This is a genomic window from Amycolatopsis sp. NPDC051102 (assembly GCF_040682815.1).
Classification (GTDB): domain Bacteria; phylum Actinomycetota; class Actinomycetes; order Mycobacteriales; family Pseudonocardiaceae; genus Amycolatopsis.
In genome coordinates this window covers 225,310-281,257 of record NZ_JBFBBT010000005.1, presented here as the reverse complement: position 1 = coordinate 281,257, position 55,948 = coordinate 225,310, and the positions used below count along the sequence as shown (strand labels likewise).

Sequence of the window (55,948 nt, the reverse complement as noted above, 5' to 3'; positions counted from 1 at the left end):
CCGGCCCGGTCCTGCGCCTGCTGCACGACGAGCCCGCGGCGCCGTGGACGGTCGCCACACTGGCCAAGAGGGCCGGGGTCTCCCGCTCGACGCTGGCCAAGCGGTTCGCCGAGCTGGTCGGCGAGCCGCCGCTGACCTACCTCACCCGCCACCGCATGGCGCTCGCCGCGGACCTGCTGACCGAGCGGCCGGACGCGACCGTGGCGGAGGTGGCCCGTGCCGTGGGGTACGCCGACCCGTTCGGCTTCAGCGCGGCGTTCAAACGGGTCCGCGGCGCCACCCCGAGCGAGTTCCGGCGCAGACCACCCGAAAAGAGGGCCGCCCAGGTGTTGTCAGACCGTCAACAAGAGGGCATCGTGAAGGGGTAGCCGATCTCGACGGGGAGATGGTCACTTTGCCGGGCACCGTGAGCCGAGCCGCCGAAGCACTGCGTGAACGCGTGCCGCCCTTGACCGCGCTCCCCCTGCCGCACAAGGTCGACGAGCGCTGGCTGCGGTCGCGCTGGCCCGTCAAGGAACTCGCGACGCCGCCCGCCGGCAGCGGCCTCAAGCCGGTGCTCGGCGACGAAGGCCCGCCGGTCGTCGGGCACATGCTCGAGATGATGCGGTTCGGGCCGGCGTTCGGCCTGCGCCGCTACGAGCTCTACGGCCCGGTGTCGTGGACCGGCGGGTTCGGCCGCCGGATCGTCGCGCTGTCCGGGCCCGAAGCCACGCAGGTCGCGCTCGTCAACAAGGACAAGGCGTTCTCGCAGGAGGGCTGGAAGTTCTTCATCGAGAAGTTCTTCGAGCGCGGGCTGATGCTGATGGACTTCGGCGAGCACCACCTGCACCGCCGGATCATGCAGGAGGCCTTCACGCGCCCGCGGCTGGCCGGCTACGTCGGCGAGATGGGCCCCGCGCTGCGCGAAGGCGTCGCGAGCTGGGGCTCGAGCGAGCGGCCGCGGCTGTACTGGGCGCTCAAGCAGCTGACCCTCGACGTCGCGACGCGCGTGTTCATGGGCATGCCCAGCGGTGACGACGCGGCGCGGATCAACCGCGCGTTCGTCAGCTCCGTGCGGGCCGGCACCGCCTTCGTGCGCTTCCCGGTGCCCGGCGGCCGCTGGTCGGCCGGGCTGCACGGGCGGCGGGTCCTCGAGCGCTACTTCGGCGAAACCCTGCCCGCCAAACGGCGTTCCGGCGGTGACGACCTGTTCGCCGCCCTCTGCCAGGCCACGACCGAAGACGGCGACCGGTTCTCCGACACCGACATCGTCAACCACATGATCTTCCTGATGATGGCCGCGCACGACACGACGACCATCACCAGCAGCGCCATGGCGTACTACCTCGCGAAGCACCCGGAGTGGCAGGAACGCGCCCGCGAAGAGTCCCTGGCCCTCGGCGACGACCTGCCCGACATCGCGGCGCTGGACAAGCTGGAGACCCTCGACCTGGTGATGAAGGAGGCGCTGCGGCTGGTGGCCCCGGTGCCGTCGCTGACCCGCCAGACCGTCAAGGACACCGAGGTGCTCGGCCACTACATCCCGGCGGGCACCCTGGTCGGCGTCTCGCCCACCGTCAACCACTTCACGCCGGAGTGCTGGACGAACCCCTTCGCGTTCGACCCGGAACGCTTCGCCGAACCCCGCCGCGAGGACAAGTCGCACCGGATGGCGTGGATGCCGTTCGGCGGCGGCGCGCACAAGTGCATCGGGCTGCACTTCGGCAGCCTCGAGGTGAAGTTGCTGATGCACGAACTGCTGCGGGCGTACCGCTGGTCGGTTCCGGAGAGTTACACCGCGCGCTGGGACTACGTCTCCCTGCCGGTGCCCGCGGACGGCCTTCCGGTCCACCTCACCCGGCGCTGACCCGCCCACTGTCCACCCCTGCATACAACCGGTAACGAAATGTTACCGCTTGTGGAGATTCGTTCACTCGTTCAGCCGGTAGACACCCCGTGACGTACATGATGGCGTGGCATCGATCGTGGGCGAGTGCTGCCTCGTGCGGCTGCCTGCTCCCCGACACCGTGTCCGACCTGGCCATACCTGTGCGTGAAGAGGTGGAGTGTGCCTGAGCCCGGTGCCGCGTCAGGACTGCTGGACGTGGCGCGCCGGTGGGCGGCGACGTTGGCCGACACCAAAGGAGTAACACTTCCCCCGGAGGAGCTCGAATCGCTGTTGCTGGAGGTCGCGAACGACGCGGTCGACCACGCCGGCTCACGGCACGACGGCGCGCTCCTGCGGTTCACCGCCCTCTACGCCGCGTCACCGATGGGGATCGCGCTCGCCGACCCCGACGGCGCCATCGTCGAGGCCAACCTCGCCCTCGGCCAGCTGCTCGGCTGCTCACCGGAACGGTTGCGCGGCAGGCACATCACGGCCCTCGGCTCCACCGACCACGACGTCTCGCGGCTCGAGGCCGGGCTGGAGCAGGTGCGCGCCGGGCGCGAGCGCTACCAGGAGCGGATGCTGCTCGACCACACCGATGACGGCCGGCTCTGGACCGACGTCACCCTCGCCCGCCTGCCCGGCGACCGGCCCGGCTCGGTCTACCCGGTGCTGATGGTGTCGGACGCGAACGAGCTGCACCTGCTGCAGGAGCGGCTGCTGCACCAGAACGTGCACGACCCGCTGACCGGGCTGCCCAACGCCTCGTCGTTCACCACCAAGCTGGAGGCCGCGCTCGGCGCCGGCGCGCGCGACGACATCGCGCTGGTCTACCTCGACGTCGACGGCTTCAAGGTGATCAACGACGGCCTCGGCGCCGGCGTCGGCGACCAGGTGCTGCGCGGCGTGGCGAACAAGCTGTCGGCGGTGTTCACCGGCCACCACGACGGGTTCGTGGCGCGGCTGTCCGGCGACGGCTTCGCGGTGCTGCTGCGCGGCGAGCTCGCCGCGACCGAGGTCGTCGACCTGGTCGAGCGCGCCCTGGAGGACCTCAACGAGCCGATCTACCTGGGCGGGCACGGCATCGGCGTGAGCGCGAGCGCGGGCATCGTGGTGCGCGCGGCCGTCGAGGGCGGCGCGGCGGAACTGCTGCGGGCGGCGGAGATCGCGCTGCACCGGGCCAAGGAGGCCGGCAAGGCGCAGTGGATGCTGTTCGACCCGGAGCTCGACGCCCGCGACCGCGGCCGCTACCAGCTGGGCGCGGTGATCGCCGGTGCGCTGGAGAACGGCGAGTTCTCGCTGGTCTACCAGCCGACGGTGAAGCTCGCCCGCCCGGACGAGCTGGCGGCGGTCAACGCGGGCCTGCGCTGGAACCACCCGGAGAAGGGCGAGCTCGACTCCGACGAGTTCTACCCGCTGGCCCAGACGACGGGCATGACGGTACCGCTGGGCCGCTGGCTCCTGGCCGAGTCCCTGGCGGCCACGGCCCGCTGGCGGAAGCACCTCGGCGACGCGGCCCCCGACGTCTGCGTCCGGCTGCCGGCCCGCCTGGCGATCGACCCGGACCTGGTCCTGCTGGTGAAGGAGCAGCTGGACAAGCACGAGCTCCCGGCACGGGCCCTGCGCCTGTGCACGGACCGCGACTCGATGCTCGACCCGCGCGGCGAAGTCCTGGACTCCCTGGCGGTGCTGGCGGACCTGGGCGCCCAGCTGGTGCTGACGATTTCGGGCTCGGCGGACCTGGAGCTGATCCCCCAGCACCGCCTCCCGGTCCGCCACGTGATCCTGTCCGGCCCGGTGGTCGACGCCCTGGACACCGACGACCCGGCGGAATCCGACCTGCGCCACCTGACCCAGCTGATCACCCGGGCCCGCGAGCTGAACCTGAGGGTCGGCGCGGAGGGAGTGCGGACGCACGAACAGGCAACCAGGCTGCGGCAGCTCGGGGTGATCGCGGCCCGGGGACCGTTCGTGGCCGACTCGGCCACCGGTGACGAGGTCGACGAGCTGATCAACCGCCACCCGCGGCGCTGAGGCGGCCGGACACCTCGCGTCCCCGGACCAAGCCGGTGCCGGATCAGCTCCGAACACCCGGCAAGATGGGTTCTGCCGCCGACGCGAAAGGACGTCCATGGACGCCGGAGACCTCGCCCCCGACTTCACGCTGCCCGACGACCGGGGGCGCGAACGCAAGCTCAGCGACTTCCTGGCCACCGGTCCCGTGGTGCTGTTCTTCTACCCGGCCGCGATGACCGGCGGCTGCACCGCCGAGAGCTGCCACTTCCGCGACCTGGCCGCCGAGTTCGCCGCCGTCGGGGCCCACCGGGTCGGCATCAGCCCCGACGGCGTCACCAAGCAGCGCCAGTTCTCCGACGCCAACGGCTTCGACTACCCGCTGCTGTCCGATGTGGAGGGTGAGGTCGCGAAGCAGTTCGGCGTGTGGCGGAAACTGCTGCCGCTGCACGCCAAGCGCGCCACCTTCGTGATCGGCGAGGACCGGAAGATCCTCGCGAAGATCAAGAGCGAGCTCAACTTCACCGTGCACGCCGACCAGGCGCTCAAGGTGCTGCGGGAGCGGGACAAGGTGTCCTGACCAGCCGCCACACGTGGTTGGTGCCCGTGCACGACGGCGCCGGCGGCTTCCCCGCCGGTTCCGTGCGCACCTTCGTGAAGCCCAGACGCGCCGGCACCGCTCCACTTCGGACGTTCCGCTCGTCGTGCTTGATCTCGACGTACCCGGCGCCGAGGCGGAACGCTTCCGCCGTCAGCAGCCGGACCGCGCGGGTGATCAGGCCACGCCCGACGAACTCCCGGGCGAGCCAGTAACCGATCTCGACGCCGCCCTCGCGGGCCATGACGCCGGCGGCACCGGCGATCGAGCCGTCCACGCGGATCGCGAAGTCGTGCGTTTCGCCGCTCGCCCAGTTCCGCCGGGTGGTGCGCAGGAATTCGGCGCTGTCTTCGTCGGTGTAGCCGCCGCTCGCCCAGATCATCCACGGGCGGAGGTGCTCGAGGGACCCGTTGACCGTCGCGGTGAGCTCCGGCCCGTCGGCGAACTGCCAGCGGGCCAAGGTGAATCCGTCCTCGCGGTAGGTCTCGGCCGGGGTTTCCATGCACCTCATGGTGCCCCGGCCGGGACCTCGGGCGCGAACTAATTCACGATGACGCTGTCCGGGATCTCGCTGTCGTTCTTCAGCGCGTCGAACAGCTGCTTCGACTTGGCCTTGTCCCAGTTCTCCGCCGAGCCGCTGGTCACCGGCACCGTCGTCGTCACCACGCCGCCCGAAGAGATCCCGCGCATCGCGATCGCCAGGCCGGCCAGGTTGTGCACGTGGTCGCCCGAGTCCATCGTCAGCGCGTCCGGCGCCGAGGACAGCAGCGGGAAGAAGTCGAACGGGTTGAGCAGCGTGCCCGGGCTGGCGATCTGGCTGACCAGCGCGCCGATGAACTTGCGCTGGTTGGCGATGCGGTCGAGGTCCGAGCGCGGCGTCGCCGCGCTGTGGCGCATCCGGACGAAGCCCAGCGCCGACCGGCCGTCCAGCGACTGGCAGCCCGCCTTGATGCTGATCCCGGTCACGGTGTCGTCCATGTCCTGGTCGATGCACATGTCGACACCGCCGATCGCGTCGACGATCTTGGCGAACCCGCCGAAGCCGATCTCCGCGTAGTGGTCGATGTGCAGGCCGGTCGCGCCTTCGACGGTCTGCGCGAGCAGCTTGGGGCCGCCGAGCGAGAACGCCGCGTTGATCTTGTTCTTGCCGTGGCCGGGGATCGACACCTGGGAGTCGCGCGGCAGCGACAGCAGCGTCGGCTTGGTCGAGTTGTCCGGCAGGTGCGCGACCATGATCGTGTCGGTGCGCTGCCCGCCGCCCGCCGCGGCGACGTCGCCGGTGGCGAGCCGCTCCTCGTCCGCCTCGGTCAGCCCCTCCCGGCTGTCCGAGCCGACGATCAGCCAGTTGGTCCCCGAGGCCGCGACCGGGCGGCCGGAGTAGTCGGCGAGCGCGTCGACGCGCTTGATCGAGAACTCGAGGTAGACCCAGATGCCGGCGAGGAAGACGACGAACACGAGCACCAGGGCGCCCAGGACCTTGCCGATGCTCCACCGGCGGCGGCGCGGCGGCCGGGACGGCGGGTAACCGTCGTCGGCCGGCCGGCGGGGCGGGTCCTGCCGCGGCGGCGGGGGCGGGGCGTACTCCGGCTCGCGGGTGCCCATCGGGCGGGTGCGCTCGTCGTACGGGCTGCGGCCCCGCCCGGGCAGCGGCATCATCTGCGCGCGCTGGTGGTCCCGGGAGCGGCCGGCAGGCGGCCGGGGCGGCGGCACCCGGCGCCCGCCGTCGTCGCCACGGTACGTCATCACCATCACCCAATCCCGATCCGGACGAACTGTCGTCGCCAGTACACCGCACGTCTTCGCAAAGAGGACGTGCGGCACCGGGGTCGGGTTGCCGCCGGAAGTTACCGGTCGGTTGCCTCGTAGCCGAACTGGTGGACCTTGAGGTACCCGGACCGGAACCCGGCCTCGGAATAGGCCAGGTAGAACTCCCACATCCGGCGGAAGACGTCGTCGAACCCGAACCCGGCGATGTCGGCCCAGCGGTGCAGGAACCGTTCGCGCCACCACCGTAGCGTGCGCGCGTAGTCCTGGCCGAACTCGCGCATCCCGGCCAGCTTCAGCCGGGTGTTCGCCTTGACGCCCTCCTCGATCGAGCGCACCGACGGGATGAGGCCGCCCGGGAAGATGTACTTGTGGATCCAGCCGTACGCGCGTGACGCCGCCATCATCCGGTCGTGGTCCATGGTGATGGCCTGCAGGCCGAACCGGCCGCCGGGCCGCAGCCGCTCGCCGATCGTCGTGTAGAACGCCGGCCAGTAGGACGCGCCGACGGCCTCGATCATCTCGACGCTGACCACGGCGTCGTACTGACCGCTGGACTCGCGGTAGTCGCACAGCTTCACGTCGACGCGGTCGGAGAACCCGGCCGCCGCGATGCGTTCGGTGGCCAGCGCGCGCTGTTCCTCCGAGATGGTCAACGACGTCACCCGGGCGCCGCGGGCGGCGGCGCGGATGGCGAGTTCACCCCATCCGGTACCGATTTCCAGGACCTCGCTGCCGTCGCGGACGCCGGCGTAGTCGAGCACGCTGTCGATCTTGCGGTGCTGCGCGGCGGTGAGGTCCTCGCCGGGGCCGAACAACGCCGAGGAGTAGGTCATCGACTCGTCGAGGAAGGCGCCGAACAGGTCGTTGGACAGGTCGTAGTGCCGGTGGATGTTGGCCCGCGCACCCTCGAGGGTGTTCTCCTCGGACGGCGGCTGCGTGCGCTCGGCGATCCGCCGGAACTTCTGCAGCACCGGCGGCACGAGGGTGCCCATCCGCTCGGCGAACGGCGTCAGCACCTCGGCGAGGTCGGAGGCGGTCCAGTCACCGGCCATGTAGGACTCGCCGAAGCCGATCTTGGCGTCGACGCCGAGGCGGTGGAAGAACGCCGCGGGCCGCAGGATCCGCATTTCGGGTGATTCCGGGCCGCCGGCGCCGAGCACGGTGCCGTCCGGGAACGTCGCCCGCACGTCGAGCGGGCGGATCGCGTGGCGGAACAGCGCGGCGGCGATCCGCGCGCGCAGCGCGGAGTGGGGCGGGGTGGCCAGGCCCGGCCACCGGGACTCGTCCGGGACGTCCTGGGCCGACGCCCGGTCAGCGCTCGAAATGGTCACGGGTTCTCCCTCCGGCCGGCTGCGCCGGTGATCGATCCTAGTTCGCCGCACCCCGCGGCGCGTTTCGCCGCATGCCCTGTTCGGGGCGTTTTCACACCGGTATCCGCAGCCGTTCGGGGCCGGTCGCGGCCCACGCTTCGCGCAGGGCGCCGCCGTCGTCCCCGGCGAGCAGGTCGAGGGTGAACGCCACCGTCAGCCGGGTCCACACCCCGGCCCGGCGCAGCATCGCGTGTCCTTCGTTGGCGATTTCGAACCGGGCGACGCGGGCGGCGACGCCTGCGGCCCGTTCGGCGAAGGCGTGCGACTCCGCCGGGCTCGTCATCCGGTCGCGGGTGCCGTGCACGATGAGCACCGACCGCCCGGCGACGGCGTCGACGGGTTCACCCCGCGGCGTCCACGGCGCGAGCGCGCAGACCCCGAGCACGGCCGGGTCGTCGGCCACGCGCAGCGCCACGCGGGCCCCCATCGAGTGACCGACCAGCACCACCGGCAGGCCGGGGTGGTCGGCGTGGATGCGCTCGAGCGCCCAGCGGGCGTCGCCGACCGGGTCCTCGGCGGGCGCGTTCCAGCCGTAGCGGCGGTTGCGCAGCAGCCGCACTTCGACGCCCCGGGTATTGCGGCGCCCGGCCCGGTGCAGGGCGCGCGCGATCGGGATCATCCGCAGGTGGGCGAGCTTCCAGGGCGGCACCGCGCCCGTGCCGCGCTCCGCACCGCCGTGCAGCACGAGCACGACCGCTTCGGTCCGCCCCCGTGCCGGCCACCGCGACACCGCCGGTTCCACCTCGCTCACCCACGTCCTCCTCGTCGCCCGCACCCGGGTCAACCCCGCCCGTTCACCGGACTATTCCACCGCGTAGCACCGTGTTCGCGGTAGATTCGGCGCCCGATCCCCTACGGAAGGGTGGGTGTGGTGAGCGCCACGGACATCGCGGGCAGTGTCGCCGGGCAGCTGGCGGACGTCGAGCGGGCCAACGCCGAGGCAGTACGCGAAGCCGCGGATCTGGTGCTGGGGGTGATCCGGGCCGACGCACTGGTCTATACCGCCGGGGCCGGGCACTCGCTGGCGGCCGTCGCCGAGACGTTCTACCGGGCCGGCGGGCTGGCCTGCGTCTACCCGCTGTACCACCCGGACCTGCTGCCGCTGCACGGCGCGGTCAGCAGCACGCAGACCGAGCGGCGCAGCGGGCTGGCCGCCGAAGTGCTGGCCGAGCGCGCGCCGGGACCGGACGACGTGCTGGTGGTCTTCTCGACGTCCGGGTCGAACCCGTACCCGGTCGAGCTGTGCATCGAGGCCCGCAAGCGCGGCGCGGCGGTCATCGCGGTGACGTCGCGGGCGTGCGTGGCGGCGGCGCCGAAGCGGTCGTCGAGCACGCTGGTGGAGCAGGGCACCGTCGTGCTGGACTCGCTGGTGATCCCCGGTGACGCGAGCTACCCGCCGGACGCGCCGCGCACCGCGCCGCTGTCCACTGTGGTCAACGCGTTCCTGTGGAACCTCGTGCTCGCCCAGGTTTTCGACCGCGGCACGGCCGAGGGCCTCGACGTCCCGCTGTGGCGGAGCTCCAATGTGGAGGGTGGCGACGAGGCGAACGCGGCACTGCTGGCCAAGTACGGCGAGATCGTGCCGCGACTGCGCTAGGTTCGTGAAAAAGCACCGTCCGGGCACGTCTTGACGGGCGTGCCCGGCCGTCCTAGCGTCGACATACCGACTGGTCGGTGTGGATCGGTCGCTCCCCGGAGGAGGTCCCATGGACAGTGCCACGGCCACGGTGCACGGCGAGTGCGCCCCGGGGTTCGAGGCGGTCCGGGCCGCTTTCGAGGAGAACTTCCGCAGCCGCGGCGAGCTGGGCGCGGCGTTCACCGCGATCCGCGACGGCGAGGTCGTGGCGGACCTGTGGGGCGGCTGGTCCGGGCCCGAGCGGACCCGGCCGTGGCAGCCGGACACCCTCGCCAACGTCTGGTCGACGACCAAGGGCATGACCGCGCTCTGCGCGCACCGGCTCGCCGACGCCGGCGAGCTCGACGTCGACGCGCCGGTCGCGAAGTACTGGCCCGAGTTCGCCGCCGCGGGCAAGGGCGGGGTCCCCGTGCGGTGGCTGCTTTCGCACCGCTCCGGCGTGCCCGGGATCGGCCTGGACCGGCCGGTGGCGATCGAGGAGCTGTACGACTGGGACCTCATGACGTCGCTGCTCGCGGCCCAGGAACCGTTGTGCGAGCCGGGGTCCGCGGGCGGCTACCACGCGCTGGCCTACGGCTGGCTCGTCGGCGAGGTCGTGCGGCGGATCGCCGGCCAGGGCATCCGCGAGTTCTTCGCCGAGCAGGTCGCCGGGCCGCTGGGCGCCGACTTTTCGATCGGCCTCGCGCCGGACGCCGACCTGGACCGCTGCGCGACCCTGGTCGACCCGGTCGTGCCGGAGGAGGTGGCGAACGCACTGGCCGCGGCGTTCGCCCAGGCGGGACCGGTCGCCCAGGCCGCGCTGATGAACCCGCGCCTGCAGGGTCACGACGCCAACGAACCGGCGTGGCGGCACGCGGTCATGCCGGCCCTGAACGGCCACGGCACGGCCCGCGCGATCGCCACCATCTACGCGGCGATCGCCGACGGCACGCTCCTGTCCCCCACGGCACTGGCCCGGGCGCGCGAGAGCCAGGGCAAGGAGATCGACGCGGTGCTCGGCCTCCCGAACGAGTGGGGCCTGGGCTTCTACCTCGGCAGCGACGCCCGCGGCTTCGGCCCCAACCCGGCGGCCTTCGGCCACGACGGCCTCGGCGGCTCCACCGGCGCCGCCGACCCGGAAAACGGCATCGCCTTCGGCTACACCCTCAACCAGCTCGGCCCCCTGATCCGCGACGACCCCCGCAAAATGGCCCTGGTCCAGGCCCTCTACACGTGCGTGGAGGGTCGACACGCGTGATTCAGCGGTCGACACGCGTGATTGGAGGGTCGACACGGCCTTGGCACCGTGTCGACCCTTCAATCACGAGAGTTGACCGCTGAATCACGCGTGCTGACCACTTGATCACGCCACGGCGGGTTCTTCGTCGGCGAACTGGGTTGCGTGGAGGGTGGCGTAGCGGCCGTTGGCGGCCAGGAGTTCGTCGTGGGTGCCGCGTTCGACGATCTCGCCGTGTTCGAGGACGAGGATCTGGTCGGCCGCGCGGACCGTCGAGAGGCGGTGGGCGATGACCAGGGCCGTGCGGCCGGCCAACGCGTGCGTCAACGCCTCGGCGACCGCGGCCTCCGACTCGGAGTCCAGGTGCGCGGTGGCCTCGTCCAGGATCACGACCTTGGGCTGGGCCAGCAGCAGCCGGGCGATGGTCAGCCGCTGGCGCTCGCCGCCGGAGAGGCGGTAGCCGCGCTCACCCACCGTCGTGTCGAGGCCGTCGGGCAGCGATCGCGCCAGCTCGCCCAGCCGCGCGCGCTCCAGCGCCGCCCAGATCTCGTCGTCGGTGACGTCGGGGCGCGCGTACGCCAGGTTGGCGCGGATCGTGTCGTGGAACAGGTGCCCGTCCTGGGTCACGACGCCGACGGTTTCCCGCAGCGAAGCGAAAGTCAGGTCCCGGACGTCCACATCGGACAGCCGCACCGACCCGGCGTCGACGTCGTACAGCCGCGGCAGCAGCGACGCGATCGTCGACTTCCCCGCCCCCGACGACCCGACCAGCGCGACCATCTCCCCCGGCTCGGCGCGGAAGGAGATCCCGTGCAGCACCTCGTCACCGCTGCGGTGGTCGAGGGTGGTGACGTCCTCCAGCGACGCCAGCGAGTACCGGTCCGCCGCCGGGTACCCGAAGCGGACGTCGGAGAACTCGACCGAGACGCCGCCCGAGGACGGCAGGGCGCGCGCGGAAGGCTTCTCCTTGATCATCGGGTCCAGGTCGAGAACCTCGAAGACCCGCTCGAACGACACGAGCGCCGTCATGACGTCGACGCGGACGTTGGCCAGCGCGGTCAGCGGCGCGTACAGCCGGGTCAGCAGCAGCGCCAGCGCCACGACCGTGCCCGGCGCGAGCTTGCCGGTCAGCGCCAGATACCCGCCGAGGCCGTAGACCAGCGCCTGCGCCAGCGCCGAAACCAGGGTCAGGCTGGTCATGAACCAGCGGGTCAGCATCGCGGTCCGCACGCCGATGTCCCGCACGCGCCCGGCCCGCAGCGCGAAGTCGTCCGCCTCCTGCACCGGCCGGCCGAACAGCTTGACCAGCGTCGCGCCCGGCGCGGAGAACCGCTCGGTCATCTGCGTGGTCATCCCGGCGTTGAGGTTCGCCGCTTCCCGCTGCAGCCCGGCCATCCGGCGCCCGAGCCGCCGCGCGGGGATCACGAAGATCGGCAGCAGCACCAGCGCGAGCAGCGTGACCTGCCAGGACAGCGTGAGCATGACGGCCAGCGACAGCGCCAGCTGGATGACGTTGGTGACCAGCCCGGACAGCGTCGCGGTGAACGTCCGCTGCGCGCCGATGACGTCGTTGTTGAGCCGCGAAACCAGCGCGCCGGTGCGGGTGCGGGTGAAGAACGCGATCGGCATGCGCTGCACGTGCTCGAACACCGCGCGCCGCAGGTCGAAGATGATGCCTTCGCCGATGCGCGCGGACTGCCACCGCTCGATCAGCCCGAACCCGGCGTCGGCGATCGCCAGCACCGCGATGACGACGGCGAGCCAGATGACCAGCGGCAGGTCGCGGCCGCCGACGATCGCGTCGACCACCTTGCCGGCCAGCACGGGCGTCGACACGGCCAGGACGGCCGAGACGACGGTCAGCACGAGGAAGGCCAGCAGGCGCCGCCAGTGCGGCCGGGCGAAGCGGGCGACGCGCTTGAGCGTGCCGCGGCTCAGCGCCTTGGGTGTGTCGCCGGCGCGCATCGCCGAGCTCCACAATCCCCACATGTTGTCCACGGGTACCCCCAGTCTCGGAAACCTCTACAATAGCTGAGGTTTTCGGCGGATATGACCTGGACAACGTCGCCATTGCCCGTTTGCTTCCCGGTGACGTTCACTCCACGCGAACAACTCGGTGCAGCGCGGCGCGCAGCCGTTCGGCGTCCTCGGCGGACAGCGGCTCCAGCAGGAGCTCCTCCGCCTGCCGCGTCACATCTTCGCCCGCCTCGCGGACCCGCTCCCCTTCGGGAGTCAGCATCACCAGGCGCTTGCGGCGGTCGCCCGGCGCCACCTCGCGCCGGACCAGGCCCTTGGCCTCCAGCTCGTCGACGAGCGCGACCATCGTCGTCCGGTCGATACCGAGGCGGGCCGCGCCGTCCTGCTGCGACTGGGCCGGGCCGGCTCCGAAGAGCAGCAGCAGCGCGAGCTGCCGCCCGGTGACGCCGAGGGGCGCGTACAGCGGCTCGGCCAGTTCGGCCAGCCGCAGCTGGGCGTGCTTGAGCAGGTAGCCGAGCCGCCGGGTGACGGCAGGAGGAGCGCTGGACATGGGTGAACTCTACACCTACGCTGATCGTCAGTAGAACTGACGATCAGGAGAACAACATGATTGCCGTCGGCCTGAAGCCACCGCAGCAGCACATCGGCATCACCGCCCTCCGCGAGATCTGGGCGATCGCGGACGACGCCGGTTTCGACGGCTGCTGGGTGTTCGACCACCTCGCCCCGATGGGCCCCGACCGCACCGGGGACGTCTTCGACGGCTGGAGCCTGCTGGCCGCGATGGCCGAGGCGACGAGCCGCGTGCGGATCGGCTGCCTGGTCTCCGGCAACACCAACCGGCACCCGGGCACGTTCGCCAAGATCACCGCGACCGTCGACCACCTCTCCGGCGGCCGGCTCGACGTCGGCCTCGGCGCGGGCGGCGACGCGCTGACCGACGCGATGATGGGCACGCCGACGCCGTCACCGGTCGAACGCGTCGAACGGCTGGCCGAGACCTGCGAAATCCTGCGCCTGCTGTGGACCCGGCCCGTCACGGAGTACCACGGCCGCTACTACACGCTGACCGGCGCGATCAGCGACCCGAAGCCGGTGCAACAGCCGAAACCGCCGCTGTGGCTGGGCAGCAGCGGCGAAAAGCGCGGTCTGCGGGTCGTCGCCGAGCACGCCGACGTCTGGCTCAGCGCCGCCCTGCCCGGGACGGAAACCGCCGAGCAGCAACGGCTTTCCGGCGTCCTCGACGCGCACTGCGCGGCGGCCGGCCGCGACCCGGCGACGCTCCGGCGTGCCGTGCAGCTCCGGCTGCCATCCGATGCGGACAGTGCCCTGCGCCTCGCGCGCAGCCACGTCGAAGCCGGGTTCACCGAACTCGTCCTGATGCCGGCCGGCGGCGACGACGTCGTCGCGGCCGCCGAAGCGGCCGCGAAGCTGCTTCCCCGCCTGCGAGACGTCGGCTGAACCGGGCGAAGGCGCCTCGGTAGCCTGGCGACGTGGAAACGGAGGTGGGCCAGGCGCCCGCATGGCGGCGCGCGGCCCGGCTCTTCACGGCGCCGGCGCGCACCGGGGAGGCCGCACCGCTGCGCTGGGACCTGGGGTTCTACCTGGCCTGCCTGGCTTTCGCGCTGCCGACGGCGCTGGTGTCCGAGTTCTACGGTTACCGCGTCTGGGGCAACTTCGCGACGGTGGCGTACGGCTTCGGCGTGGTGCACAGCGGGTACCTGCTGCTGTCCGCCCGCCGGGGGCGTAGGCCGGCCGGCGTACTCGGTTCCCGCTGGTGCGCCGTCGCCGTCGTCGCCCTGTTGGCGATGATCCTTCCGTTGGCGCTTCTGGTGATTCGCCGCCTGACCGGACGGGACTGGCTGATCACGCCGGTCTCGTGGGCCGCCCAGCCCGAGGTCTGGGTGATCGAGCGGTCCGCGGATCTGCTGCTGCACCACGGGACCCCGTACGTCGACGTCACCGCGCTCGGCCGGGTGCCCGTGGTAAACGATTACACGCCCTACGGCCCGGTGATGGCGCTGTTCGGGCTGCCGCGAGCGCTCTTCGGCGGCACCCCGCTGACCGATGCGCTCACCGACGCCCGCTGGATGTTCGCCCTGGCCGCCTGCGCGTGCGTGCTCGGCACGCTGAAGCTGCTGAAGCGGCCGCGGGTGCCGGTCGGCGCCGCACAGCTCGCGCTGGCCTGCCCGCTCACCGCGCTCACCTGGGCCGTGGCCGGCCCGGACCTCGCCATCGTCGGCCTGCTGGTGCTCAGCTGCGCACTGGCGGCCACCGGGCGCGTCGCCTGGTCCGGCCTGGTGCTGGCGCTGGTCATCAGCGCGAAGCTCATCGTGGCGCCCGCGGCCGCGGTCTTGGCGGTGCTCGTGCTGGTGCGCCGCGGCAACGGCCCCGACTGGGCCGCGCTGGCCCGGTTCGCGGCGGCGCTGGTGGCGACGACGGCCGCCCTGCACCTGCCGGTGTACCTGGTGGATCCGGCGGCGTTCGTCGAGCACGTCTTCCGGTTCCCGCTCGGCATGGGCGTCGTGCGATCGCCCGCGGCCAGCCCGCTGCCGGGCCACCTGATCGCCGAGACCGGCCCGGTCGGCCAAGTGGCGGCGTTCGCGCTCGTCGGCGCCGCGGCCGTGGCCATGGTGGTCTGGCTGGTGCGCCGGCCCCCCGCGAACGGCTCCGGTGCGCTGCTGCGCACCGCCGTCGGACTCGGCGCGTTGATCCTGCTCACCCCGGCCACGCGCTACGGCTACCTGGTGTACCCGCTGGTCCTGCTCGGGGCCCACCTGACGTTCCGCGTGGCCGAAGTTCCCGCTGCGCCCCCCGCGCAGCAGTCCGCGACTACTTCTTCTTGACCCTGGTGGCCCCGCCACGCCCCCGCAGCTGGACGCCGGACTCCGACAGCACCCGGTGGACGAACCCGTAGGACCGCCCCGTCGACTCCGCCAGTGCCCGGATGCTCGAGCCCTTCTCGTATTTCTTCTTCAGGTCAGCGGCCAGCTTGTCGCGCGTGTTGCCGGTGATCCGCGCGCCTTTCTTGAGATCAGCCACGTCGATCGCCTTCCCGCCGAGAGTGTTCTGGGCCACATATCGGCCCCTGCCGGGGCAATGATCGAACACTGAGCGCCGGAATGCCAGACGACAGACGTGAAACAGCCGAAATTGCGATCACATTGGGCCATTCCAGTGCTCTACGGCGAGTGATCTTGCACCCGAATGGACGCACGGCTCAGGCGAGCTGGACAAGTTCGAGGTAGTCCGCCGACCAGTGGTCCTCGGTTCCGTCGGGCAGCAGGATGACCCGCTCGGGCTCCAGCGCCTCGACCGCGCCCGGGTCGTGCGTCACCAGGACGACGGCCCCGGCGAAGCTGCGCAAGGCGTCCAGGACCTGCGCCCGGCTGGCCGGGTCCAGGTTGTTCGTCGGCTCGTCCAGCAGCAACACGTTGGCAGCGCTGGAGACCAGGCCCGCCAGCGCGAGCCGGGTCTTCTCGCCGCCGGAAAGCGTGCCGGCCGGCTGGTCGAGTTGTTCGCCGGTGAACAGGAACGAGCCCAGCAGGTTCCGCAACTCCTGCGCGCCGGTGTCCGGTGCGAGGTGTCGGATGTTTTCCCACACCGACGCATCATGATCAAGAGTTTCGTGTTCCTGTGCGTAATAGCCCAGGCGCAATCCGTGACCCGGAACGACGGATCCGGTGTCCTGGGTTTCCATTCCGCCGAGCAGCCGGAGCAAAGTCGTCTTTCCCGCGCCGTTCAGCCCGAGTACGACGACCTTCGAACCGCGGTCGATGGCGAGATCGACGCCGGTGAAGATTTCCAGTGAGCCGTAGGACTTCGAGAGCCCTTCCGCGGTGAGCGGCGTGCGGCCGCAGGGCGCCGGCTCGGGGAACTTGATCCGGGCGACCTTGTCGGCGTGGCGGGTGTCCTCGAGCGAGGACAGCATCTGCTCGGCCCGGCGCGCCATGTTCTTGGCCGCCACGGCTTTCGTCGCCTTCGCGCCGAGTTTCGCGGCCTGCTGCTGCAGTGCCGACGCCTTCTTCTCGGCGTTGGCGCGCTCGCGGCGGCGGCGCTTCTCGTCGGTGGCGCGCGCGTCGAGGTAGCGCTGCCAGCCCATGTTGTACAGGTCGAGCTCGCCGCGGGTGGCGTCGAGGAACCACACCTTGTTGACGACGTCGGCCAGCAGCTCGACGTCGTGGCTGATCACGACCAGGCCGCCGTCGTGCTGCTTGAGGAAGCCGCGCAGCCAGTTGATGGAGTCGGCGTCGAGGTGGTTGGTCGGCTCGTCGAGCAGCAGGATCGTCTCGGACTTGCCGCCGGCGCCCGCTTCGGCCGCCGCGAACAGGATCCGGGCCAGCTCGACGCGGCGGCGCTGGCCACCGGACAGCGTGCCCAGCGTCTGCGCGAGAACGCGGTCGGCGAGGCCCAGGTTGGAGCAGATCCGCGCGGCTTCGCTCTCCGCGGCGTACCCGCCGAGGGAGGCGAAGCGCTCTTCGAGCCGGGCGTAGCGGTTGATGGCCTTGTCCCGCGCGGCCTCGTCGACGAGCTCGGCCATCGAGGCCTGCGCCTTCTCCATGTCGCGCATCAGCTTGTCCAGACCGCGCGCCGACAGCACGCGGTCCTTCGCCGTGACCGAAAGATCACCTTCGCGCGGATCCTGCGGCAGGTAGCCGAGCTCGCCGGTGCGGCGGACCTCGCCCGCGTGCGGCTCGCCCTCGCCGGCGAGGACCTTCAGCGACGTGGTCTTGCCCGCGCCGTTGCGGCCGACGAGACCGATGCGGTCGCCGGGCTGGATGCGGAGGGTGACGCCGTTGAGCAGGATGCGCGAACCCGCGCGCAGCTCAAGGCCGGTGGCCGTGATCAAGGGGAACTCCCGTGGAAAGGGGGCGTACGGAGGACAGCGTCGGGCGGCCGCTCGGGGCCGCGGCGTCACTCCAGCTGGATATCCACGAAGACCAGTGTACGGGCCGCGGTCCAGCGGATTTTCCGGACGTGTGCGGTCTCACCCGTCGCGCAGCGTGACCTGCACCGACAGCGCGCGGACGGCGGCCTCCTCGAGCACCGCCCGGCTCGGCTCGCCGACGTCCAGCACGCGGGGTTCCGCGCGGGCGAAGAGCGGGGCCAGCCGGCGGTCCTCGCGCAGCTCGCCGAGGGCCCGCCGGTCGCCGGCGAGCACCACGGCATCCACTTCGGACAGCCGGGGCACGAGCACTTCGAAGACGTCCTTCGCCGCGTCCTGGAGCGCGTGCCGGGCCTGCCCGGCCCGGCGCCGGGCGAAGCGCTGCTGCGACCAGCCGCCCGCGGCGGACCGGCCCTGCACGAGGTGCCGGTCGGTCCGCGAGACCTCGATCCGGCCGCCCCGCGCGATGCCGACGCTGTGCCCGCCCCGGCGCACCACCACGAGCGCGATGCGCCGCGGCACCAGCGCGTGCGCGACGAGCCCGGCCACGGAGGGGTCTTCGAGCGGTCCGAACGGGACAGTGGCGGTCGCGGAGGCGCCGTCGGCCGCGGTGACGCGGACCTCGTGCGGGGTGGCTTCGGTGCCGGCGATCCCGTCGTGCCGCTCGGCGAACCGGGCGAAGAACCCCGCCAGCCGCTCGGGCGGCACCTCGACCGCGCGCCCGCCGCCCGCGACTTCCCGTGGCTTCATGCGAAAAACGGTACGGGGCCGCCGCGATCGTCGCGACGGCCCCGCACCGGGTGCTGCTTACAGCGGGTGCACCGGGCCGTTGTTCGTCACGCCCCGCACGTTCGACGGCGCGCCGGCCGCCGGGGGCTGCACGAACCCGTTGATGTGCAGGGCCACCGAGCGGATCGTGCCGGCGTCGCTCGGGGCGGCGTCGACCACCGAGAACGTCCACGTGCCGTCCGCCGCCGCGGCGGTCAGCCCGCCGAGGGCGTTCGCCGGCCGGTAGCTGCCGGTGAACGGCGCGTTGGCCGAGGTCACCGTGCTGAAGGCGGTCGCCGCGTTGTCGGCGAAGACCACCTGGCACAGGTTCTTGCCCGAACCGCCGTTGCGCTGGAACACCGTCGCCTTGGCGCCCGAAGGCGCGGTCAGCGTGCCGACGAGGTCACCGACGTAGGAGTGGCTCAGCCCCACCGTCGTCGACGTCGGGTCGGTGCTGCAGCTGGTGCCGTCCACGGAGAACGTCACCTTCGACGCGCGGCCGACCCCGGTGACCGGGATGGTCACCGACGCCCCGACCGGGCTGTTGTCCGGGATCGCCACCGGCGCGCCGCTGTAGGCGAAGTCCTGCGCGACCGGCGACGGGGTGCCGACCGGGAGCGAGAACGTCTGCGTCGTCGGCGAGTGCGCCCCCGCGAAGGTGACGCGGGCGTTCAGCACCACCGGCACGCCGAGCTGCTGGCTCGCCGGGACGGTGATGGTGAAGTCGTTGACGCCGGTCTGCCCCGGGCTGATGGTGCCGTAGGACTTCGCCCGCGGCGCCACGGTCACGCCCGGGGTCGGGCTGGTGAGCACGACGCTGGTGGACACCGCGGTGCCGTCGCCGTCGTTGGTCACCGGCAGCGTCACCTTGGCGGTATCGCCCGGGTCGAGCGCCGAGCCGCCGTCGGCCGGGGTGACCGTCGGCTGCTTGGCCACCGCGAGCGGCTGCGGGCTGGCGCCGGTGTAGGCGAGCACCTTGTCCGCGAGGAGGACGCCGGCACCGGTGAAGTTGTCCGGACCCGGCTTCTCGATGTCGACCGCGGTGTTGATCAGCGCTTCGCGCACCTCCGCGGGCGGCAGGCCGGGGTTGCCGGACAGCACGAGCGCGGCGATGGCGGCCGCGTGCGGAGCGGCGGCCGAGGTGCCGAAGAACGGGCTGAACCCGGTCACGCTGGTCTGCACGCCGTCGGCCGCGGTGATCTCCGGCTTGTTCCGGACCTCGCCGCCGGTCGAAGACACGTTGCCCGGGGTGATCGGCGTGCCGTTCGCCTCGTAGAACACGCGGCGCGGACCGTCGGAGGTGAACCGCTCGGCCTTGGTGGCACCGCTGAACGAGCCGGGGTACGGGCCCGCCGGGTTGGCCGGGTCGCCCGGTTCGAGCGGCCGGCCGAACGCGCCGGCCGCCGGGGCGGCTGCGACGCTGAAGGCGTCCCGGGTGGCCGAGTGGCCGACCGTCACGCCCGGGGTGTTGTAGGCCTTGAGTCCGTCGGCCGAGTCGGAGAACCGGCCGCGCAGCGCCGACAGCGAGAGGTAGCGGTTCTGGCCGGAGAACTTCACGATGGCCAGGCGCAGCCCGGTGCCGCCGAACGTGGGCGTCTGCAGGATCTCGTACGGGTCCTGGGTGCCGTCCTGGACGTTCTGGCTGAAGCTGACCACCGCGCCCGCCGAGTTGAGCAGGTAGAGGTCGTAGTCGTTGGCGGACGCGCCGAGCGGGTCCGACCAGTGCAGCGTCACCGGCACCCCGGCCGAGGACGCGTTCGAGATCGGCTCGTAGATCTGGTTGCCCGCCGCGCCGGCGAAGTTGTGCGCGGTGCCGGCGAACTTGCCGATCGCCTTGCCGGAATCGACGAAGTCGCCCTCCCAGTGCCCGGCGGTGCCGCTGGCGACGTTGCCTTCGTTGCCCGCGGAGGAGAAGTACAGCGCGCCGTCGGCGGTGACGTCGTTCACCGCCTGGGCGATGATCCAGTCCTGGAACGGCGATTCCTTGAAGTAGATGACGTCGTCGACGATGACGTCGCAGTGCGACTCGAAGCGCAGCTTGCGGATGTTGTCGGCGAAGCTGGCGTCGGAGTTGAACGCCGAGGCGAAGCCGAGCGCGGCGCGGGGCGCGAGGTCGTGGATGATCTCGAGCATCGCGGTGCCCTCGTCGCCTTCGCCCTCCTGACCGGCGATGACGTCGACGTCCGGCGGCAGTTCGCCCTTGGCCTGCGACCCGGCGAGGGAGTCGACGCCGTCGGACAGCGCGCACGCCTTGACGCCGACGCCGGTGACGCCGAACTGCTGGCGGGCGATGTCGGCGTTGTGCGCCCGGTCGCCTTCGCTGACCAACGGCGCGGCCGCGGCGGCACTGCGCTGTGCCTTGGCGCTGATGGCTTTCTGCAGCTCGCCGGCGATGCGGTCGGCCTTCTGCTGCTTGGTTTCGGTCTTGGTTCCGGTCTTGCCCGGCGTCGTCGCGGGGGTGGCCAGCTCGCGGGCGGTCATCGCCTGGTCGGCCTGCTCGACGCGCTTGACGTCGGCACGGGCGGCGATCTCGCCGATCTTGTCCAGCGGCACCTCGGCGCGCACGCTGGCGTAGCGGTCGGACACCGCGCGGATGCCCGCGCCGGCCTTGGTGAGCCCGGCGAGGAGGTCCGGTGAGACCTTGCTCGCGCGGACGTCGACCAGGACGGTCCCGGCCGCGGAGACGGCGGCCCCGGACTGCAGGGCGTCGAGCTGCTTGGCGACGCCCTTTTCGGCGACGAGCAGCTTGCTGTCCAGTTTGGACTCGGCGGCGGTGCGGCCCGCCTTGACCGCCTGCAGGGCGGCGATCTGCTGCTGCGCGGTTTCGGTGAAGGCGTCCGGGCCGGACGCAGGGGCGGCCCCCGCGACGGGCGGGGAAACCAGGCCGAGGGCGGCGAGCAACGCCGCGGCCCCGGCGGTGAGCACAGTGGATCTCGATCTGTTGGAACGGGTACGGCGCACGGGCGCCCTCCGATTCTCCAGGCGCGTGCCCCGACTCACGCTGACCGACGCCGGTGATCACCGGCTGGATCCAGTCAAGTACCGCTAGTTCTTCGTAAACATCAGCCGTTCGAGTGACAAAGGACGGATAATTTCCCGAATAGGCCGGATGACGTAGGCCGTTCAGCGCAGCGGTGAACCAGTCACCGGACACGCATCGGACAACGGATCGTCCCACCGCCGGACGCAAGGGTGATCACGGAGTGGGATGTCCACAAGCAACTCACCGCACCGTGCAACCGGCGGGACCAAAGGGAAAGTTCGTTACCTGCTCTTCACAACCGCCGGTCGTCCGCCCGGGTACGCGAGTCGTCCGTCCAGATACGCCCCGGCGCGCTCAGAGGACGAACGAATCCGACCACGGCTGCGAAGCGCGGCCGGACAACGCGTCCAGCAACGTCACCGCCTGCTTGTCCGTCAGCGAAGCCACGAAGTCGACCACCGCCCGGCCGCGCGCGAGCCCGCGCACCGCGTCGGCGCCCGTCACCGGCTCGCCCGTCGCGCCCACCAGCAGCTCCGGTGCCGACCGTGCCAGCGCCGCGTACTCCGCGCGGGCCAGCTCGACCAGGTCGTGCAGCCGCCGCGGCAGGCGGGACACCTCGTCGCGGTCGAGCAGCCACGCGTCGAGCGCGTCGACCAGGCTCGTCACCAGGCCCGCCTGGCCGCGCTGGTGCAGCGCCAGGTCCGGGCGCAGCAGCACGAACCGGCGGTGCACGAACTTCAGCACCTGGACCTCGTGCCACTGGGCGGGGCGCAGCGAGACGTGCCCGGTGCGGGTGGACGGCGAGGCCAGCAGGAACACGCCGTCGACGAGGCGGGCGGTCCAGTTCGCGGAGAACGCCGCCGTCGCCTGCTCCGCCTCGATCGAGCCGTCGAACTCCCCCGCCAGCAGGCCGTCCACCAGCTCCGCGCGGACCCGGGCGACGGCCGCGGCGAACGCGTCGTCGTCGACGATCCACGCGTCCTTGGCGTGCATGCGGCGGCGGAGGCGTTCCAGCGAGCGGCCCGGGCGGCGCAGGTCCGCGTGCAGCGTCTCGTCGTCGAGCGCGGCCAGTTCCCCCGCGTGCTCCAGCCACTCCCCCAGCTCCGCCGCGACCGGCGCGTGCTGCAGCACGCCGATGCGGTGGAAGTCCTGCAGGTCATGGATGGCGTAGGCGATGTCGTCGGCGGTGTCCATCACGGACGCTTCGACGGTCTGCTGCCAGCTCTCGACCCGGCCCGCGAAGGCCGCGCGCGCCTGCTCGAAGTCGTCGAGTTCGGTGGCGTAGGCGGAGAACTTGGCCGCGCCGGTGCCCGGCAGGCCGCCCGGCTCGGCCGCCCCGCGCGGGGGCACCGCCAGCTCCGACGGGTGCGGCGCGGGGTGGTGCAGCCGCAGCCACGGGTACTTGAGGACGGCGGCGCGCACCGCGGTGGTCAGGTCCAGCCCGATCGCCGACGGCCCGCGCACATCGGTCGTGGTGATGATCCGGAACGTCTGCGCGTTGCCCTCGAAGCCGTCGGCGAGGCCGAAGCGGTGACGGGCGATCCGGTCGAGCGTCTGCTCGCCGAGGTGCCCGAACGGCGGGTGCCCGAGGTCGTGGGCGAGCGCGGCCGCCTCGGCGACGTCGGGATCGCAGCCGCCCAGCTTGTCGGCCAGCCCGGCGTCGGGGCCGGTGGTGATCCGTTCCGCGACGGCCCGGGCGACCTGCGCCACCTTGAGGCTGTGGGTGAGCCGGTTGTGCAGCAGCCCGGCCCCGCCGGCGCTGACGACCTGCGTCACCCCGCCGAGCCGCGCGAAGAACGGCGACGCGGCGATCCGGTCGCGGTCGATCCGGAACGGGCTGGTCGCCAGGTCGGTGAACCCGCCGACGTTCGCCACGGGATCGCGCCGCGCGGTCCGCGGGTCGGTCTCCTGATCCATGCGCCGACTTTATCCGGAGGTTCACCTGAACGGCGGGCAGGCGCGTGGGTACCCCACGGGTATGTCCCGACGGATGGTCACGACCCTGGCCGCGCTCGCCCTGGCCACGGCCGCGTGCGGCGCCCCGCCCGGCGCACCCGGCACGACGACGGTGGTCAGCACCTCGACGTCGGCCCCGGCCTCGACGTCAGGCTCGACGTCGGGCTCGGCGCCTGCGAAACGGATCAAGGTCCCGGACGTCTCCGGCATGAACCACCAGGACGCCCAGGACGCGATGCAGCGGGCGGGGCTCTACAACCTGCGCGAGGTCGACGGCACCGGCCAAGGCCGCGCGCTGGTCATCGACCGCAACTGGGTCCAGAAGGCCCAGGACCCGCCGCCCGGCACGGAAGTCGACGCCGACGCGGTGATCACCCTGACGGCGGTCAAGTACACCGACCGCTAGGCCTGCGGCGGGGTCGTGTACGCCTTGAGCGTGCGGTCGGCCGCCGCGCGGGCCTTCGCCGGGTCCGCGCCCGCCGCGACGTCGGCCTCGTACCAGGCCTCGTTCGACGCCGTCATGAACCGGATGCCGTCGGGCGACATCATCCAGGCCATCGCCGCCTCCGGGTCGACGGCCGTGCCCGGCGCGGCCAGGTGCAGGACCAGGCCGACGAGCGCCCCGTCCCAGCCGATGCCCACCGCGCCCGGGCCGAACTCGTCCCAGCGGTCGTCGACGTGGGCGACGTGCTCCAGCTCGAACCGGGCGCCCTCGCCCTCGGGCGTCAGCCGCACTTCGATCCAGCTGACGTTGCCGCCGAACTCCCAGGTCGCCGCGAAGCTCTTCGGCGGGTCGCAGCGCTCGACCGTGCCGCCGGCGTTGCCTTCCAGCTGGTACTTCCCGCCCACCTTCAGCTCGCCGCTGACCGGCAGGAACCAGCGGGGGATGCGCTCGGGGTTGGTGCAGGCGTCCCAGAGGTCGGCGACGTCGGTGTCGTAGACCTGGCTGATCGTGAGGACGCGGGCTTCCTTCCCCTCGAGCACCCGGTCGCCGAGCGTCCGGCGGACGGCGCTGATCTGGTGGGTGACGTCGATCACGGGGTGTCTCCTTCGGTGAGGCGCCGGGCGCGTTTGCCGCGGGCGATTTCGGTGGCCAGCGCGTCCAGCGGCGGCGTCCAGTACCGGCGGAACCGGTCGAGCCAGACGTCGACGTCGCGCAGCGGGGCGTGCCCGACCGCGTACAGCCGCCTCGTCCCGTCCTGGCGGACCACGGCGAAGCCGTTCTCCCGCAACACCTTCAGGTGCTGGGAGACGGCCGGCTGCGAGATGCCGAACTCGGCCCGGATCACCTCGGTCACCGCACCGGCGGCTCGTTCGCCGTCGGCCAGCAGCTCGAGGATCCGGCGGCGGACCGGGTCGCCGAGGACGTCGAACGCGTGCACCCGGCCAAGCTACAAGGCGCCACTTATATAAGTCAAATGTGAAACAGCTACTCCGATGTGAGGAACCCGGGGTGCCGCCCCGATGAACATCAGTCGACATCGGTTCCGCTTCGCCGCCCGACCCGCGACGATCGGCCCGTGAAGTCGCCACGCGCGGTCCGCTTCGCCTTCCAGCCGCTGTACAGCCTCCACACCGGAGGCGTCGTGGCGCACGAAGCGCTGGCCAGGCCCGGCCACGGAACGGTCCCCGAACTCCTCACGCAGGCACGCCGCGACGGCCGGCTCGCCGAGGCCGACCTCGGCCTCGCGGTAGCCGCCGTCCGGCAGGACGCCGAAAACCCGACGTCACTGCCCCTGCACCTGAACCTCTCCGCCCGCACGCTCGCGGCGCCGCAGGCGATGTACGACGACCTCCTCGAAGAGCTCGGCGACGCCGGTCGCCGGACCCGCGACGTCGTCCTGGAGATCGGTCCGCCGTTCGCGCCGCTGCCCGCCGGCCGCGCGCTCGCCGGGATGCGGACGCTCACCGACCTCGGCTTCCGGCTCGCCCTCGACGGCCTCGGCCGCGGTGACCTCCCGCTGGGCCTGCTCGTCGAGGCGCCGATCGACCTGGTGAAACTCGACCGCACGGTGCTGCGCGGCCTGCCGGACGACCCGGCCGCGGTCGCCGTGGTCGAGGCGCTGCTGCACTACACGAACCGCACCGGCACCCGGCTCGTCGCGACCGGGCTGGAGACCGACGCGCAGCTCGACGCGGTCCGCGACCTCGGCGTCCGGATCGCGCAGGGCAACCTGCTGGCCCCGCCGACGGCCGCCGGCCCGGCACCGGCCCTGCTCACCCGCGGCCGCCGCACGCACGGCCCGGGCGCGCCGGCGCCGTGCGTCGGCGACTTCCTCCGCCCGGCGACGACGTTGCCCGAGACGGCGACGTGCGACGAAGTCCGCGAAGTGCTCGCGGCGGCCGACGCGCCGAGCGGCGTGGTCGGGGTGGACGAGCTGAACCGGCCGCGCTGGTCGGTCGACCGGACCCGGTTCCTGGTGGCGGTCACCGGCCCGTACGGGCACGCGCTGCACGCCAAGCGCCCGGCCGCCCGGCTCGCGGACACCCCGCACACGATCGAGGCCCGCGCGGGCGCGATGGAGTTCCTCGAGCTGGTCACCGACGCCGACTGGGGCCGCACGGGCGACGACGTGGTCGTGGTCGACGAGCTCGGCCGCTGCCTCGGCGTGGTGCTGGTGACCGAGGTGGTCCGCGGCGTGGCGGAGGCGAAGGTCGAGGCGGCGGCGGCGCTGAACCCGCTGACGCGGCTGCCGGGCAGCGACACGGTCGCCCGCGACGTGGCCCGCCGGATCACGATCGGCGAGCCGTTCGTGGCGGCGTGGCTGGACATCGACGCGTTCAAGGAAGTCAACGACACGGCCGGCTTCGCCGCGGGCGACAACCTGATCCGCGAGCTGGGCGCGGCGCTGACGGACCTGGCGGGCGGCCTGCGCCGGATGCGGGTGAGCCACGTGGGCGGCGACGACTTCCTGGTGGTCTGCGACGTCGACGAGATCGCCACGGTGGCGGGGGCGCTGCTGGACCGCCACTGGACGGCGGACGGCCTGCCGGTGACGGTGTCGCTGGCGACGCTGGTCTGCGCGAGCGGCGCGATCGGTTCGTACCAGGAGGTTTCGCGGCTGCTGGCGCCGCTGAAGAAGCGCGCGAAGGCGGTGCCGGGGTCGAGCTGGGTGCTGAGCCGTCCGGGTGCCGAGCGGGTGGAAGTGCTGCGCGGCATCGGCACCCGCGGTTTACAGGCGGCGGCCGGCTGACGCTCAGTCCCAGCCGAGCGTCAGCTGGGCCCGGATCGCCGCTGCCGCCCACTGCACGTACTCCTCGTGCGCCCAGCCGCACACCGTCGTCAGGTGGTCGTAAGCCTCGTGGGACGTGATCAGCCCGATCGCGTCCGCCAGGCGCCCGGCCGAACCGCCCCCCGGCGCCAAGCCCGCCGCCTCCAAGCGTTCCACGATTTCCGCCCGGCGAGCCACCGCCAGTTCCGCGCGGGCCGCCGCCACCTCCGCGTCGGCCGCGGCCGCCGTCGTGAACGCGCGCCAGATCGGCAGTGACCGGCGGACTCCCGCGGCCACGCTCGCCACCACCGCCGGCAGGTCCGCCGGGCCGGCCGGACCCGCCAGCGCGTCCAGGTTCGCCGCGTCCGGGTCGCCCGCGAAGCCGTCACGGAAGGCGGCGAGCAGCAGCTGCGGTTTGCGGCCCGTCTGCGTCACCGTCTCCAGGCTCACCTCCGCCGCGGCGGCGATCTGCCGCATGCTCGTGCCCGCGTAGCCGCGCGAGGCGAACAACTCCGCCGCCGTCGCCACGACGTGGGCACGCGTCCGGCGCGCGCGGGCTTCGCGCATCGGCGACTCGTAACGGCGCCGCGCGCCTTCCGGTATCGTCATCAATTGGATAGTACAACGTATCGCTCAAAGGGGGAGCGCATGACTCGCATCCTGGTCTGTGTCCAGCCCGCCCGTGGGCACGCCGGCCCGACGAAACCGCTCGTCGAGGCCCTGGTCGGCAGCGGGTACGAGGTCACCGCCGTCACCGGCGCCCGGTACCGGGAGACGTTCGAGAGGCTGGGCGCCACCGTCGCGCTCCTGCCGCCGGAAGCCGACTTCGACGAGACCGACCTGGACGGCTCGATCCCCGGGCGGGCCGGGAAGCGCGGCCTCGAGCTCGCCCGCTTCGAACTCGCGAACTTCGTCCGCGCGATGCCGCACCAGCTGAGCGTCATCGACGCGCGGGACGCCGACGTCGTGCTGTGCGATCCGCTGATGATGGCCGGGCTCGCCCTGGTCCGGCGCGACCGGCGCCCGCGCGTGCTGACCCTGGGTTTTGTGCCGTTCATGCCGCCCGTCCCGACCGGCCCGCCCGGCCGGTTCCGGGGCGTGGTGCTGAAGACGCTCGCGCCGTGGGTGCTCGGGCCGGCGCAGAAGCTGGCCGACGACCTGCTCGGCGGCGACGCAGGCATGCGGTTCACGGACTGGCCCCTGCACAGCGACGGCGTGCTGCAGATGACCTGCCCCGGCTTCGAGTACCCGCGCCCCGGTGCGCCCCTGCACTTCATCGGGCCGACGACGGTCAGCGCGGCCAGCGAGCACCCGCTGCCGCCGTGGTGGGCCGACCTCGACGGCGGCCGGCCGGTGGTGCACGTGACCCAGGGGACGATCGCGAACGACGAACTCGGCCGGCTCGTCGAACCGACCATCGACGCCCTCGCCGAGGAAGACGTCCTCGTCGTCGCGACGACGTGCGGCGGGCGGCTGCGGCCGGGCCCGCTGCCGGAGAACGTGCGGGTGGCCGAGTTCCTGCCCTACGACGAGCTGCTCCCCCGCTGCGCCGCCGTGGTCAGCAACGGCGGGTACGGCGGCGTCAACCACGCCCTCCGCCACGGCGTGCCACTGGTCGTGGTCGGGGCCAGCGAGGACAAGCGCGAGGTCGCCGCCCGGGTCGCCTGGTCCGGCGCCGGGATCGGCCGGGCCCGCGCCTCGGCCTCGCCGCGGAAGCTGCGCCGGGCCGTCCGCGCCGTCCTGGCCGATCCGCGCTACCGCGACCGCGCGCGGGAACTGGCCGCCGAGATGGCGGCCGGACCGACGATGGACGAGGTGATCGAGCTCATCACCGCGCCCTGCCACAGCTTGTCGTGAGTGGTGAGGCGCGTTCTAACGCGCCTTACCCCTCACGAGCCGTGGGCGGCGAGGTAGCTCGCGAACCGCTCGTCGACCTCCTCCGGCGTCAGGCCGAAGTCCGCCAGGCTGTAGCGGTGGACCGGTTTGCGCTCGCCCGTCCGGCTCGCCTCGTGCACCGCCGTCATGGCCGTCCGCGCCTCGGGCGTGAACTCCAGTCCGAAGTGGTCGTACACAGTGGACACCGTGCCGATCGGGTCCGCGACGAAGTCCTCGTACCGCACATCGCAGAACTGCGCCGGGTCGTGCCGCGCGCGGGCCCAGCTGAACTCGTCGGCTCCGCGGGCCCACAGGTCGAGCTGCCCGCGTCCGATCACCTCGCCCCGGAACTTCGTGGACCAGCCGTCCGCGGCCTTCTCGGCGAGGCTGCACATCGACGCCATGATCGTGCGCGGCGAGCGGTGCGTCTGGATCACCAGCGCATCCGGGTAGTTCGCCATCAGCGCGTCCAGCGCGAAGAGGTGGCTGGGGTTCTTGAGGACCCAGCGCTTGCCCGCGTCCGGCAGTCCGATCAGCTGCAGGTTGCGCTTGTGCCGGGCGTAGGCGTCCGTCCAGTCCTGTTTGGCCAGCCAGCGCGAGTACCGCGGCAGGTGCGCGAGGCACTCGAAGGACACCGAGCGCATCGACTGGCGCAGCAGCTGCCAGCACTCCTCCACCTGGTCGGCGGACATGTGGTGCACGCCCATGAACTCCGGGTGCTCGACGTGGTGGCGCTCGTACCCGGCCTGGATGCCCTGGAAGATCGGGTTGTCCGCCCACGACGCCCGCGGCGGCCGCGGCTGCGGCACCTCGGCGAGCCACACTTCGAGCCCCTGGTGCGCGGGGTCTTCGGCGAGCAGCCGGTGCAGCGCCGTCGTGCCGGTGCGCGGCAGCCCGGTGACGAAGATCGGCCGCTCGATGCGGACGTCGGCGTAGGCCGGGTTCCGCTTCCACGACGCCTCGCTCAGCAGCCGCGCCACCAAAGCGCCGCGCAGCATCGCCCGGTGCACCTTGTTGCCGTACGGCGTCAGTTCCTCGTCGGCCTCGTACGACTCCAGCAGCACGCGCAGGCCTTCGGCGTACTCGTCCGCACCGAAGTCGCCGAGCCCGGTGAGCTTCGACGCCGAGGCGTGCAGGTCGTCGAAGGTGCCGACGTCTTCCCGGCCGGGGCGCATGAATCCTCCTAGTGGTGGTACTCGCCGCCGTTGACGTCGAGGCACTGCCCGGTGATCGCGCGGGCCATCGGCGAGGCGAGGAACACCACGGCGTCGGCGATCTCGTCGGGCTCGGGCAGCTTGCGCAGGTCTATTGTGGACGCCGTTTCGGCGTAGACGTCTTCGGGCGTGATGCCGCGTTCCTTGGCCAGGTAGGCGAAGTACCACTGGAGGTTCGGTCCCCAGATGTACCCGGGCGCCACGGTGTTGACGCGCACGCCGTCCGGCCCCAGCTCGCTGGCGAGGCTCTGGGACAGCGACAGCAGCGCCGACTTCGCCATCTTGTAGGCCCCGAACGTCCGCCGCGAATGCCGCAGCACGGCGGAGTTGATCATCACCAGCGAGCCCTTGCTCTCCTTGAGCGCGGGCAGGAACAGCCGGGTCAGCCGGAGCACGGAGATCGCCGCCGTCTCGAACCCGGCGCGGACCGCGTCGAAGTCCACCGTGGCCAGATCGGTCAGCGGCGGCACGGCGAAGGCGTTGTGCACCACCGCGTCCACCCGGCCGAACGCCTTGACCGCCTCGGTCACCAGGTTGGCCGCGGAGTCGGCGTCGTCGATGTCGGTCCGGACCGCCACCGCCCGGCGGCCGAGGTCCGTGACTTCCTTCGCCACCTCGGTGAGCCGCGATTCGGTGCGGGCGGCGAGCACGACGTCGGCGCCGGCCAGCGCACTGCGCACGGCGATCGACCGGCCGAGCCCGGGACCGATCCCCGAGACCACGACCACCTTGTCCTGCAGCAGGTTGTCCACGCTCACCCCAGCATCCGGGCGGCGACGGCGTCCTGCCGGGCCGCGATCCGCGCCGCCCACTGCTCCGGCGTCACCCGCGCGTCGGCGTGGTAGGGCAGCCGGTCGGGCAGTTCGTCGGTCTTGACCACCTCGACGACCGGGCCGTCGTCCGGGCCGAGGTCGCGCGCGAGCCGCTGCCAGCGGATCTGCACGTACCCGCGGTCGTGGCCGGTGAGTTCGAGCCAGTTCGCCAGGCCGGGATCGCGTTCGCTGATCACGAACCGGATCTTGCCGTCGGGGTCGACGCGCGCCTGGTCGGTGGTGAGGCTCGTCTGGTGGTTGATGTAGTCCAGCGAGACGTACCACAGGCTGCCGAGCTGGATGCCCTGGTAGGGCGCGTCCGCGCAGCGCGGCACGGTGACGATCATCGCCTCTTCCCCGCCGAGCTCGTAGTGCCCAGCCGAGGAGAACTGCGTGGTGAGCCCGCCCGGCGTCGAGCGCGGCTCGGTCATCGTGTTCACCGGCAGGTCGTAGTAGAACCACTTCGGGAAGGCCAGGAACGTCTTCAGCCGGCTCAGCAGGATCTTGCCGGTGACGCCGTAGCGCTTGGCCAGCGCGGTCCGGTCCGGCACCGGCGGCGCCTGCCCGGCGGTGTCGACGCACTGGATGCGGATCTCGCCCCGCCGTTCGGTGGCCCAGTCGCTGTAGACCTCGCGGACGACGAGCATCGACGAGCCCTCGCCGAGGGTGAAGTAGTTCGGGCCCGGGTTCTCGCGAGCCGGGCCGAAGCGCAGCTCGAACCGGCCGTCCGGGCCGATTTCGATCTTCCGGTCGTCGAACGCGGCGAGGCTGTCGGGCACCTCCACCGGCGAGTAGTCGCCGTTGAGGACCTGGAAGCTCAGGTCGGCGGTGGTGCCGCGGACGCCGGTGACCAGGTACTCGCGGTCGGCGCGGATGTTCGCGTTGAAGTACAGCGTGTCCGGGTTGTCCAGGCCCATCTTCGTGTACGGCCCGGTCGACGCGGTGAAGTACGGGAAGTCGCGCTGGTAGGCCCAGGCCATCTGCAGCGACGCGCGGATGCTGCCGGCGAGGTAGTCGTACCCCTCGAGGAGGTCCTGCTCGGTCCGCACGTGCGGGGCCCCGGCGATCAGTTTCTCGGCCTCGGCGATGGCGTCGGCGAGCGGCCGGGTCAACGAGAACTCGTTCTCGATCATGCCGGGACGGCCCAGCGGTTCGCGAGCAGCCGGAAGCCGGGGTTGCCTTCCCACGAGAGCATCGACTCGTAGGTCCGGACGTACCCGATGTGCGTCATCCGCCAGGCGCCGTCGGCCTCCCGGCGGTAGGTGTCCTCGTAGAACGCGGCGCCTTCGATGATCACCTTGTGGTCGGGCACGATGACCTTGTCGGTGAACGACCACCGGCCGGTCGCGGTGTCGCCGTCGACGTCGATCTCGGGCTGACCTGCGTGGTGCACCGTGATGATGCCGTTGCCGAGGCTCTGGGTGAGGAATCCGACGATGGCGTCGCGGCCTTCGAACCGCTTCCCGTCGCCGCCCACGGCGTGCGTCCCGTAGTCGGCCGTGGCGTCGGCGGTGAAGGTGTCGGCCACCTCGTCCCACAGTTTCAGGTCCACCCCGCGCAGGTACCGGTACTTCAGCCGCTTGATCTCTTCGAGTACGCCCAGGTCCATGCCACTAGCGTCCCGCACCGCTTGACCGATGACAAGAACATGTTCTACTTTTTTCCGGTGTCCGTGACCTCGTACGAGCTCTCGCACCTGGCCGCGCTCGAAGCGGAGGCCGTGCACGTCTTCCGCGAGGTCGCGGCGACCTTCGAGCGCCCGGTCCTGCTCTTCTCCGGCGGCAAGGACTCGGTGGTGATGCTGCACGCCGCCGCGAAGGCGTTCTGGCCGGCGCCGCTGCCGTTCCCCGTGCTGCACGTCGACACCGGCCACAACTTCGACGAGGTGCTGCGGTTCCGCGACGAGACCGTCGCCGCCCTCGGTCTGCGGCTCGAGGTGGCCAGGGTGCAGGACGACATCGACGCCGGCCGCGTCGTCGAGGAGACCGGCCCGCGGGCCAGCCGCAACCGGCTGCAGACGACGACCCTGCTGCGGGCGATCCGCGAGGGCGGCTTCGACGCCGTGTTCGGCGGTGCCCGCCGCGACGAGGAGAAGGCCCGCGCGAAGGAACGGGTGTTCAGCTTCCGCGACGAACACGGCCAGTGGGACCCGCGGGCGCAGCGCCCGGAACTGTGGAACCTCTACAACGGCCGGCACCGCCGCGGCGAGCACATCCGCGTCTTCCCGCTGTCGAACTGGACCGAGCTGGACATCTGGCAGTACATCCGCGACGAGCGGATCGCGCTGCCGCCGTTGTACTACGCGCACAAACGCCCGGTGGTCCAGCGCGACGGCATGCTGCTGGCGGCCACGCGCTTCCTGTCCCTCGTGGACGGCGAGACGCCGTACGAGGCGACCGTGCGGTTCCGGACCGTCGGCGACGCCACGTGCACCGGCTGCGTCGAATCCTCGGCGTCGACGCCGTCCGAAGTGGTCGCCGAGGTGGCCGCCACCCGCGTCACCGAGCGTGGCGCCACGCGGGCCGACGACCGGATTTCCGAAGCAGGCATGGAAGACCGCAAGCGAGAGGGCTACTTCTGATGCAGCTGCTGCGGATCGCCACGGCGGGAAGCGTGGACGACGGCAAGTCGACGTTGATCGGCCGGCTGCTGTTCGACTCGAAGGCGATCTTCACCGACCAGCTCGCCGCCGTCGAACGCGCCAGCCGCGACCGCGGCGAGGACTACCCGGACCTCGCGCTGCTCACCGACGGCCTGCGCGCCGAACGCGAGCAGGGCATCACCATCGACGTCGCCCACCGGTACTTCGCCACGCCACGGCGGAAGTTCATCATCGCGGACACGCCGGGCCACCTGCAGTACACGCGCAACATGGTGACCGGCGCGTCGACCGCCGACCTGGCGCTCATCCTCGTCGACGCGCGCAAGGGCGTCCTCGAACAGTCCCGGCGGCACGCGTTCCTCGCGTCGCTGCTCGGGATCGGGCACCTCGTGGTCTGCGTGAACAAGATGGACCTCGTCGGCTGGTCGCAGGAGCGGTTCGACGAGATCCGCGAGGACTTCCGCCGGTTCGCGATGAAACTCGACGTCGCCGACCTGACGTTCGTGCCGGTTTCCGCGCTGCACGGCGACAACGTCGTCCACCGCAGCGCGAGCATGCCGTGGTACGAAGGCACTTCGCTGCTGCACCAGCTGGAAGAGGTGCACGTCGCCTCCGACCGCAACCTGATCGACGCCCGGTTCCCGGTGCAGTACGTCATCCGCCGGTCCGACTTCCGCGGCTACGCGGGCACCATCGCGGGTGGGGTGTTCAAGCCGGGTGACGAGGTCGTGGCGCTGCCGTCGGGCTTCACGTCGAAGGTGCGCGCGGTGTGGGGACCGGGCGGAAAGCCGCTGGAAGAGGCGTTCACCGGCCAGGCGGTGGCCGTCGAGCTGGCCGACGACCTGGACCTCGGCCGCGGGGCCATGCTGTGCCGTCCCGGCAACCGCGCGGAGTCGGCCCGCGAGGTCGACGCCCTGGTCTGCTGGTTCTCCGAACGCGCCGCGCTGACGCCGGGCGCGACCTACGCGGTGCGCCACACGACCACCGAGACGCGGGGCACGGTGGAACGGCTGGAATACCGCCTCGACGTCACCACGCTGCACCGCGACGAGACGGCGGAGGCGTTGCGGCTCAACGACATCGGCCGCATCCGGCTGCGGACGCGCAGCCCGCTGCTGTTCGACCCGTACCGCCGCAACCGCGCCACCGGCGGCTTCCTGCTGGTGGACGAGCACACGGGCGACACGGTCGCGGCGGGCATGATCACCGGCGCACCGGCGTCCCCGGTCGTCTGGCACACCGCGGCGGTGCGGCGTGAGGACCGCCCGACCCGCGGGGCGACGGTGTGGCTGACCGGGCTGTCGGCGTCGGGCAAGTCGTCGGTGGCCGTCGAGCTGGAACGCCGGCTGGTCGCGGCGGGCCGCCCGGCGTACCTGCTCGACGGCGACAACCTGCGCCACGGGCTCAACGCCGGGTTGGGGTTCAGCCCCGAGGACCGCGCGGAGAACGTCCGGCGGGTGGCGGAGGTCGCGCGCTTGTTCGCGGACGCGGGCGTGGTGGCGATCGCGTCGCTCATCAGCCCGTACTCGGCAGATCGGGCACGGGCCCGGGCGGTGCACGACGGGCTGCCGTTCGTGGAGGTCTTCGTCGACACGCCGCCGGAAGTGTGCGAGGCGCGTGACCCGAAGGGCATGTACGCGAAGGCCCGCGCCGGCGAGATCACCGGCTTCACCGGCATCGACGCGCCTTACGAGCGCCCGTCGTCACCGGACCTGGTGCTGCGCCCGGGCGACGGCGACCCGGCGGCGATGGCCGCGGCGATCGAGGCACTGCTCGACGAGCTCGGCTGAAATTGCCTTGCCCGCGCACCCTAGGGTGGGCGGCATGACGTCGGTCAGGCAGGTCCAGGTCACCTTCGACTGCGCGGAACCCGAGCGCGTCGCCCGGTTCTGGTGCGAGGTGCTGGGGTACGAGCTGCACAGCTCCGGGGTCGCCTGCAGCGACCCCACCGGAGTGGGCCCGCGGCTGTACTTCCAGCGCGTGCCCGAAGGCAAGGTCGTCAAGAACCGCGTGCACCTCGACGTCCGGGTTGGCACCGGGCTCGTCGGCCAGGAGCGGCTCGCCGCCCTCGAGGCCGAGTGCACGCGGCTGGAGAAACTCGGCGCGGTCCGCGGGCAGCTCCTGCTCGCCGACGAGGAAAACGAATCGTGCCAGAACATGCAGGACGTCGAGGGCAACGAGTTCTGCCTGGACTGAGCGCGTCTCATTCCACCGGAACATAGGTGCCGCCTTTCCCGGCGGCGCCGAGATCGGCGTGCGAAGACGCGCTCGTCGTGAACCGGCCCCGGACGACGCGGACGTAGGAACCCTCCAGCGGGAACACCAGCACGAATTTCGGCCCGTCGTTCCCGCGCAGCACGGATCCGTCCCGCAGGTGGCCGAGGAATTCGACGATGTCGCGTTCGATCTCACCGGCGAATTCGCGCTGGTCGTCCCGCGCGATGGGGTACAGGTCGGTGTCGATGTCGTAGGTCGCGCGCCGGCCGCTCACCGGGTCCCGCGCCGCGAACTCCAGCCCGAGCCAGCGCTCCGGCTCGACGACCACGGCGGCCTGCCAGGTCGATCCGCTCAGCTCCCATTTCACGCAGGCGCCGGCCTCCGTCACCGCCGCCGTCCACGAGGTGGTCGCCTCGAGCTCGCGGAGGAAGCCGAGGAGGTGTTCACCGGGCACGCCCTACTCGGCTTCCAGGACGAAGAACAGGAAGCTGGGGAACGTGTCGAGGATTTCGAAATCCCCGGGGAACAGCTCGCGCGCGGCCGGCACCGGGTGCGGTTCGCTGATGACGGCGATCCGGAAGCCCGCCGCGGTGAAGGCGTCGGTCATCGCGTGCAGCGGCTTGTTCCAGAAGGTCATCCGCGCCTTGCGGCCGTGCAGCTCGAACTCGTCGGTCCAGGTGTAGGACTCGAAGTAATCCGGGCGGGGCCCTTCGGCGCGGTGCGTGACGTTGACCATCATCGGGTGGTTGACCGAGGCGATGAGCCGGCCGCCGGGCTTCAGCACGCGCCGCAGCTCGGCCAGCGTCGGCGCCCAGTCCCGCAGGTAGTGCAGCGCCAGGGACGCCATGACGTCGTCGAACTCCGCGTCCCCGAACGGCAGCGGCTCGGCCAGGTCGGCGACCCGCAGGTCCGCGCCGTCACCGAGGCGTCGCCGGGCCTGCGCCAGCATGCCCTCGCTCTGGTCGATCCCGGTGACGACGGCACCCCGCTCGCGCAACGTCGCGAACAGCGGGCCCGAGCCGCAGCCGGCGTCCAGGATCCGCCGTCCCGCCACGTCCCCGGCCAGCGCCAGGGCGGCGGGCCGTTCGTAGTAGGCGTTCATCAGGCTCGCTTCGTTTTCGGCCGTGTACGCCTCGGCGAAGTCGTCGTATGCGGCAGTCATGTGCCCCATGGTGCCCGAATCAGCCCGAGGGCGTCACGAAGCCCGAGTCGTACGCCCGGACCACCGCCTGGGTCCGGTCGCGCGCCCCGAGTTTCGCCAGCACGTTGCCCACGTGGGTCTTCACCGTCTGGACACCCAGGTACAGCTCCCCCGCGATCTCCACATTGGACAGCCCGGCGGCCATCAGCCGCAGCACTTCGCGTTCGCGTCCGGTCAGCCCCGCGCCGGCCAGCCCGTCGCCGGTGGACGCCGGCGCGTGCCGGGCGGCCAGCCGGCGGATCGCCGCCGGGAACAGCAGCGACTCCCCCGCCGCCACCGTCCGGATCGCCGCGGCGAACTCCTCCGGCCGGGCACGCTTGAGCAGGAACCCGCTGGCGCCCGCGAGGAGCGCGTCGTAGACGTAGTCGTCGTTCTCGAAGGTGGTCACCACGATCACCTTCGGCGGCACGTCCACAGTGGACATCAGGTGCGTGGTGGCGCGGATCCCGTCCACCGCGGGCATCCGCACGTCCATCAGCACCACGTCCGGACGCAGCCGGGCCACCAGCCCGGGCACCTCGGCGCCGTCGGCGGCCTCGCCGACCACCGCGAGGCCGTCCTCGCTGTCGACGATCGCCCGCAGCCCGGCCCGGATCAGCGGCTCGTCGTCCACCAGCAGCACGCGCACGCTCATCGCCCGGTCCCCCACGGCACCCGCACCACGACCTCCCACCGCTCGCCCACCGGCCCGGCCGACAGCTCGCCGCCGAGCACCGCCACCCGCTCGGCCATCCCGCGCAGGCCGCGGCCGCCGCCGGTCCGGCCCGTGCCCGCCCCCAGCGGGTTGCCGACCCGGGCGGCCAGCTCGTGCGCCGCGACGCCGACGACCACCGTCACCGGGACCCTACCGGCGTGGCGCACCGCGTTGGTCAGGCATTCCTGCAGGATCCGGTAGACCTCGCGGGACACCACCGGCGGCACGGCGGCCAGGTCACCGCCGATGTCGGCGGTGATCGCGGTGCCGGCCAGCCGGGTCGTTTCGAGCAGCGCAGGCAACGCGGTCAGCGTCGGCTGCGGTGCCCGGCCCGCCGTCTCCTCCCGCAGCAGCCCGAGCACGTGGTCGAGGTCGCCGAGCGCCGTGCGCGCCGACTCCTCGATGGCGGTCAACGCACGCTCGGTGAAGTCCGGATCGGTGCGCAGCGTCCGCCGGGCGGCCCCCGCCTGGATCGTGACGACGCTCAGGGCGTGCCCGACCGAGTCGTGCAGCTCCCTGGCCAGGCGGTTGCGTTCGGCGAGCTGCTCGGTCCGCCGTTCGAGCCGGGCGATCCGGTCGGCCGCGGTCGTCCCGAGCAGCACAATCGCGATCCGGCGCAGCAGCGCGCCGACCACTCCGACGGCGTAGACGAGCAGCACCAGGGCGAACCCGAAGGCCAGCGGCAGCCACACCGACACCCAGCCGGTCGGCACGCTGACCTGGTCACCCTGATCGGTCTGGAACAGACGGCCGGTGAAGACGGCGCTGACGGACAGCCCGATCGCGACCGGCGCGGCGAGGCTGAAGAAGCTGACGATGCACCCGGTGACGACGTGCAGCACGAACATCGCCGCAGCGCGCCGCCGGCCCGGCCGGGTGTGCGGTTTCGCGGGCGCGTCCGGCACCGGGTCGTCGAGCAGCTCGCGGACCGCGGTCGACTCCAGCACGTGGACCGCGGGCAGGAACGCCGTCCCGGCCAGCACGGCCAGGGTGAGCAGGCCGCCGACGACGGTGGCCCGCCCCAGCGTGGTGACGAACGGCAGCAGCGACGGCACCGCGACGGCGGCGAACAGGATGTAGGGCACGCTGATGGCGCCGCCGAGGACGAGGTAGACCCAGCGGCGGTAGGTCGCCTTGCTCGTCAGGGGCCGGAGGATGCGCACCGGCCGATCTTCGCAGCCGCACGCCCGGGCGCGCCTCCCTCCCGCGGTGGACCCGCCTCACCCCTCGCCGTCGGGCGGCGTCACCACGGTGCGGCGGAAGTGGCTGAAGATGACCGACGTCCGGACGTCGACGATCTCGCGGCGCTGGGTCAGCCGGTCGAGGACGAACCCGCTGAGGTGGTCGTTGTCGGCGACGGCGATGTGCAGCAGGAAGTCGTCGCTGCCGGACATGACGAAGACCGACAGCACCTCGGGCAGGCCGGTGACGAACGCGCGGAAGGATTCGATCACGGCCCGGTCGGGCGGCCGCAGCCGCACGGCGACCATCGCCTGCACGGGCCGGCCGATCTTCTTCAGGTCGACGTCGACGGTGTGCCCGCGCACGATCCCGCGCCGGGTCAGGTCCCGCACCCGTTCGAGACAGGTGGACTGCGCGATGTGCAGCCGGCGCGCGAGTTCCTTGTTGGTCTGCTTGCCGTCCTCCTGCAGCAGGGTCAGCAGCGCCGTGTCAAGTTCGTCCATCGGGTCCGTGCTCCCCCGTGTCGGCTCGTCATGTTCGCCATTTCGGCTTGATCGCCGAATCTAACACGGCTTCACCCGGCCGGTTGCTGTTCGCTGTCTACCGTGACGCGCATGATCACCGATTCGCCACGCACCCGCCTCGCGGTGCCCGCGGTCCTGGGCGCCGCGCTGATCTGGAGCAGTTCGTTCGCGGTCACGAAGGTGGCACTGGCGGAGGTCCCGCCGATGACGCTGGGCGCGCTGCGGTTCGTCCTGGCGGCGGCGATCCTCGGCGTGGCAGTGCACACGGGCCCCCGCCGGCGGCCCCTGCCGTCCCCCCGCGAGCGGCTGCACATCGGCGGCGCGGGCCTGCTCGGGATCACGGCGTACTTCGCGCTGGAGAACATCGGCGTGGACCTGGCCACGGCGTCGGACGCGACGCTGATCGTGGCGTCCTACCCGGTACTGACGCTGGTTCTGTCCGGCCGCACGGCGTTTTCCCCGGTCCGGCTGACGGGCATGCTGCTGGCGATCGCGGGGGTGTGGCTGGTGGTCCGCGACAAGAGCGGCGGCCACTCCCTGTCGGGCGACGCGTTCCTCATCGCGGGCGGAGCGGTCTGGGCGTTGTACAACATCCTGGCCCGGCGGGACACCTCGGGCGCGTCACCGATCGTGGTGACGTACTACCAGACCCTCGCGGGCGCGGGCGGCTTCGTCCTGCTGTCACTGTCCGAAGTGGATCAGTGGAGTGCGCCCGGCGCGGGAACTGTGCTGCGGATCGGGTTCCTGGCCGGGCTTTGCTCGGTCGCGGCGTTCCTGCTGTACAACTACGGACTTCGCGGGTTGGAGCCGAGCGTGGCGGTGAACCTGCTGAACATCGTCCCGGTGGCGGGCCTGGTGTGGGCGGTGGCCCTGGCCGGCGAGACGCTCACGGTGACGCAGGTGTTCGGCGGCGCGGTCGTCATCGGCGGGGTGACGCTGAGCCTGCGCCGGAAGAAGTCCCGAGGTGGCCTCCGGGCCGGAGGCCACCCCCGAACCGATCAGTAAGCGACCGCGCGGCTCTCCGTCCGGGCGGCCAACCCGTTGACCCACAACGACTGCACCTTCGCCGCCTCCGCCGCGGACGGTTTGGCGTTCTTGCACGCCGTGCCCGGGCCGTGGCCGGACATCAGTTCCGTGCACGGGCCGCTGTAGTGGTCCGGGAGGCCGAGGTTGTGGCCGAGCTCGTGGGCCGCGATGCGGGTCGGGTCGAAGCCCTCCGCCACCTGGCTCGTGTCCAGGTAGATCTGGCCGCGGCCGTGGCCGTTCGTGTTCGTGTACGAGCCGCCGCTGCTGATCTCGTGGAACACGATCGTGGCGCTCGTGTTGCGCTTGACCAGCTTCACGTCGGTGACGGCGGCGTTCCAGTTGGCCGCGCCCTGGTCGATCTGGGCGAGGTAGTCCGGCGCGCCCGAAGAGCTGTAGTACAGCGTCGTGACAGCCGCCGCCGAAGCGGCCGGGGCCGTCGCCAGCCCCAGGCCCAGCGGGGCCGCGATCGCCGTGGCCAGGGCCACGACCCGGCCGATCACGCGTCCGTTCATCGTGTCTCCTTCGTCCGGTTCAGGGAGCACTTCACCGTGGTTCGCGCGATCAGGTTAGAAGGCCACCACCGTGGCGGCCACGGCCGAAAGTCGTTCCCTCGCGGGAGGGAGACCGGTCCCGCCGCCGCGTGAGCCACCGGTCCCGGCCGCCGTGGTCTGCTCGGTTCCGGCGAAAGGGAACCGATGGACATCCTGCTGGGCCTGCTGACCCTCCCCCTGTACGTGCTCGTGCTGTGGCCGCTCGTGGTCGCGTCCCGGCGGGTGCTCGGCGTCCGGATCGGCGCCGTCCGCGCCCTGTGCGCCGCGGCGTTCGGCTGGCTCGTCGCCGGCGGCATCGGCCGGGCGTTCCCCGTTTCGCTGCTGCACAACGGCGGCGCCGCGCTCGGCCTGCTGATCCCGTTGGCTGGCAGCGCTTTCCTGGCGACGCTGATCTTCCTGTTCGTCGCCGAAGTGGCGTTGCCCCACGGCGTCGGGCTCGGCCGGCTGCGCGGCCGGCTCTCGCGCACCCGCCGGTACGCGCAGATCAGCCGGATCGCCGTCAAGCACGGCCTCGGCCGCTACCTGACCGGCCGGCGCGAACCCGGCCTCGCGCCGGGCCGGCACGCCAAGCTCGCGCGGTCCCTGCGCCGGGCCCTGGAGGAGGGTGGCGTGACGTTCGTGAAGCTCGGCCAGCTGCTTTCCACCCGCGCGGACCTGCTGCCCCCGGTGTTCGTCGACGAGCTCGGCCGGCTCCAGGACCAGGTCGCGCCCGCCCCGGCCGAAGCCGTCCGGGCCCTGCTGGCCGACGAACTCGGCGGCTCTCCCGACGACGTCTTCGCGGAGTTCGATCCCGAACCCCTCGCCGCCGCGTCCGTCGCGCAGGTCTACCGCGCCCAGCTGCGCGGCGGCGAAGACGTCGTCGTCAAGGTCCGGCGGCCGGGCGTGCGCGAGCAGGCGGAACGCGACATCGCCATCCTCCGCCGGGTGGCCGCGGCGCTGGAGGACCGCGCGGACTGGGCCCGGTCGCTCGGCGTCGCCGAGCTGGCCGACGGGTTCGCCGCTGCGCTGGCCGAAGAGCTCGACTTCACCGTCGAAGCCCGCAACATCGCCGCGGTCGCCGCCACCGGCTCCCCAGACGTCGCTCTGCCGAAGGTCCACAAAGGACTCTCCACCGACCGCGTGCTGGTCATGTCCCGGCTGACGGGCAAACCGCTCGCGACGGCCAAGGACACCGTGGCGCCGACCGAGCGCAAGCGGCTGGCGCGCTCGCTCCTGCGCTGCCTGCTCGACCAGGTGATGATCGGCGGTGTCTTCCACGCCGACCCGCACCCGGGCAACCTGATGCTGCTGGCCGACGGCCGGCTGGGCCTGCTCGACTTCGGCTCGGTCGGCCGGCTCGACGCCGGGCTGCGGGGCGGCCTGCAGAACCTGATACTCGCCCTGGACCGCGGCGACCCCGCGGGCCTGCGCGACGGGCTCCTCGAAATCGTCGACCGCACCGGCGAAATCGACGAACAGCGCCTCGAACGCGCGCTCGGCGCCCTGGTCGCCCGGCACTTCGGTCCCGGCCGCACCCCGGACCTCGACCTGTTCACCGGCCTGTTCCGGGTGGTCGCGGACTTCCGGCTGAGCGTGCCGCCGCCGGTGGCCGCGGTGTTCCGCGCCCTGGCCACGGTGGAGGGCACCCTCGCCGCGCTGGACCCCGGTTTCGACGTCGTCGCCGAGTCGCGCGCGTTCGCCGTCGAGCAGGCCGGCGCCGGGCTGCGGCCGGGGCCGCTGGGCCGCACGGCGCTCGGCGAGCTGACGGCGCTGCTGCCGGTGCTGCGCCGCATCCCCCGCCGCATCGACCGGATCGGCGCGGCGCTGGAGGAGGGCAGGCTGTCGGTGAACGTCCGCCTGTTCTCCGACGAGCGCGACCGCGAGGTCGTCACCGGCCTGGTCCACGAGGTCCTGCTGGCCTGCACCGGCGCGGCGACCGGGCTGATGGCGGTGCTGCTGCTGACCGGCTCGGGCGGGCCGCGCATCGCCGCGGACCTGACGCTGCACCAGGTGTTCGGCTACAACCTGCTGGTGATCAGTGCCCTGGTGGGACTGCGGCTGCTCTTCGTCGTCTTCCGGCGCGCCGGACGAGCGTCACGACCACCCCGGTGACACCGGCGAAGAACAGGACCGCGCCGCCGAGCAGCCACCAGCGCAGCGCGGTGTACAGGGTGTCGTCGAACGGCGCACCCGGCAGGCCCGCGTCGGTGAAGGCGGTCGTGGGCGACAGCGGCGCCGGGCGGGAGATCCGGCCGGTGCCGACCACGAACCCGGTGACCGCGGAAACCGGCACGACACCGAGGAAGCGCGAGTCCCGGGCCCGGCCCCGCTCGTCCCCGAGCAGGAACACCTGGCCCTCGTGCAGGCGCACGAGGTACGGCGTGGTGGCGGCCGCGTCGCGGGCGTACTGGTCCTGGCTGAGGTAGGTCTCGGTGATCGGCTTGCCGTCGACCGTCAGCTGCCCGCCGGTGCAGCAGGCGACGACGTCCCCGCCGACCGCGACGACCCGGAAGACGCTGCGCCCGGAACTGTCCCGGTGAGCGAAGGCACCGCGGTCGAACATGACCACGTCGCCGCGGTGGACGTCTTCGCCGTCGCGGGCGCGCACGATGGCCGAGCCGCCGGGTTTCAGCGTCGGGTTCATCGCCGCGCCCGGAACCTGGTACTCGCGATAGGTGAAGAAGACGATCCCGACCTGGGCCGCGGTGACGCCGATCCCGAGCACGGCGACGACGATCCACACCACCAGGGCGGGCGAAAGCAGGCGCGGCTTCGGCTGCCCGGGAAGTCCGGGCGGCGCGGGCGGGAACGCGAGTTCGGTCACGCCGATCTATCGGCCGCCGACCTGCGGCGTTACCCCGTCCGTGGCGCGTACATGATCACCGCGACGCCGGCCAGGCACAGCAGCGCGCCGAGGACGTCGTAGCGGTCGGGACGGTAACCGTCCGCGACCATCCCCCAGGCCAGCGAACCCGCCACGAAGACGCCGCCGTACGCGGCGAGGATGCGGCCGAAGTGGCCGTCCGGCTGGAGGGTCGCCACGAAGCCGTACACCCCGAGGGCCACGATTCCGCCGCCGATCCACAGCAGGCCGCGGTTTTCCCGGACGCCCTGCCAGACCAGCCAGGCGCCGCCGATTTCGCACACCGCCGCGGCCAGGAACAGGACGATCGACCGCAGGACCACCCCGGGATACTAGCTCCCGTGCCGTTCACGCTGTGTCACCCGGCCGCCGTCCTCCCGCTGGCGAGACGGCCGCTGGTCCCGTCGGCGCTCGTCGCCGGGTCGGTCGCGCCGGACTTGTTCTGGTTCGTCCCGCGGCTGCCGGGGGTCGGCCTGACCATGACCCACGAGTTCGCGTCGGTCCTCTGGCTCGACCCGCTGCTCGCCCTCGGCCTGCTCGCCGTCTTCCACGTGCTGCTGAAGCGGCCCCTGCTGGCCCTGGCGCCGAAGCCGCTGGCCGAACGGCTCCCCCGGCACTTCAGCTGGAGACGCCCGGGCTGGATCGCCGTTTCCCTCGTGCTCGGCGCCGCGACGCACGTCGGCTGGGACGCCTTCACCCACAGGGACTCCGGGCTGCCGTTCCTGCGGATCCCGCTCGTCACCGGCGTCGACGTCGGACGGCTGATCCAGCTGGTCAGCACGATCGCCGGCGCGGCCGTGCTCGCCTGGTGGCTGCGGAACTGGTACCGCCGCGCCCCCGTCACACCGGCGCCCGCGGCCACGAGACATCGCAAGGCCGTCGCCGCGCTGCTCGCCGCCGGAACCGTGACGGGCGTGCTCGCCGAGGTGCTGCCGTTCTTCGCCGGCCACGACCCGATGACCCGCGCCGGCGTGGTCGGCAACGCCACCTACCTGGCCGTCACCGGCGCCTGCAGCGGTTTCGCCGGCGCGTTGATCCTCTACGCGCTGGCCTGGCACGCGCGGTATAGGTCATTATACGCCAAGCGGGCCACCTCGGAAGGTGACCCGCTCGACGTGAACGATCTCAGACGGTGAAGCCGAGGGCGCGCAGCTGTTCGCGGCCGTCCTCGGTGATCTTCTCCGGGCCCCACGGCGGCATCCAGACCCAGTTGATCCGGAAGTCCTTGACCAGGCCGCCGCTGGTGAGCGCGGCGTTCGTCTGGTCCTCGATGACGTCGGTCAGCGGGCAGGCCGCGGACGTCAGCGTCATGTCGAGGGTCGCCGTGTTGTCCGGCTCGACGCGGATGTCGTAGACCAGCCCCAGGTCGACGACGTTGATGCCGAGTTCCGGGTCGACGACGTCGCGCATGGCCTCTTCGACGTCCTCGATCTTGGCGAGGTCGAGGTCCTGCTTCGCGGTGGTCTCGGCGTCGAGGTCGGCGGCGGTGCGCCCCTCACGAGTGGCGGTTTCTTCAGTCATGCCTTTTCAGCTCCACTGCTCGTCCGGGCGACGGCGTCCTTGAAAGCCATCCAGCCGAGGAGGGCGCACTTCACGCGGGCGGGGTACTTGGCGACGCCCGCGAAGGCGACCCCGTCCTCCAGCACGTCCTCGTCCGGCTCGACCTTTCCCTTACCCTGCATCAGTTCCACGAAGGCATCCATGGTGGTGAACGCCTCCTCGACCGTGTGGCCGACGACGAGGTCCGTCATGACCGACGTCGACGCCTGGCTGATCGAGCAGCCCTGGCCGTCGTAGGAGACGTCGGCGACCTTCCCGTCGTCCAGCTTGACCCGCAGCGTCACCTCGTCGCCGCAGGTCGGGTTGACCTGGAACGACTCGGCGTCGAACGGGTCACGCAGGCCGCGCCCGTGCGGGTTCTTGTAGTGGTCCAGGATGATCTCCTGGTACATGCTCTCCAGGTTCACTGCCCCACCCCGAAGAACTTCTGCGCCTCGCGGACCCCGGCCACCAGGGCGTCCACTTCGGACAGATCGTTGTACAGGTAGAACGACGCGCGCACGGTCGCCTGGGCGTTGCAGGCCCGGTGCAGCGGCCACGCGCAGTGGTGGCCGACGCGCACGGCGATGCCGAGGCTGTCGAGCACCTGGCCGGCGTCGTGCGGGTGCACGCCGTCGATCACGAACGACACGGTCGCGCCGCGGTCCTTCAGGTCGGTCGGCCCGATGATCCGGACGCCCGGGATGGCGCCGATGCCTTCGAGGGCGGCCGCGGCGAGCTCCTTCTCGTGGGCCGCGACGCGGTCCATGCCGATGGCCGAGAGGTAGTCGACGGCCGCGCCGAGGCCGATGGCCTGCGACGTCATCGGCACGCCCGCCTCGAACCGCTGCGGCGGCGGCGCGAAGGTGGAGCCCTCCATCCGGACCATCTCGATCATCGACCCACCGGTGAGGAACGGCGGCATGGCCGACAGCAGCTCGGTGCGTCCATAAAGGACGCCGATGCCGGACGGGCCGAGCATCTTGTGCCCGGAGAACACGGCGAAGTCGACGCCGAGGGCGTGGAAGTCGACCGCGAAGTGCGGAACGGACTGGCAGGCGTCGAGCACGGTGAGCGCGCCGACCGCCTTGGCCTTCTCGACCAGCAGCGAGACGGGGTTGACCGTGCCGAGCACGTTGGACTGGTGCGCGAACGCGACCACCTTGGTGCGCGGCGTGATCAGCTCGTCCACATCGGACAGGTCGAGGCGGCCGTCCGCGGTCACCTTGAACCACTTCAGCGTCGCCCCGGTGCGCTGGCACAGCTGCTGCCACGGCACGAGGTTCGCGTGGTGCTCCATCTCGGTGATGACGATCTCGTCGCCGGGGCCGACCACGAAACGCGAAGCTTCGGGACCAGCCGTGGCGGCGTTGCTCATCGAGTACGCGACGAGGTTGATGCCCTCGGTCGCGTTCTTGGTGAACACCAGTTCCTCGGGGTCCGCGCCGACGAACTCCGCGATCTTCGCGCGCGCGGACTCGTAGGCGTCGGTGGCCTCTTCGGAGAGCTGGTGCGCGCCGCGGTGCACCGCGGCGTTCGAGGTGAACACGTACTCGCGTTCGGCTTCGAAAACCGCGGTCGGGCGTTGCGAAGTCGCCCCGGAGTCCAGGTACACCAAGGGTTTCCCGTCACGAACCGTGCGCGACAGGATGGGGAAGTCGGCCTTCAGGGCCGCCACGTCCAGTGGCAAAGAGCTGGCCGAGGTGGTGGTCATCGGGCCGACTCCTCTCATTCTCGGTGTGTACTGGCGGAAGTCAGAGCGCGGCGGGCTCGGGCTTGCCCACGTACTTGACGTAGCCGTTCTCCTCCAGCTCGTCGGCCAGCTCCTTGCCGCCCGACTCGACGATCTTGCCGCCGGCGAAGACGTGCACGAAGTCCGGCGTGATGTGCCGCAGGATCCGGGTGTAGTGCGTGATCAGCATGACGCCGACCTCGCTGTTGGCCTTGTACTCGTTGACACCCTGCGAAACGATCCGCAGCGCGTCGACGTCGAGGCCGGAGTCGGTCTCGTCGAGGATGGCGAACTTCGGCTTGAGCAGCGCCAGCTGCAGGATCTCGTGGCGCTTCTTCTCGCCGCCGGAGAAGCCCTCGTTGACCGAGCGCTCGGCGAACTCCTGCGAGATCTCGAGCTTGCCCATCTCCTCCTTGACCTCCTTGACCCAGTGGCGCAGCTTGGGGGCCTCGCCACGGACCGCGGTGGCCGCGGTGCGGAGGAAGTTGGACATCGACACGCCCGGCACCTCGACCGGGTACTGCATGGCCAGGAACAGGCCGGCCCGCGCGCGCTCGTCGACGCTCATCTCGAGCACGTTCTCGCCGTCGAGCAGCACCTCGCCGGAGGTCACCTCGTACTTGGGGTGGCCGGCGATGGCGTAGGACAGGGTGGACTTGCCGGAGCCGTTGGGGCCCATGATCGCGTGGGTCTCGCCCGACTTGATCGTCAGGTTGACGCCCTTGAGGATCTCCTTGGGGCCTTCCTCGGTGGTCACCGAGGCGTGCAGGTCCTTGATTTCCAGCGTTGCCATTCTTCGTTTCCTAAGTCAGAGAGGGCGGTCAGGCGCCAACGGCTTCGAGCTCGGCTTCGATCGCCGCTTCGAGGCGCTCGCGCACCTCGGGGACGTCGATCTTGACCAGGATCTCGTGGAAGAACCCGCGCACGACCAGGCGCCGCGCGGCTTCTTCGGCGATCCCGCGCGACTGGAGGTAGAACAACTGCTCGTCGTCGAACCTTCCCGTCGCGCTCGCGTGGCCGGCGCCTTCGATCTCGCCGGTCTCGATCTCGAGGTTCGGCACCGAGTCCGCGCGGGCGCCGGGGGTCAGCACCAGGTTGCGGTTGAGCTCGTAGGTGTCGGTGGCCTCGGCGGCCGCGCGGATCAGGACGTCGCCGATCCACACCGTGTGCGCGCCCTCGCCCTGCAGCGCGCCCTTGTACATCACGCGCGACTTGCAGTTCGGGACCGCGTGGTCGACGAAGAGGCGGTGCTCCTGGTGCTGGCCGGCGTCGGCGAAGTACACGCCGAGCATCTCGACGTCGCCGCCCTTGTCCGCGAACGTCGCCGTCGGCGAGACGCGGACCAGGTCGCCGCCCAGGGTGATCACGGTGTGTCGCAGCGCGGCGTCGCGGCCCAGCTTCAGGTGCTGCTCGGAGACGTGCACGGCGTCGTCGGCCCAGTCCTGGACGCTGACCACGGTGACCTTGGCGCCGTCGCCGATGACGAACTCGACGTTGTCGGCGTAGGTGCCGGAGCCGACGTGGTCGAGCACGATCACGGCTTCGGCGAACGCCTCGGCGCGGACCTGCAGGTGCCCGTAGGCGACCTGGCCCTCGCCGGGGCCCTGGATCCGCAGCACGGACGGCTTCGACGCCTTCGTCTCCTTGGGCACCGTCACGACGGTGGCCTTGGTGAACGCCGAGTACGCCTGCGCGGCGATCCGGTCGCTCGGGACACCCGCGGCACCCAGCCGCTCGTCGTCCCGGCCGACGGTCTCGATCTTCAGCTCGGGCGCGGCGTCGGGTTCGAGGGTGATCTCGCCGGTCGCGGTGGCGCTGCCGTCGTGAAGGCCGCGAAGGCGCTTCATCGGCGTGAAGCGCCAGTTCTCCTCACGGCCGCCGGGGACCTCGAAGGCCTCGACGTCGTAAGAAGTGAACCGCTCCGCGCGGGAGGCCGCCGGAATGACGGCCCCCTCGCGGAGGGCTTCGGAAACGTTGTTCTCGGTAACCGACATGACTAGCCGACGGACCCTTCCATCTGGAGCTCGATCAGGCGGTTCAGCTCGAGCGCGTACTCCATCGGCAGCTCACGGGCGATCGGCTCGACGAAGCCGCGCACGATCATCGCCATCGCCTCGGCCTCGTCGAGGCCGCGCGACATCAGGTAGAACAGCTGGTCTTCGCTGACCTTGGACACCGTGGCCTCGTGGCCCATGGACACCTCGTCGTTGCGGATGTCCACGTACGGGTACGTGTCCGACCGCGAGATGGTGTCCACCAGCAGCGCGTCGCAGACCACGCTGGAGCGCGAGTGGTGCGCCCGCTTCGCCACGCGGACCAGGCCGCGGTAGGAGGTGCGGCCGCCGCCGCGCGCCACCGACTTCGACACGATGGTCGAGGACGTGTACGGCGCGAGGTGCTCCATCTTGGCGCCCGCGTCCTGGTGCTGGCCCTCGCCCGCGAACGCGACCGACAGGACCTCGCCCTTGGCGTGCTCGCCCATGAGGAACACCGACGGGTACTTCATCGTGACCTTGGAACCGATGTTGCCGTCGATCCATTCCATGGTCGCGCCCGCTTCGCACTTGGCGCGCTTGGTGACCAGGTTGTAGACGTTGTTCGACCAGTTCTGGATGGTCGTGTAGCGGCAGCGGGCGCCCTTCTTGACGATGATCTCCACGACCGCCGAGTGCAGCGAGTCGGACTGGTAGATCGGCGCCGTGCAGCCCTCGACGTAGTGCACGTAGGCGTCTTCGTCGACGATGATCAGGGTGCGCTCGAACTGGCCCATGTTCTCGGTGTTGATCCGGAAGTAGGCCTGCAGCGGGATCTCCACGTGCACGCCCTTCGGCACGTAGATGAACGAGCCGCCGGACCACACCGCCGTGTTCAGCGCGGAGAACTTGTTGTCGCCGGCCGGGATGACCGAGCCGAAGTACTCCTGGAACAGCTCCGGGTGCTCCTTGAGCGCGGAGTCGGTGTCCAGGAACAGGACGCCCTGCTCCTCCAGGTCCTCGCGGATCTGGTGGTAGACGACCTCGGACTCGTACTGCGCGGCGACACCGGCGACGAGGCGCTGCTTCTCCGCCTCGGGGATGCCCAGCTTGTCGTACGTGTTCTTGATGTCCTCGGGCAGTTCCTCCCAGGAGGTGGCCTGCTTCTCCGTGGACCGCACGAAGTACTTGATGTTCTCGAAGTCGATCCCGGAGAGGTCGGCCCCCCAGTTGGGCATGGGCTTCTTCTCGAAGAGCTTGAGCGCCTTCAGTCGCGCTTCGCGCATCCACTCCGGCTCGGACTTCTTCGAGGAGATGTCGGTGACGACGTCCTCGTTCAGCCCGCGACGGGCGCTGGCGCCCGCCACGTCGGAGTCCGCCCAGCCGAACGCGTACTTGCCAAGGGACTCGATGGTCTCTTCCTGGCTCAGTGGCGCGGTGGTGGGAGTGCGCTGCTCGGCAGCGGCAGTCATGCGGGTTTCCCTCCATTCGGGATCCGTGCTGTGTGCCCCTCGGGGGACACCGTTCTCACCGGCTCGGGATGGGCCGGCTGACCCGCCGTGACGGGTACGTGGGTGGTGCACGCGGAGTCCCCGCGTGCGATGGTCGCCAGCCGCTGGACGTGGGTGCCCAGCAGCTTCGCGAACGCCTCTGTCTCGGCTTCGCAGAGCTGCGGGAACTCCGCGGCCACGTGGGCGACCGGACAGTGGTGCTGGCAGAGCTGGGCCCCGACGTTCTGCCCGGGTGCCTGCTTTTCGAGGGCACCAGCACCGACCTGGCGGGTCGACGCAGCGTAGCCCTCCCTGGTCAGGGCGGCCGCGAGGGCCTCCGCGCGCGCCGCGGGATCACCCGGTCCGGTGATCGCCGGGCGGTGCGGCCCGACCAGCTTCTCGATGCGGCGCTCGGCGAAGGCGCGGACGGCGTCCTCGCCGGCGTGCTCGGCGAGGAAGCGGATGGCCGACACGGCCAAGTCGTCGTAGGCGTGCCCGAAGCGGGCGCGGCCGGGCTCGGTCAGCAGGAAGAGCTTGGCCGGGCGACCCCGGCCCCGGGGTCCGCGGCGCGGCGCGTCCCGCGTCTCGGCTTCGCCATCCGCGAGAAGCGCGTCCAGGTGCCGGCGGACGGCCGTGGGGCTGATCCCGAGCTGCTCGGCGACGACGGCGGCGGTCATGGGACCCTGTTCGAGAAGCAGCCGGGCGACCTCGTGCCGGGTCTTGCCCTCGGCGCTGACCTGCGACGGGACGTGCGGGTGCGCGGCGCGGGGCATGTCGCCGCCCGCCTGGTCACCCGCCGCCGTCTTTTTCACAACACAAGTGTGTCTTATTTCCGGATGACCCGCAAAGGCGGGGCCTCCGGCAGTGATCCGACTCACTCCGGGGCGGACCGATACCCTGCACCCGTGGCAGTGGGCGAACATCCTGCGCAGCAGGGACGACAAGTGGCGGAGCTGGACACCGGGCGTGCCCATCCCGTCACGCTTTCCCCCGTCCTCCTGCGCGAACCCCTGCCCCTGGAAGCCGCCGAGCTGCGCGGCCTGAACGTCGTCCGCCGCTTCGGCACGGTCGGGTCGCTCTTCCTCGCCGTCGGCTCCCTCGGCGCCGGCGCCGCCCCGGTGATCAACCCGGTGCAGGAGATCCCGGTGCTGCGGCTGTTCACCCGGATCCCGACGGTCTCGCTGGCCATCGCCATCTCCGGGATGGGCATCCTGGTGCTGAGCTGGCTGATGCTGGGCCGGTTCGCCCGCCCGGACCGCGCCCGGCTCGCCTCCCAGGGGCAGTTGGCCCGCACCATCGCCCTGTGGGTGCTGCCGTTGCTGGTCATCCCGCCGCTGTTCTCCCGCGACGTCTACAGCTACCTCGCGCAGAGCGAGATCGTGCACCGCGGGATGGACCCGTACGTGCTGGGCCCGGCGCAGGCCCTCGGCGTCGCCGACCCCTACACCTCGGGTGTCTCCAACATGTGGCGCGAGACGCCGGCCCCGTACGGGCCGCTGGTGCTGCGCCTGGGCGGCTGGCTGGCGCCGCTGGCCGGCAACAGCATCGCCGTCGGCGTGCTGCTGCAGCGGCTGCTCGCGCTTGCGGGCGTGGTGCTCATCGTCTGGGCGCTGCCCCGGCTGGCCCGCCGCTTCGGCGTCCAGCCCGCGACCGCGCTGTGGCTCGGCGCGCTGAACCCGCTGCTGATCTTCCACTTCGTCGCCGGCGCCCACAACGACGCGCTGGCCGTCGGCCTGATGCTCGCCGGGCTGGAGGTGGGCATCCGGCGGCTGCCGATCCGGGTCAAGGGCGACACGCCACCGCCCCTGGCGCGCGGTGAGCTGCTGTACATCGCGCTCGGGGTGGCGATCATCACCCTCGGCGTCGCGGTCAAGCTGCCCGCGGTGTTCGCCCTGCCGTTCTTCGCGGTCATGGTGGCGCGGCGCTGGCACGGCCGGCTCAAGGACCTGTTCCACGCCGGCGCGCCGATGGCGCTGTGGTTCGGCGTGGTGCTGGTGGCGGTGTGCTTCGGCACCGGCCTCGGCTTCGGCTGGGTCGGCGCGACGTTCAGCACGCCGGGCCTGGTCCGCTCCTGGATCTCCCCCACCGCCGAGCTCGCCAACCTCTCCGGCGTCCTCGGCATCGCGCTCGGCCTGGGCAACCACACCGACGCGCTGGTGCCGATCCTGGGCGTCCTCGGGTACCTCGTCGCGCTGGCGATCACGTTCAAGTTCCTCTGGGACAGCTTCAAGTGGCGCTACCGGCCGATCATCGGCCTCGGCGTGGCCCTCGGCGCGGTGATGATGCTGCAGATCAACCTGCAGCCGTGGTACGTGCTGTGGGCGGTGATCCCGCTGGCCGCGGCGGCCGGGACGTCCCGGTTCCGGGTGGCCGCGGCGGTCCTGTCGGCCGCGCTGCCGTTCCTGCTGCCGCCCACCGGCAGCACCTTCGACGGCCGCCCGTACGTGCTGCCCTTCGCCTACGTCGCGGCGATCGTCGTCTGCGGCGGCGGGATGCTGATCGTGCGGCGGCTTGCTCCCGTGTTGCTCTCCCGGCCGTCCCCGCCGGTGCCCGCGCACGCCGACGCCGTATCGTGACGCGATGTGAGTGTCCCTGCCGTCGAGATCAGCGGGCTGGTCAAAAGCTACGGCTCCACCCGCGCGGTCGACGGCCTCGACCTGCGGATGGAGCGCGGCAGCCTGCTCGCGCTGCTCGGCCCGAACGGGGCCGGCAAGACCACCACGGTCGAGCTCTGCGAAGGCTTCCTCCGCGCTGACGCGGGCACGGTCCGCGTGCTCGGCTTCGACCCGGTGCGCGAGTCGGCCGAGCTGCGCCCCCGCGTCGGGATCATGCCCCAGGGCGGCGGCGCGTACCCGGGCGTGCGCGCGGACGAGATGCTCCGGCTGGTGGCGTCCTGCGCCGCTTCGCCGCTGGACCCGGCTTGGCTGCTGGAAGTCCTCGGGCTGGCCGCCGTGCGCCGGACGCCGTTCAAGCGCCTCTCCGGCGGGCAGCAGCAGCGGCTTTCCCTGGCGTGCGCCCTGGTCGGCCGCCCGGAACTGGTGTTCCTCGACGAACCGACGGCGGGCATGGACCCGCAGGCCCGGCGCCTGGTCTGGGACCTGCTTTCGGCGTTGCGCCGCGACGGCGTTTCGGTGCTGCTGACCACGCACCTGATGGAAGAGGCCGAGGCGCTGGCCGACACGGTCGTGATCGTGGACCACGGCAAGGTCGTCGTCTCGGGCGCGCCGCAGTCGCTGACGACGGACGAGACGGGCAACGCGGGCCTGCGGTTCAAGGCCCGCACGCGCCTGGACACGGAGTTGCTGGCGGCCGCGCTGCCGGAGGGTTACACGGTGCGGGAGTCGGCGCCCGGGACGTACGCGGTGGGCGGCCCGGTCGACCCGCAGGTCGTGTCGACGGTCACGGCCTGGTGCGCGCAACAGGGCGTGCTTCCGGAAGAACTGCAGGTCGGCAAGCGGACCTTGGAAGAGGTCTTCCTCGAGCTGACCGGACGGGAGCTGCGAGCATGACTTTCGCTCCTGGGACATTCACCCCCGCCCCCGGGCGCGGCTCCCTCGGCCGGATGCTGCGCACCCACGCGCGCGTCGAGGCGAGCCTGACGCTGCGCCACGGCGAGCAGGTGCTGCTGACGCTGCTGATCCCGCTGGCGCTGCTGATCGGGCTGTCCCTTTTGGACATCCTGCCCGCGTCCCAGCTGGGTTCGACGGCCAAGGTGGACTGGATCACCCCCCGGATCCTGGCGCTGGCGGTGATGTCGTCGGCGTTCACCGGCCAGGCGATCGCCCTCGGGTTCGACCGCCGCTACGGCGTGCTGAAGCGCCTCTCGGCCACGGCGTTGCCGCGCTGGCTGCTGGTGGCCGGGCGGCTCATCGCCGCCCTGGTGGTGGTCGTGCTCCAGTCGGTGATCCTGGGAATCGTGGCGGCGTTCCTCGGCTGGTCGCCGTCGGCGTCCGGGCTGCTGTCGGCGGTGCTCCTGCTGGTCCTGGGAACGCTGGCGTTCGGCGCGCTGGGCGTCCTGCTCGGCGGGGCGCTGCGGGCCGAAGCCGTGCTGGCGCTGGCGAACATCGTGTGGTTCGTGCTGCTCCTGGCGGGCGGGATCCTGCTGGCACCGTCCGCCCTGCCCGCGGGACTGGCGCACGTGGTGGAGCTGCTGCCGTCGGGAGCGCTGGCGGAGGGCATGCGGTCCGCCCTGGTGGACGGGGCGTTCGCGCCGGGGCCGATGGCGGTGCTGGCGGCCTGGGCGGTGGTCGCGGGAGCGGTGGCTTCGCGCACGACGAAGCTCACCTGAGTCCCGGTGCGGGTTGTCGTGAGTGGTAAGGCGGGTTAGAACCCGCTCTACCACTCACGATCCGGGTCCGGGTCGTGAGTGACCTTGGTCCCTTGCGGCCGTCGGCGCGTTCTGGGCGTCAGGACCTGCCGAAAGCGCGTTTTCCGCGCGCTCTACCATCGGATGCGTGCCGTTCACCAGCCTTGTCGCCCGTCTGCCGTACCCCTCCGCCGCCGTGCAGCGGGCCGTCGGGATCGCCGCGGTCCTCGCGCAGGCGCTGATCGGCGTCACCGGCTCCATCGTGCGCGTCACCGGGTCCGGGCTCGGCTGCCCGACCTGGCCGCAGTGCGTCGCGGGCAGCCTGGTGCCGGTGGACCACCCGGGCATCCACGCGCTCAACCAGTGGATCGAGTTCGGCAACCGGCTGCTGACCGTGGTCGTCATCCTGGTCGCCGCGGTCGCCGTCGTCACGGCGTGGCGCGTGCAGATCGACCACCCGGGCCGCACGCGCCTGGTCAAGCTGGCCTGGACGATGCCCGGCGGCGTCGTGCTGCAGGCCGTCGTCGGCGGCCTGACCGTGCTCGCCAAGCTGGAGTGGTGGACGGTCGCGATCCACTTCCTGGCCACGACCCCGCTGGTCTGGCTGGCCGTCCTGCTGCTGCGCGCGTTCCGCGAGGGTGACGAGCCCGCGCGGCCGCTGGTCCCCGCCGCCGGCCGCACGATCCTGGTGCTGCTCGCCGCGGTGATGTGGCTCGTGCTCGCGGCGGGCACCACGGTGACCGGCGCCGGCCCGCACAGCGGTGACATCAACACCCACCGCCTGGACGTCCCGGTCGAGGCGCTCGCCCAGGTCCACGGCGGCCTGCTGGTGCTCTACCTGCTGCTGCTCGCGGTGTTCGGCCTCCAGCTGCTGCGCGTCGGCGCGCCGAAGAACCTGTGGCAGCGCTACACGGCCGTCTGGGTGGTCGCGGTGGCGCAGGGCGGCCTCGGTTCGCTGCAGTACGCGCTGGGCGTGCCCGAGGCGATGGTGTCGTTCCACGTCCTCGGCGCGATGGCGGTGATCGTCGCGACGGCGTCGCTGTGGACGGGCAGCCGCGACCGCGGCCCGGCGGTGTCCCTCACCCCGGCCCCGCGGGAGCTCACGGCCGCCTGACGGCAACTCGGGCTTAACTCCGCGGCGGCGTGCCCGTCCCGGCCGTGGGTTATCGTTCGCGCCATGACGTCGCGCACCCCGTCCAAGCCGCTGATTTCGCACCGCCGCGGCACCGGCGAGATGATCGTGCTCAAGACCTTCCTGCTGGTGCCGTTCGCGGCACTCCTCGTCGCGATCCCGCTGGTGTGGGGCTGGGGAATGACCTGGGTCGACCTGGTCCTCGCGGCGGCGTTCTACGTCTTCGCGACCCTCGGGGTGACGGTGGGCTACCACCGCTACTTCACCCACGGCGCGTTCAAGGCGACGCGCCCGCTGCGGGTGGTGCTGGCCATCGCGGGCAGCATGGCGGTCCAGGGATCGGTGATCTTCTGGGTGGCCAGCCACCGCCGCCACCACGCGTTCGCCGACCGCGAGGGCGACCCGCACTCCCCCTGGCTGTTCGGCACGTCCCCCTCGGCACTGCTGCGCGGCTTCTGGCACGCGCACATGGGCTGGATGTTCGGCCGCGAGGTGACCAACGCCGACCGCTTCGCCCCGGACCTGGTGGCGGACGCGGACCTGCGCTGGGTCAACCGCTACTTCTGGCTGTGGATCACCCTGAGCCTGGCGCTGCCGGCCCTGCTGGGCGGCCTGCTGACGTGGTCGGTGTGGGGCGCGGTGACGGCGTTCTTCTGGGCCGGCCTGGTCCGCATCGCGTTCCTGCACCACGTGTCGTGGTCGGTGAACTCGGTGTGCCACCTGATCGGCGAGCGGCCGTTCGCCAGCCGCGACAAGGCGGCGAACTTCTGGCCACTGGCACTGCTGTC

General features: G+C 71.9%; 55 protein-coding genes (2 of these 55 running past the window's edge). 22 read left to right on the top strand and 33 right to left on the bottom strand.

Translation table 11 applies throughout. The annotated features are described in order from the left end of the window. The 4 genes from AB0M93_RS18555 to AB0M93_RS18540 form a co-directional block, all read left to right on the top strand. Positions 1-368 carry the 3' portion of an AraC family transcriptional regulator gene (locus tag AB0M93_RS18555; RefSeq protein ID WP_364274947.1) on the top strand. The gene continues 601 nt to the left of window position 1, outside the view, so 368 of the gene's 969 nt are visible here — the last part of the coding sequence; its start codon lies off the left edge, out of view; the stop codon is at positions 366-368. Between the two features lie 17 nt (positions 369-385). Then, positions 386-1,846: a cytochrome P450 gene (locus AB0M93_RS18550; RefSeq protein ID WP_364274945.1), complete on the top strand. Its 1,461-nt coding sequence runs from the start codon at positions 386-388 to the stop codon at positions 1,844-1,846. Positions 1,847-2,083: 237 nt separating this feature from the next. Next, the gene (locus AB0M93_RS18545) at positions 2,084-3,901 is read left to right on the top strand and encodes an EAL domain-containing protein (protein ID WP_364275173.1); all 1,818 of its coding nucleotides are present in this window, start codon (positions 2,084-2,086) and stop codon (positions 3,899-3,901) included. 97 nt (positions 3,902-3,998) lie between these two features. After that, the gene (locus AB0M93_RS18540) at positions 3,999-4,460 is read left to right on the top strand and encodes a peroxiredoxin (protein WP_364274943.1); all 462 of its coding nucleotides are present in this window, start codon (positions 3,999-4,001) and stop codon (positions 4,458-4,460) included. Here AB0M93_RS18540 and AB0M93_RS18535 read toward each other — a convergent pair. The 4 genes from AB0M93_RS18535 to AB0M93_RS18520 all read right to left on the bottom strand — a co-directional run bounded on the left by AB0M93_RS18535 (position 4,426) and on the right by AB0M93_RS18520 (position 8,366). After that, the gene (locus AB0M93_RS18535; protein WP_364274941.1) at positions 4,426-4,980 is read right to left on the bottom strand and encodes a GNAT family N-acetyltransferase; all 555 of its coding nucleotides are present in this window, start codon (positions 4,978-4,980) and stop codon (positions 4,426-4,428) included. The two genes, AB0M93_RS18540 and AB0M93_RS18535, sit on opposite strands and share 35 nt — an antisense overlap. 38 nt (positions 4,981-5,018) lie before the next feature. After that, a complete protein-coding gene (locus AB0M93_RS18530) occupies positions 5,019-6,227 on the bottom strand; it encodes an LCP family protein (RefSeq protein ID WP_364274939.1) in 1,209 nt (402 codons plus the stop codon). A 95-nt stretch (positions 6,228-6,322) separates the two neighbouring features. Beyond that, positions 6,323-7,576 carry a cyclopropane-fatty-acyl-phospholipid synthase family protein gene (locus AB0M93_RS18525; protein WP_364274937.1) on the bottom strand — a complete coding sequence of 418 codons (1,254 nt, stop codon included), beginning with the start codon at positions 7,574-7,576 and terminating at the stop codon, positions 6,323-6,325. Between the two features lie 91 nt (positions 7,577-7,667). After that, on the bottom strand, positions 7,668-8,366 hold the full coding sequence (locus AB0M93_RS18520) for an alpha/beta fold hydrolase (RefSeq protein WP_364274935.1): 699 nt from the start codon (positions 8,364-8,366) through the stop codon (positions 7,668-7,670). A gap of 117 nt (positions 8,367-8,483) precedes the next feature. Between AB0M93_RS18520 and AB0M93_RS18515 the strand changes: the two genes are divergently transcribed. Together AB0M93_RS18515 and AB0M93_RS18510 are read left to right on the top strand one after the other, a co-directional pair. Next, positions 8,484-9,212, top strand: a complete 729-nt coding sequence (locus AB0M93_RS18515; RefSeq protein WP_364274933.1) for an SIS domain-containing protein — start codon at positions 8,484-8,486, stop codon at positions 9,210-9,212. 109 nt (positions 9,213-9,321) lie between these two features. After that, a complete protein-coding gene (locus tag AB0M93_RS18510; RefSeq protein WP_364274931.1) occupies positions 9,322-10,488 on the top strand; it encodes a serine hydrolase domain-containing protein in 1,167 nt (388 codons plus the stop codon). Positions 10,489-10,593: 105 nt separating this feature from the next. Here the strand turns inward: AB0M93_RS18510 and AB0M93_RS18505 are convergent, their stop codons facing one another. Both AB0M93_RS18505 and AB0M93_RS18500 read right to left on the bottom strand, forming a co-directional pair. Continuing rightward, the gene (locus AB0M93_RS18505) at positions 10,594-12,465 is read right to left on the bottom strand and encodes an ABC transporter ATP-binding protein (RefSeq protein ID WP_364274929.1); all 1,872 of its coding nucleotides are present in this window, start codon (positions 12,463-12,465) and stop codon (positions 10,594-10,596) included. Positions 12,466-12,562: 97 nt separating this feature from the next. Continuing rightward, complete coding sequence (locus tag AB0M93_RS18500; protein ID WP_364274927.1) at positions 12,563-12,994, bottom strand: MarR family transcriptional regulator; 432 nt, start codon at positions 12,992-12,994, stop codon at positions 12,563-12,565. Positions 12,995-13,050: 56 nt separating this feature from the next. On the opposite strand from AB0M93_RS18500, the gene AB0M93_RS18495 reads away from it, so the two are divergent. Further along, the gene (locus AB0M93_RS18495) at positions 13,051-13,905 is read left to right on the top strand and encodes an LLM class flavin-dependent oxidoreductase (RefSeq protein ID WP_364274925.1); all 855 of its coding nucleotides are present in this window, start codon (positions 13,051-13,053) and stop codon (positions 13,903-13,905) included. Between the two features lie 32 nt (positions 13,906-13,937). After that, entirely contained in the window at positions 13,938-15,290 is a 1,353-nt protein-coding gene (locus AB0M93_RS18490; RefSeq protein WP_364274923.1) for a glycosyltransferase 87 family protein, read from the top strand. Here the strand turns inward: AB0M93_RS18490 and AB0M93_RS18485 are convergent. The 5 genes from AB0M93_RS18485 to dgt form a co-directional block, all read right to left on the bottom strand. Further along, positions 15,277-15,486: a helix-turn-helix domain-containing protein gene (locus AB0M93_RS18485; RefSeq protein ID WP_003071237.1), complete on the bottom strand. Its 210-nt coding sequence runs from the start codon at positions 15,484-15,486 to the stop codon at positions 15,277-15,279. The genes AB0M93_RS18490 and AB0M93_RS18485 overlap by 14 nt on opposite strands. A 178-nt stretch (positions 15,487-15,664) precedes the next feature. Next, positions 15,665-17,293: an ABC-F family ATP-binding cassette domain-containing protein gene (locus tag AB0M93_RS18480; RefSeq protein WP_103354697.1), complete on the bottom strand. Its 1,629-nt coding sequence runs from the start codon at positions 17,291-17,293 to the stop codon at positions 15,665-15,667. 138 nt (positions 17,294-17,431) lie between these two features. Continuing rightward, entirely contained in the window at positions 17,432-18,079 is a 648-nt protein-coding gene (locus tag AB0M93_RS18475) for an acVLRF1 family peptidyl-tRNA hydrolase (RefSeq protein ID WP_364274921.1), read from the bottom strand. A gap of 57 nt (positions 18,080-18,136) precedes the next feature. Then, complete coding sequence (locus AB0M93_RS18470) at positions 18,137-21,022, bottom strand: S8 family serine peptidase (RefSeq protein WP_364274919.1); 2,886 nt, start codon at positions 21,020-21,022, stop codon at positions 18,137-18,139. A 412-nt stretch (positions 21,023-21,434) separates the two neighbouring features. Next, complete coding sequence (gene dgt, locus AB0M93_RS18465; RefSeq protein ID WP_364274917.1) at positions 21,435-22,997, bottom strand: dGTP triphosphohydrolase; 1,563 nt, start codon at positions 22,995-22,997, stop codon at positions 21,435-21,437. Between the two features lie 73 nt (positions 22,998-23,070). On the opposite strand from dgt, the gene AB0M93_RS18460 reads away from it, so the two are divergent. Next, positions 23,071-23,442 carry a PASTA domain-containing protein gene (locus tag AB0M93_RS18460; RefSeq protein WP_364275171.1) on the top strand — a complete coding sequence of 124 codons (372 nt, stop codon included), beginning with the start codon at positions 23,071-23,073 and terminating at the stop codon, positions 23,440-23,442. Here the strand turns inward: AB0M93_RS18460 and AB0M93_RS18455 are convergent. Further along, positions 23,439-24,074: an SRPBCC family protein gene (locus AB0M93_RS18455; RefSeq protein ID WP_364274915.1), complete on the bottom strand. Its 636-nt coding sequence runs from the start codon at positions 24,072-24,074 to the stop codon at positions 23,439-23,441. The genes AB0M93_RS18460 and AB0M93_RS18455 overlap by 4 nt on opposite strands. After that, positions 24,071-24,418: a metalloregulator ArsR/SmtB family transcription factor gene (locus AB0M93_RS18450; protein WP_364274913.1), complete on the bottom strand. Its 348-nt coding sequence runs from the start codon at positions 24,416-24,418 to the stop codon at positions 24,071-24,073. The genes AB0M93_RS18455 and AB0M93_RS18450 overlap by 4 nt, the downstream gene beginning before the upstream one ends. A 138-nt stretch (positions 24,419-24,556) precedes the next feature. On the opposite strand from AB0M93_RS18450, the gene AB0M93_RS18445 reads away from it, so the two are divergent. Further along, positions 24,557-26,230, top strand: coding sequence for a GGDEF domain-containing protein (locus AB0M93_RS18445; protein WP_364274911.1), 1,674 nt, complete (start codon positions 24,557-24,559; stop codon positions 26,228-26,230). A 3-nt stretch (positions 26,231-26,233) separates the two neighbouring features. Here AB0M93_RS18445 and AB0M93_RS18440 read toward each other — a convergent pair whose 3' ends face one another. After that, the gene (locus AB0M93_RS18440; RefSeq protein WP_364274909.1) at positions 26,234-26,857 is read right to left on the bottom strand and encodes a helix-turn-helix domain-containing protein; all 624 of its coding nucleotides are present in this window, start codon (positions 26,855-26,857) and stop codon (positions 26,234-26,236) included. A 39-nt stretch (positions 26,858-26,896) separates the two neighbouring features. On the opposite strand from AB0M93_RS18440, the gene AB0M93_RS18435 reads away from it, so the two are divergent. Further along, positions 26,897-28,105 carry a nucleotide disphospho-sugar-binding domain-containing protein gene (locus tag AB0M93_RS18435; RefSeq protein WP_364274907.1) on the top strand — a complete coding sequence of 403 codons (1,209 nt, stop codon included), beginning with the start codon at positions 26,897-26,899 and terminating at the stop codon, positions 28,103-28,105. Between the two features lie 32 nt (positions 28,106-28,137). Here the strand turns inward: AB0M93_RS18435 and AB0M93_RS18430 are convergent, their stop codons facing one another. The 4 genes from AB0M93_RS18430 to AB0M93_RS18415 are packed head-to-tail and all read right to left on the bottom strand — an operon-like array spanning position 28,138 to position 31,758. Then, a complete protein-coding gene (locus tag AB0M93_RS18430) occupies positions 28,138-29,298 on the bottom strand; it encodes a sulfotransferase (protein ID WP_364274905.1) in 1,161 nt (386 codons plus the stop codon). Between the two features lie 8 nt (positions 29,299-29,306). Further along, complete coding sequence (locus AB0M93_RS18425) at positions 29,307-30,095, bottom strand: SDR family oxidoreductase (RefSeq protein ID WP_364274903.1); 789 nt, start codon at positions 30,093-30,095, stop codon at positions 29,307-29,309. Next, entirely contained in the window at positions 30,092-31,282 is a 1,191-nt protein-coding gene (locus tag AB0M93_RS18420) for a hypothetical protein (RefSeq protein WP_364274901.1), read from the bottom strand. The genes AB0M93_RS18425 and AB0M93_RS18420 overlap by 4 nt, the downstream gene beginning before the upstream one ends. Beyond that, complete coding sequence (locus tag AB0M93_RS18415; RefSeq protein WP_364274899.1) at positions 31,279-31,758, bottom strand: nuclear transport factor 2 family protein; 480 nt, start codon at positions 31,756-31,758, stop codon at positions 31,279-31,281. Before AB0M93_RS18415 ends, AB0M93_RS18420 begins: the two co-directional genes overlap by 4 nt. A 39-nt stretch (positions 31,759-31,797) precedes the next feature. Here AB0M93_RS18415 and cysD point away from each other — a divergent pair, with 39 nt between their 5' ends. Genes cysD through AB0M93_RS18400 form a run of 3 tightly spaced genes read left to right on the top strand, consistent with a single transcriptional unit; the run spans position 31,798 to position 34,947 of the window. Next, positions 31,798-32,730 (top strand): sulfate adenylyltransferase subunit CysD, encoded by a 933-nt coding sequence (gene cysD / locus AB0M93_RS18410; RefSeq protein WP_364275169.1) that lies wholly within the window; start codon positions 31,798-31,800, stop codon positions 32,728-32,730. Next, on the top strand, positions 32,730-34,541 hold the full coding sequence (gene cysC, locus AB0M93_RS18405) for an adenylyl-sulfate kinase (RefSeq protein ID WP_364274897.1): 1,812 nt from the start codon (positions 32,730-32,732) through the stop codon (positions 34,539-34,541). Before cysD ends, cysC begins: the two co-directional genes overlap by 1 nt. 34 nt (positions 34,542-34,575) lie before the next feature. After that, positions 34,576-34,947, top strand: a complete 372-nt coding sequence (locus AB0M93_RS18400) for a VOC family protein (RefSeq protein WP_364274895.1) — start codon at positions 34,576-34,578, stop codon at positions 34,945-34,947. A 7-nt stretch (positions 34,948-34,954) separates the two neighbouring features. On the opposite strand, the gene AB0M93_RS18395 is transcribed toward AB0M93_RS18400, so the two are convergent. Genes AB0M93_RS18395 through AB0M93_RS18375 form a run of 5 tightly spaced genes read right to left on the bottom strand, consistent with a single transcriptional unit; the run spans position 34,955 to position 38,548 of the window. Continuing rightward, positions 34,955-35,422: a hypothetical protein gene (locus AB0M93_RS18395; RefSeq protein ID WP_364274893.1), complete on the bottom strand. Its 468-nt coding sequence runs from the start codon at positions 35,420-35,422 to the stop codon at positions 34,955-34,957. Positions 35,423-35,425: 3 nt separating this feature from the next. Then, positions 35,426-36,130 (bottom strand): methyltransferase domain-containing protein, encoded by a 705-nt coding sequence (locus tag AB0M93_RS18390; protein WP_364274891.1) that lies wholly within the window; start codon positions 36,128-36,130, stop codon positions 35,426-35,428. A 19-nt stretch (positions 36,131-36,149) separates the two neighbouring features. After that, the gene (locus AB0M93_RS18385; protein WP_364274889.1) at positions 36,150-36,803 is read right to left on the bottom strand and encodes a response regulator transcription factor; all 654 of its coding nucleotides are present in this window, start codon (positions 36,801-36,803) and stop codon (positions 36,150-36,152) included. Next, positions 36,800-38,026, bottom strand: a complete 1,227-nt coding sequence (locus tag AB0M93_RS18380) for a histidine kinase (protein ID WP_364274887.1) — start codon at positions 38,024-38,026, stop codon at positions 36,800-36,802. Before AB0M93_RS18380 ends, AB0M93_RS18385 begins: the two co-directional genes overlap by 4 nt. Positions 38,027-38,083: 57 nt before the next feature. Next, positions 38,084-38,548: an Lrp/AsnC family transcriptional regulator gene (locus tag AB0M93_RS18375; RefSeq protein WP_364274885.1), complete on the bottom strand. Its 465-nt coding sequence runs from the start codon at positions 38,546-38,548 to the stop codon at positions 38,084-38,086. 111 nt (positions 38,549-38,659) lie between these two features. Here AB0M93_RS18375 and AB0M93_RS18370 point away from each other — a divergent pair, with 111 nt between their 5' ends. Further along, entirely contained in the window at positions 38,660-39,574 is a 915-nt protein-coding gene (locus AB0M93_RS18370; RefSeq protein WP_364274883.1) for a DMT family transporter, read from the top strand. Here AB0M93_RS18370 and AB0M93_RS18365 read toward each other — a convergent pair. Next, positions 39,568-40,107: a snapalysin family zinc-dependent metalloprotease gene (locus AB0M93_RS18365; RefSeq protein WP_364274881.1), complete on the bottom strand. Its 540-nt coding sequence runs from the start codon at positions 40,105-40,107 to the stop codon at positions 39,568-39,570. The two genes, AB0M93_RS18370 and AB0M93_RS18365, sit on opposite strands and share 7 nt — an antisense overlap. Positions 40,108-40,290: 183 nt before the next feature. On the opposite strand from AB0M93_RS18365, the gene AB0M93_RS18360 reads away from it, so the two are divergent. After that, positions 40,291-42,237, top strand: a complete 1,947-nt coding sequence (locus AB0M93_RS18360; RefSeq protein ID WP_364274880.1) for an AarF/UbiB family protein — start codon at positions 40,291-40,293, stop codon at positions 42,235-42,237. Here AB0M93_RS18360 and lepB read toward each other — a convergent pair. Together lepB and AB0M93_RS18350 are read right to left on the bottom strand one after the other, a co-directional pair. Next, positions 42,161-42,949: a signal peptidase I gene (gene lepB, locus AB0M93_RS18355; RefSeq protein ID WP_364274878.1), complete on the bottom strand. Its 789-nt coding sequence runs from the start codon at positions 42,947-42,949 to the stop codon at positions 42,161-42,163. The genes AB0M93_RS18360 and lepB overlap by 77 nt on opposite strands. A 29-nt stretch (positions 42,950-42,978) precedes the next feature. Beyond that, a complete protein-coding gene (locus AB0M93_RS18350) occupies positions 42,979-43,311 on the bottom strand; it encodes a YnfA family protein (protein ID WP_364274876.1) in 333 nt (110 codons plus the stop codon). Positions 43,312-43,329: 18 nt separating this feature from the next. On the opposite strand from AB0M93_RS18350, the gene AB0M93_RS18345 reads away from it, so the two are divergent. Then, positions 43,330-44,124, top strand: a complete 795-nt coding sequence (locus AB0M93_RS18345; RefSeq protein WP_364274874.1) for a DUF4184 family protein — start codon at positions 43,330-43,332, stop codon at positions 44,122-44,124. On the opposite strand, the gene AB0M93_RS18340 is transcribed toward AB0M93_RS18345, so the two are convergent. The 7 genes from AB0M93_RS18340 to AB0M93_RS18310 are packed head-to-tail and all read right to left on the bottom strand — an operon-like array spanning position 44,114 to position 50,495. Beyond that, entirely contained in the window at positions 44,114-44,509 is a 396-nt protein-coding gene (locus AB0M93_RS18340) for a metal-sulfur cluster assembly factor (protein WP_003071384.1), read from the bottom strand. The genes AB0M93_RS18345 and AB0M93_RS18340 overlap by 11 nt on opposite strands. Beyond that, positions 44,506-44,955 carry a Fe-S cluster assembly sulfur transfer protein SufU gene (sufU, locus tag AB0M93_RS18335; protein WP_003071387.1) on the bottom strand — a complete coding sequence of 150 codons (450 nt, stop codon included), beginning with the start codon at positions 44,953-44,955 and terminating at the stop codon, positions 44,506-44,508. The genes AB0M93_RS18340 and sufU overlap by 4 nt, the downstream gene beginning before the upstream one ends. Further along, positions 44,952-46,241 (bottom strand): cysteine desulfurase, encoded by a 1,290-nt coding sequence (locus AB0M93_RS18330; RefSeq protein WP_364274872.1) that lies wholly within the window; start codon positions 46,239-46,241, stop codon positions 44,952-44,954. The genes sufU and AB0M93_RS18330 overlap by 4 nt, the downstream gene beginning before the upstream one ends. 40 nt (positions 46,242-46,281) lie before the next feature. Further along, positions 46,282-47,052, bottom strand: coding sequence for a Fe-S cluster assembly ATPase SufC (gene sufC / locus AB0M93_RS18325; protein ID WP_364274870.1), 771 nt, complete (start codon positions 47,050-47,052; stop codon positions 46,282-46,284). A 28-nt stretch (positions 47,053-47,080) separates the two neighbouring features. Further along, positions 47,081-48,253: a Fe-S cluster assembly protein SufD gene (sufD, locus tag AB0M93_RS18320; RefSeq protein WP_364274868.1), complete on the bottom strand. Its 1,173-nt coding sequence runs from the start codon at positions 48,251-48,253 to the stop codon at positions 47,081-47,083. A gap of 2 nt (positions 48,254-48,255) precedes the next feature. Further along, a complete protein-coding gene (sufB, locus tag AB0M93_RS18315; protein ID WP_364274866.1) occupies positions 48,256-49,704 on the bottom strand; it encodes a Fe-S cluster assembly protein SufB in 1,449 nt (482 codons plus the stop codon). After that, positions 49,701-50,495, bottom strand: coding sequence for a metalloregulator ArsR/SmtB family transcription factor (locus AB0M93_RS18310; RefSeq protein ID WP_364275167.1), 795 nt, complete (start codon positions 50,493-50,495; stop codon positions 49,701-49,703). Before AB0M93_RS18310 ends, sufB begins: the two co-directional genes overlap by 4 nt. Before the next feature lie 171 nt (positions 50,496-50,666). Here AB0M93_RS18310 and mptB point away from each other — a divergent pair, with 171 nt between their 5' ends. The 5 genes from mptB to AB0M93_RS18285 all read left to right on the top strand — a co-directional run. After that, on the top strand, positions 50,667-52,298 hold the full coding sequence (gene mptB, locus AB0M93_RS18305) for a polyprenol phosphomannose-dependent alpha 1,6 mannosyltransferase MptB (RefSeq protein ID WP_364274864.1): 1,632 nt from the start codon (positions 50,667-50,669) through the stop codon (positions 52,296-52,298). A gap of 6 nt (positions 52,299-52,304) precedes the next feature. Next, entirely contained in the window at positions 52,305-53,231 is a 927-nt protein-coding gene (locus AB0M93_RS18300) for an ABC transporter ATP-binding protein (protein WP_364274862.1), read from the top strand. Beyond that, a complete protein-coding gene (locus AB0M93_RS18295; RefSeq protein ID WP_364274860.1) occupies positions 53,228-54,010 on the top strand; it encodes an ABC transporter permease in 783 nt (260 codons plus the stop codon). The genes AB0M93_RS18300 and AB0M93_RS18295 overlap by 4 nt, the downstream gene beginning before the upstream one ends. Positions 54,011-54,176: 166 nt before the next feature. Next, a complete protein-coding gene (locus AB0M93_RS18290; protein WP_364274858.1) occupies positions 54,177-55,142 on the top strand; it encodes a COX15/CtaA family protein in 966 nt (321 codons plus the stop codon). Between the two features lie 63 nt (positions 55,143-55,205). Further along, a protein-coding gene (locus AB0M93_RS18285) for an acyl-CoA desaturase (RefSeq protein ID WP_364274856.1) crosses the window boundary here: on the top strand, positions 55,206-55,948 show its 5' portion. The gene runs 175 nt beyond the window's last position; only the first 743 of its 918 coding nucleotides appear in the window; the start codon lies at positions 55,206-55,208; its stop codon lies beyond the right edge, outside the window.

What these genes read in the sequence shown, in the direction of transcription:
- AB0M93_RS18550 (WP_364274945.1), top strand. Translation starts at nt 386, where the DNA reads ATGGTCACTTTGCCGGGCACCGTGAGCCGAGCCGCCGAAGCACTGCGT.
- AB0M93_RS18540 (WP_364274943.1), top strand. Translation starts at nt 3,999, where the DNA reads ATGGACGCCGGAGACCTCGCCCCCGACTTCACGCTGCCCGACGACCGG.
- AB0M93_RS18535 (WP_364274941.1), bottom strand. Translation starts at nt 4,980, where the DNA reads ATGGAAACCCCGGCCGAGACCTACCGCGAGGACGGATTCACCTTGGCC.
- AB0M93_RS18530 (WP_364274939.1), bottom strand. Translation starts at nt 6,227, where the DNA reads ATGGTGATGACGTACCGTGGCGACGACGGCGGGCGCCGGGTGCCGCCG.
- AB0M93_RS18510 (WP_364274931.1), top strand. Translation starts at nt 9,322, where the DNA reads ATGGACAGTGCCACGGCCACGGTGCACGGCGAGTGCGCCCCGGGGTTC.
- AB0M93_RS18500 (WP_364274927.1), bottom strand. Translation starts at nt 12,994, where the DNA reads ATGTCCAGCGCTCCTCCTGCCGTCACCCGGCGGCTCGGCTACCTGCTC.
- AB0M93_RS18495 (WP_364274925.1), top strand. Translation starts at nt 13,051, where the DNA reads ATGATTGCCGTCGGCCTGAAGCCACCGCAGCAGCACATCGGCATCACC.
- AB0M93_RS18475 (WP_364274921.1), bottom strand. Translation starts at nt 18,079, where the DNA reads ATGAAGCCACGGGAAGTCGCGGGCGGCGGGCGCGCGGTCGAGGTGCCG.
- dgt (WP_364274917.1), bottom strand. Translation starts at nt 22,997, where the DNA reads ATGGATCAGGAGACCGACCCGCGGACCGCGCGGCGCGATCCCGTGGCG.
- AB0M93_RS18460 (WP_364275171.1), top strand. Translation starts at nt 23,071, where the DNA reads ATGGTCACGACCCTGGCCGCGCTCGCCCTGGCCACGGCCGCGTGCGGC.
- AB0M93_RS18440 (WP_364274909.1), bottom strand. Translation starts at nt 26,857, where the DNA reads ATGACGATACCGGAAGGCGCGCGGCGCCGTTACGAGTCGCCGATGCGC.
- AB0M93_RS18435 (WP_364274907.1), top strand. Translation starts at nt 26,897, where the DNA reads ATGACTCGCATCCTGGTCTGTGTCCAGCCCGCCCGTGGGCACGCCGGC.
- AB0M93_RS18430 (WP_364274905.1), bottom strand. Translation starts at nt 29,298, where the DNA reads ATGCGCCCCGGCCGGGAAGACGTCGGCACCTTCGACGACCTGCACGCC.
- AB0M93_RS18420 (WP_364274901.1), bottom strand. Translation starts at nt 31,282, where the DNA reads ATGATCGAGAACGAGTTCTCGTTGACCCGGCCGCTCGCCGACGCCATC.
- AB0M93_RS18415 (WP_364274899.1), bottom strand. Translation starts at nt 31,758, where the DNA reads ATGGACCTGGGCGTACTCGAAGAGATCAAGCGGCTGAAGTACCGGTAC.
- cysD (WP_364275169.1), top strand. Translation starts at nt 31,798, where the DNA reads ATGTTCTACTTTTTTCCGGTGTCCGTGACCTCGTACGAGCTCTCGCAC.
- cysC (WP_364274897.1), top strand. Translation starts at nt 32,730, where the DNA reads ATGCAGCTGCTGCGGATCGCCACGGCGGGAAGCGTGGACGACGGCAAG.
- AB0M93_RS18400 (WP_364274895.1), top strand. Translation starts at nt 34,576, where the DNA reads ATGACGTCGGTCAGGCAGGTCCAGGTCACCTTCGACTGCGCGGAACCC.
- AB0M93_RS18390 (WP_364274891.1), bottom strand. Translation starts at nt 36,130, where the DNA reads ATGACTGCCGCATACGACGACTTCGCCGAGGCGTACACGGCCGAAAAC.
- AB0M93_RS18385 (WP_364274889.1), bottom strand. Translation starts at nt 36,803, where the DNA reads ATGAGCGTGCGCGTGCTGCTGGTGGACGACGAGCCGCTGATCCGGGCC.
- AB0M93_RS18375 (WP_364274885.1), bottom strand. Translation starts at nt 38,548, where the DNA reads ATGGACGAACTTGACACGGCGCTGCTGACCCTGCTGCAGGAGGACGGC.
- AB0M93_RS18370 (WP_364274883.1), top strand. Translation starts at nt 38,660, where the DNA reads ATGATCACCGATTCGCCACGCACCCGCCTCGCGGTGCCCGCGGTCCTG.
- AB0M93_RS18365 (WP_364274881.1), bottom strand. Translation starts at nt 40,107, where the DNA reads ATGAACGGACGCGTGATCGGCCGGGTCGTGGCCCTGGCCACGGCGATC.
- AB0M93_RS18360 (WP_364274880.1), top strand. Translation starts at nt 40,291, where the DNA reads ATGGACATCCTGCTGGGCCTGCTGACCCTCCCCCTGTACGTGCTCGTG.
- AB0M93_RS18340 (WP_003071384.1), bottom strand. Translation starts at nt 44,509, where the DNA reads ATGACTGAAGAAACCGCCACTCGTGAGGGGCGCACCGCCGCCGACCTC.
- AB0M93_RS18330 (WP_364274872.1), bottom strand. Translation starts at nt 46,241, where the DNA reads ATGACCACCACCTCGGCCAGCTCTTTGCCACTGGACGTGGCGGCCCTG.
- sufC (WP_364274870.1), bottom strand. Translation starts at nt 47,052, where the DNA reads ATGGCAACGCTGGAAATCAAGGACCTGCACGCCTCGGTGACCACCGAG.
- sufD (WP_364274868.1), bottom strand. Translation starts at nt 48,253, where the DNA reads ATGTCGGTTACCGAGAACAACGTTTCCGAAGCCCTCCGCGAGGGGGCC.
- sufB (WP_364274866.1), bottom strand. Translation starts at nt 49,704, where the DNA reads ATGACTGCCGCTGCCGAGCAGCGCACTCCCACCACCGCGCCACTGAGC.
- AB0M93_RS18310 (WP_364275167.1), bottom strand. Translation starts at nt 50,495, where the DNA reads ATGCCCCGCGCCGCGCACCCGCACGTCCCGTCGCAGGTCAGCGCCGAG.
- AB0M93_RS18295 (WP_364274860.1), top strand. Translation starts at nt 53,228, where the DNA reads ATGACTTTCGCTCCTGGGACATTCACCCCCGCCCCCGGGCGCGGCTCC.